Genomic DNA, 57,671 nt, shown 5'->3' with positions numbered 1-57,671 from the left:
GCTCCATGAATGTGCATATCGATCATCCCGGGAATCAGTTCGATTGTTTGGCTAAGTTTCAGCTCCACAAAGCCTGAATGCATTTGAAACTTTTCCATCGGGCCGACTTCTGCCACTTTTCCCTCTTTAACAAGTACATATCCAGGCCGGAATGTTTCAAACTCTGCATAAACCGTTGCGTGAGTGATTGCAAGCATTGATCAGGCACCTCTTCTTTCTGAATTTACAAAAATTTTATCATCACGAAAGCTAGTTGTCTATACCAGTTATAAAAATTCTCCTTATGTTTTTCCTTTACGCTCTTCTCATAGCAATCATTTGTATATACTAACCGAACGTTTTTCTTATGTAGCAATATCGCTCTGCACCATTCTACAATTTCTGCAAAAGCTGTGCATAAGTTATTCACACCCCTGTTGATATTGTGGAAAAATGTGTGGATCACTCTAAGGACAACAACCCTTTATCCACAATATGATCGATATCACGTCGTTTCAGGTGTGGATAACGTTGATAACTCTTGAATTATTCTATATTGTGCGAATTTTGTGTGGATAACCATTTTGTCGAATCCTCGGAACGTTGTTTTCCCAGAAACATAAACTAGCTATATATAGACATGGAGAGTGAGAGAGTGAAATATCCTATACAGCGTTCCTACATTCGTACCGGGAATTCTCGTTCCGGCCGGAAAATAGGGACAGTCCTGTTCATTGTCAGCCACGACACTGGAAACCCTGGGACAAGTGCGGCTCAGAACCGTGAATATTTTAACAATCAGCAGCCATCAGCTTCTGCCCACACCTTCATTGATGATAAAACGATTTTGGAAATCATCCCTTTGGATGAGGTGGCTTTTCACGTTCAATATGGGTTAAAGGAAGACAACCGCAGGTTTGGCGAAGATGCAAATGATGCAGCCATAGGTGTAGAATTTTGCTTTGGGGGAAGCATTAATTTTCAGCAGGCATACAATCGATATGTCTGGTATCACGCCTACCTTTGTGACCGCTTCGGACTGAATCCCGACAAACATATTATTGGCCACTATACTCTGGATCCTTCAAGGCGAACGGATCCTCTCAATGCCTTTCAGCGATATGGTGTATCATGGACTCAGTTTATCAGCAGCGTAAAACGCTCCCTCGCAAATGACTTTGGCAAGGCACCCGCTGCACCTCCAGCTTCCGAAAATCTGCCGGTAAAAAGAGGCGACACGGGAGATCTGGTTAAAGATGTCCAGAGGAAATTGATTGCCGCTGGATACAGCTTGACTGCGGACGGGATTTTCGGAGCAGGTACCGAAGCAGCGGTCATTGCTTTTCAAAAGAAAAACAAACTTACCGCTGACGGCATCGTCGGCAGTCAGACATATGCCGCACTCAGCAAAGTCAAGCCGCCCTCTGCCAGTTATCCGTTGCCTGCAGGAGTATACAGAGACGGATCATCAGGCGAACCTGTTAAACAAATTCAGCGCGCCCTGCAAAAACTCGGACTATACAGCGGTTCCATCGACGGACAATACGGTCCCCAGACAACCGCTGCCGTACGCCGCTTCCAAAGCCGTTATGCTTCCCTGGCAGATGACGGTGTGTACGGACCGAGTACTCGAACTTACATGCTTAATGCATTGAAATAGGAAAAAGGATGCCCCATTTTTTTGGGGCATCCTTTTTGGGTTGGGTTGGAGGGGTTTGGGCTTCTTAAATAATTGGCGGTCATAACGGCCGGCGGAATTTGTCATTCCATGTCGAAAAGTCGATATATCAAAAAAATAGCCGATATAATTTTATTTTAGTCGATATATTTAAATTTTGGTCGATATAATTTTATTTCAGTCGATATATTTAAATTTCGGTCGATATCCAAGGAATCAGCGGTCAAAAGACTTTAAAAAATGGTCCATTTGCTAATACAATCGTTTCTTATAGCTTTCTTCCAGAGCTGCAGCTACACTATTAGCATCAAATTCATCAAATTTTGCATGATCCGCCAATATTTCGTTTGCTTTAGGCAATTCGCCGGCAGCCGGCCATTTCTCGCTATCCCATAGCTGGGATCGCTTCAGAGCCTTTCCGCAATGTATAAAGCACTCCTCTACCTCTATTGCAATTCCTGCAATCGGAGTTTTCCCCCTTGCCTGCATTTGCTCCAGAATATCCTGGTCCCTGATGACACTAGCTTTCCCCGTTATTCTAAGCGACTCATTCAAACCGGGAATCAGACATAACAGACTTGCATGAGGATTTTCCAATAGGTTGCGAATGGAGTCTAAGCGTTTGTTTCCTGGCCTTTCCGGAATAACAAGCTGCTTTTCATTCAGTATCAGGATAAAACCCGGATGATCTCCCCGCGGAGATACATCACATTCTCCATTAGAATTGGAAGTACCGATCAATGCAAATGGGGAGAGAGATAGAAAGTTTATACAGTGGTGATCTAAGTGGTCAATGACCTTGCTTGAAGCGAGCTTACCCGGGTTTCCCCATATCTCATTCAGCTGCTCCGCTGATTCTATGATGTTTTGGAATTGTTTCATCGCTTTCTGTCCTCCTGCATGTTATTTATTATCGAATCATACAAGCTCCCCCTCCAAAAGAAGAGCGCGGTCCATTGATTTCAAAAAATTAATTCCAGCTAAGGGAAGACAAATTGAAACGGAAGCTATTGCAAAAGGTCGATTGTTGTAGGAAAGCCTCTATTGCATAATCCACTGCAAAACGCATGGAAAAATGACATTTTATCTTGTTTCTCATTACTCCAGCTATAGAATACGTCCTATAGTCTTCCCAATCCATCCATCCCTTTGATGAACACCTGTATCCGTGTTTGTCATGATGATTGCTCCCTTTCCAAGACGGGGATAAACTGAGCCCATACATTGAAAACCCTTGCCCCAGCCAAGCGAGGAAATTTCCTGTCCGTTTACAAAAACCCCTAATCCTGTCCACGGTGAACATCCCTGTGCACGAATCATCTCTTCAGCAATATTTTGGGATATACTCAACTTGCTTTTTCCATTCACAGCATTAAGCAATTCACAATAAAGCTTTCCAAGATCAGCCGCACTCGACCATAAACCTGCTGCTGCCATGTACGGGTATACAGGGTGCTTTTCCTCTAAAACACTGCCTTCTCGATCATGGCCCGCTGCCGCATGAGCATCTAAAACATTTAACGTACTACAATCCATACCGAGTGGTTTCAGCACCTTGCTTTTTAGCAGTTCCTCATACGCTACCCCTGTTACATCATGGATCAACTGCTCCAGCACACAAAATCCGGCATCTGAATAATGAAACTCAGTACCAGGTTCATACTGGATATGTACAGGCTCCGTGCAATAAGGTGTTGTCCCCTCAAGAATCTCTATAATAGATGGAGCTGACTTTGAAAAATCCAATTCCATAAAACTTCCGCCTGGATCCTTTATGCCTGATTGGTGGCTTAAAAGCAGACGGAGCGTTAGAGGTTGTGTGAAACCATTTGCCGGAACTCTCCATGATTTCAGCCTTCTGTTGACATCCTCATCCAAAGAAAGAACATCTTCACTTACCAGTCTCATGGCAAGCATCGCTGCCGCAAATTTGCTGATGGAACAAGCATTGAACATAGTATTAGCCGTAACTCTCTCCTCCTGCCCTCTTTCAAGCACTCCAAACCCTGCTTTCCAGCTGATTCTGCCGTCCTGAATTAAGGCAATGCCTGCACCCGCGATACAGTACTCCTTCATACTCTCCGCAATATCAAGTTTTTCCACATCAGCCCCTCCCCACCGCAGGAAATTTGACCTTGAGCGTAAAAACATGCTCCTTGTATGTAAAATCAAGAAAACCGCCATATTGTTTGACTGTATCTGCAATCACTTTTGTCCCAAGGCCCTCCTGCCCTTTGGTTGACCGGCCTGATTTTTCAAAGAGAGAATCCAGTACGTCGTTTGGAGGCTGAACACTTGAGTTCCGGCAAACAAGGAGATAAACCCCGCTTCTTTTTTCAAAGCGGACGGTCAGCATCGGATCTTTCAGCCCCTCACGAATCGATTCCTCGCAAGCCTCGATTGCGTTGGAGAGCATGTTTCCAAGCAAACCGACCAGATCAATCGGGTGCATAGGCAAGGTGGAGATCGGCAAATCGAATTCATAGGCGATCTGAATTCCGAGACTGTCTGCTCGCTGGTAGACATCATGAAGAATTCCTGCCGCTACCCCGTCCTCGCCTTTTATAGAGATATTCGTCTCTTCATAGGTGCGTACAAGGCTGTTCATATACTCCTTCGCTTCGCTATATTTCCCCTTTTCCAGTAGGTAGTGAACGGCTGAAATGTGCTTCAGGTAGTCATGCCGCTGGCTTCGGATCACCCGGAAGGTCTCGTTGACCGCGTTCTGCGCATCGAGAAGCTGAGTCATTTTCCGGTCTGTAGCTTTTTCCTGTTTTCCTATTAAAAAGCGGACATATTCCAATCCGGCAAATATAAGGAAAAGGAGGCAGCGAACCGGAATAGGAGCGGGCCAAGCGCTGACCGCAAGCAGCAGCTGGATGCCAGTCAGCGTTCCATTCATAGAATGCTGGACATACCCGATATTCCTAAACCAATGCTTCACCCCTGCGTAAATAAAAACAACCCCAGCTATGGCAGCCGCCCATAAAGGCAGGACATCCAGCATTAAAATAAAGAAATAAACTCCGATTCCCGCAGACGCCGCGTAAATCATTCCTTTCATTCATCATCTCCGCCTTAAAAGTAATGCGATTGAATAAAATCAATCTGCTCTTTTGTAATCATCGCTTTTTCTTCAATGCCCTCAAAGGAAACCATATACGTTGTTTTCGTATAAATCGAAAAGTTTTTCACAAAATGAATGTTGATAATAAATGAACGGTGAGAGCGGATAAAATCCCGTTCCCTCAGCTCCCCTTCCAGTTCATTCAGCGTCTGATACGTTTTGACCTGGCCGGACTTTGTATAAATGGTTGTAGACCGGCCCGTCCGTTCGATAAAGATAATCTCTCTCTTTTGAACAATATGAATCTCTGATTTTTGCTTTAAAAACAGTCTTCCCGCAATTTCAGAGGAGTGGCTTTTTTCTATGTAGCGCTGAATCGATTTTTCCAGCCTGTCTTTCGTATACGGCTTCATAATGTAATCATGCACATTCAGTTCAAACGCATGCACGGCGTAGCCGCTAGTCGCTGTTACAAAAATAACCGCAATACTGAGGGCATGGGTATGGATGATATCGGCAAGCTCATACCCTGACAGCTCCGGCATTTCAATGTCGGCGATCAGCAGATCTACTTCTTCCTTTTTTACATACTCATACGCTTCCTCTGCAGATTGGGTCGCAAAAACGATGTTGATTTCATCAATTTTGGACACAATTCCCTTCAATTTATCCAGATCAATCATCCGGTCGTCTACTAATCCTACTTTGATCATCGCACTGCTCCTAATAAACAAATTCCACCATTATTGTAACATTTAAGATTCCCTTTATGACCCATTCACGACAGGAAAAGGCGTTTTCGCGACAACTTCGCAGATTAACCGGGTTCCACCAGGTATGATAACGATAGAAACCAGCAGAAAAGGAGACGAGAGCATGATTAATATAAAAGAAGTAACTAAGCAATTTAAGGATCGAAAAACATATGTAAGTGCACTCAAGCACATTTCATTCGACGTGAAAAAGGGGGAAGTGGTCGGGCTGCTCGGTGAAAACGGTGCCGGCAAAACAACCCTTCTCCGCTCAATCGCGACACTTATTACCCCAACGGACGGATCGATCAGTGTAGCCGGGTTCGATACCGTCAAAAAATCCTTTGATGTCAAAAAACGGATCGGCGTACTTTTCGGAGGAGAAACCGGTTTGTATGACAGGCTGACAGCTAAAGAAAACCTTGAGTATTTTGCTGCTCTTTACGGGTTGAGCAAGCATGAAACGAAGGTGCGGATTGATGAACTCTCCGTGATGTTCGGGATGAAGGATTACCTTGACCGCAAAGTCGGCGGCTTTTCAAAGGGGATGCGCCAAAAGGTTGCGATTGCAAGAACACTTATTCACGATCCGGAGATCATCCTTTTTGATGAACCGACAACAGGACTTGATATTACATCGTCAAACATCTTCCGCCAGCTGATTCACCAGCTGAAGTCAAAGGGGAAAACGATTGTCTTTTCAAGCCACATCATGGAAGAGGTTCAGATGCTTTGCGATTCCGTTGTCATGATTCATAAAGGGGAAGTCGTTTACAAGGGGAACCTTGAGCGCCTTTATCAAGAGGAAGCGAGCAAGGATTTGAACTACATTTTCATGTCAAAATTAGTGAGGGGGAAAAGCCATGTTTCTTAACATTTATCTGAAGGAAATGAAGGATTCGCTCCGGGACCGGAGAACGCTTCTTATGGGAGTATTTATTCCAATACTGGTTCTGACGGGACTCACGCTGTTTTACGAAAACATCATGGCGGATTCAAAGCAAACCTTTACCCTTGCCGTTTCTTCCAGCATTGCTGAGGATGAAGAACAGCTGGTGAGCGGATTGAAAAATGTGAACACAAAAAGCTTTAAGAATCCTGAAAAAGCCGTAAGAGATGGAGATGCTCAGGCGGCCGTTACATTCGACAGCGGATTTGTGCAGAAAATTAACAGCGGACAGCAGGCAAACGCCACTCTATATGGTGATTCCTTCAGCAAAAATTCGTCTGTGTTGATGGAGATGATTGATACTCAGCTAACTGCATTTGAGGATGGGGTGGTCAAAAACCGTCTTCAGGCAGCGAACCTTGATCCAATGGTCATTCAGCCTCTTGAAATCAAAACGAAAGAAATGAACAGTGAGGATGACAGTGCTGCCGCTTTAAGTATTTTTTCAAACTTCCTGCCAATGATTATCGCAATGGCCATCGTCTCAGGTGCTTATCCATCGGCAACTGATTTATTCGCAGGCGAAAAAGACCGGAAAACGATGGAAGCCCTCCTGATTACACCGGTAAGCCGTACGAAAATGCTTTTGGCTAAATGGCTGACGGTTTCGACCATTGCTGTTTTTTCCGGCTTTGCAGCAGTTGCCGTTGTCAGCTTAGAAATTATCTTTTTGACGGAAAAGTTGAAAGAAGCGCTCCAATTTGGAGATCATGTCTGGATTTTCATCGGAATTACACTGATAACATCCGTCATGTTCGCCCTCTTTATGTCATCTGTGCAAATGCTGGCGAGTCTCATCTCAAAATCGGTAAAAGAGGCCCAAAGCTATCAAACTCCGATAATGATGCTGCCTATCCTGCCGATCTTTACCCTAACAAGCACAGGTGTAAATGAAACGGGCTTTCACCATTTCATCATTCCCGCAATCAATATGTTTGCCCTGATAAAAGAAATGCTCTACGGCATCATTAATGTCCAGAACATTCTTTTGACTGTCGGAAGCACCGCTTTGTTCATGGTCATCGTACTTGCCGTCACAGTTTCTCTGTTTAAGAAGGACCAGTGGGTAATGGGGAAATAACGAAAAAAGCAGGCACATCCTAAAAAAGGATGGCCTGCTTTTTTCATTGCGTTTGAGACTCTCCTTCCCACTCCCTCAGCTTCTGATCCGTTGGCAAAAGCACCGTTAAAATCCCAATCACCGGGAGCACACTGCACAAAATCATCGTGGCATACAAGCCCCATACATCCGCAAGCATTCCGAGAAACGCAGACCCGATTGCCCCCATACCGAAGGCCAGGCCCACAATAAGCCCGGACACCGTTCCGATCTTTCCCGGAATGAGCTCCTGCGCATAAACCACCGTGACGGAAAAGCTTGATAGAATAATCACTCCAATAATAAAGAATAACGGGTACACCCATATCAGACTGACATGTGGAAGAATGAGCGCAAATGGAGCCGATCCGACCATTGAAAACAAAATGACATTCCGTTTGCCGAACCGGTCGGCAAGCGGTCCGCCGAGGAATGTTCCAATCACACCGGAAGCCAGGAATAGAAAAATAAAGTATTGTGCTTCCTTAATGGAGATTCCATAATCCTCAATCAAGTAAAACTGAAAATAGTTTGAGATTCCGGCAGAATACCAGGAACGGGCAAACACGAGGAAAACGAGCAGCGTAATCGCAAAGCCTACCTGCTTCGTCCGTTTTCTGGTCGTCGTTTTTACCTTCGCTTTTACTGTTTTCGGAAACCGGATCAGCTGGTTCGAGTACCATTTGGATACAAACAGGAGGACGAATACCGCTAAAGCCGCAACAAGCGTAAACCAGATTGAACCGAACTGCCCTAACGGAATAAAAATCAGGATTGTCATAAGCGGTGCAAGCGACTGTCCAAAATTCCCGCCCACCTGATAGATGGACTGGGCAAGCCCGCGCTTTCCTCCCGCTGCCATGTATGCAACCCGTGACCCTTCCGGATGGAACGCCGCTGAACCAAGCCCGATGAAAATAACCGAAAGCAGCACGAAGCCGAAGCTTGGCGCGAAGGCCAGCCCAAGCATTCCAATCATCGACAGCCCCATTCCGAACGGAAGCACATAAGGCGCACTCTTTTTATCCGTCAGCCACCCCACAACCGGCTGCATAATGGAAGAAGTCATACTAAGCGCAAATCCAATCCACCCCAGTTGGCCATAGGATAGGTTCATGCTTCTCTCCAAAATCGGAAACACAGCCGGAACGACAGATTGCATCGTATCATTTAGTAAGTGAACAAATCCGATTGCAAAAAGAATCGGATAAACCGTCGGATTGACCGATGGCCTTCTTTCAGCAGCTTGCATGTTGGTTTCTCCCCTTTATGTAGGTAAGCTCTGCTTTTAAGTTTACCACTAATTGGATTGTTTAGGGGTTGGGGACGTGGCGGGGGCCTGTCCCCACAAATTTTACCGTACTAAAGCTCCGGCACCTTGTTTGCCAGCCCTTGTGTGAGTAAATTTCAACGATCTTTGTCTCTGTCCCCCGATGCGGTGAAGGAGAGCGGGACTGGCACCGTGCCAGTCCCCGCAATTTTCACCGTATGAAAGCTCTGGCACCTTCTCCCTCCAGCCTTTGTCCGAGTACGGAAAAAAGTTTGATAGAATAGGTAAGAGATGAATGCTATGAATATCGTGAGCATTCCAATTTTTATCTGTTTTATTGACACGCGATCATTTCCTATTTCTAATATAAAAAACAAATTGATTATACTATTTTTCAAAAAATTAGGAAAGTTGGAGTTTAATGTACTTACAAAACGGGATTACCGGTTTTACGAATTCAGCACAACGAATGGATAAATCCCAGTTTAAACAATTATGTTTCAATGCTGCCAGGGCGAGCCAGGCAAGTCTCGAGCAATTCAAAGAACCGGGGTACCCCTTCAACTTTTATCATGCAAAAATAAAAACCAGAACAAATCAGTTCCATCTTCTTCTGAATGAGCATTATCCTTATCTCGCTTTTGCTTCCGCAGCTGAGTATGGGAACATACAGTTTATTGATCCACCGGAACTTGCTGACGCATTTCTCCCTTTCTATAGGATTCTAAGCAAAGAGGAATTAAATGAGCGAGTGATTTGGAGAAAGAATCTGCTCGAAAATGAAAATGAGCTGAACGAGGCGGAGTTGCGAGAATTATCCTTTTGGAAGCCTGAACGTGTTGGTGACATCATATTTAATTATTGGGACTGACTTGAGGTGCCTGTCCCCACAATCTTTACAGCATTAAAGCTCTGGCACTCTGTCCCGCCAGCCCTTGTGCCCCTTGGGTTCAGCGTTCCTTGCCTCTGTCCCCAGATGCGGTGAAGCAAAGCGGGCCTGGCACCGTGCCAGTCCCCGCAAATTTTACCGTGTGAAAGCTCTGGCACCCTGTCCCGCCAGCCCTTGTGCCCGTTGGGTTCAGCGTTCCTTGCCTCTGTCCCCCGATGCGGTGAAGCAACGCGGGTCAGGCACCAACATCCACGGTGAAGAAAAGCCTCCACCGCCACCCCCAAAAAAACAAAGTCCCTGCATAAGACGCAGGGACTTTTTCCTTATTTCCTTGTGTATTCTCCTCTTACCGGCTCTTTCCCGTTTTCAAACTGAATCCTAATCGATTTCCCTGTCATGATATCCGGACTGCTGCTCACCTGAAAGTGGATGTGTGCCTCCGTCGAATTGCCTGAGTTTCCGCACTTGCCAAGGATTTGTCCCGTTTTCACTTTTTCTCCTTCACGTACTTTAATGGAGTTTTTCATGAAGTGAGCGAGGATGCTGTATTCTCCGTTCTTATGCTTGATTACCACGTAATTTCCTTCCGGATGATCCGGATTCAATTCACCGGGGACGTTATCTTTCAATCCATCGACTGTTTTTATGACGGTCCCTTCTAATGGAGCAGCTACCTGCTGGCCAAAAGCATAATAGTTTTCATTTTTTAAAGGATTCCCCTTGTATGTTTGTCCTTTTTTCATTTGAAGGAGGTCGTATGCGTACCTCTGGCTTTCATATGCGTAATGGTAATTAAGCAGGACATTCGTCCCGCCCCAATAAACAAGCCATCGATTTTTGACCGGCATGGTGTATTTGTTTTTAGTATAGTATTTATCGGTTTGAGAATGCGGCTCAAGTGGTAATAAGTTTAAGCCCGCTATTGTCCTGTCTGCCTGTACAATGACTGAGATCCCTTTGGTTTTTGACTGATCCGTCCATATATACTGCTTGTTTCCGCTCAAGAGTATGGTGGATTCCAAGCGGTATTTGCTTACACCCTTGTTAAATTCTCCGCTTACATGCATGAAGTCGTTCAGCGGAACTTGTGCTTTAAATTCATCGCTTGTCTGATTGTATATTTTTTCGTATTCACCTTTTAGAAATAGATTGCCGAATTCAGTGGGCCGGAAACGAGTCTCATTCGGGGTCTGTTCAAAACCGGCGGCTATAATGAGAAGACTTCCAGCGAGCAATATTGCCATTATTTTTTTCATTTCTTTGCCTCCTTTTCATACCCTTTCGACATGTATGATTATTCCCCTTCAAATTTTTGGGTTTTCCGACTAAATCACCTTAAATTTGCAGAAGATAGAATAGGCAAACCATTGAATAACAGGAAAATATTATATAAAAATAAAAATCCCTTTCAAAACTTTTACGTTTTTTTTGAAAGGGATGTCATTGCCTACATGGCAACGATGATGAAAGGTTCATTCCAAACGGTTTTGGGTCATTAGCAAGAGGCTGCACTGGACATAGCCAAAAGTTATCGTTAGACTACACGGTGGCATAGTTCGGGCGGAATACCAATAAAATGGAAGGAGAGAAGAACTAGAAATTATGAAGAATTTTAGCTTTTCAAAGCATAGTGTATTTTTTATATCCGTTCTTTTAACACTGATTTTCATTATCTGGGGAGGCTTCTTCACAGCCAGCTTCAACAAAATAACGACCACAGCTTATGACTTTGTTATAGAGTATTTAGGCTGGGTTTATATCGGTACTGCATTTTTTCTCGTGGTGTATGCGATTTACCTGCTATTCTCTAAATTTGGGCACATTAAACTCGGGAAAGAGACGGACAAACCTGAATTTAAAACAGGCTCCTGGCTTGCGATGCTATTTGGTGCAGGAATGGGTGTGGGGATTGTTTACTGGGGGGTTGCTGAACCTGTTACCCATTACACGAATCCGCCATACGGAGAAGGCTACACTGCCCAAGCAGCAAATACAGCCATGAAGTATTCCTTTTTTCACTGGGGATTGCAGCCCTGGGGAATTTATACGGTCATAAGCCTGGCACTTGCTTATTTCCAATTTAAAAAAGGGCTTCCTGCAGCCGTAAGCTCTGCTTTTTACCCTCTTTTAAAAGAAAAAATCTACGGTCCAATTGGAAAGACGATTGATATTCTTTCCGTATTCGCCACTGTTTTCGGAATTGCCACTTCTCTTGGACTGGGAGCCATGCAAATATCCGCAGGTATGCATTCTCTTATGGGCGTACCGGATAATATATCGGTCCAATTAATCGTAATCGGAGTGGCTACCCTGCTCTTTATTGTCTCCATCAGCACCGGATTGGAGAAAGGAATTCAGTACCTGTCCAACGCAGCGATTATCCTGTCATTCCTGATCATGCTGCTTGTGCTGATCCTTGGGCCTACACTGACTATTTTTGAAGTGTTCTTCAGCTCACTCGGAAGCTACGCAAGTGACTTTGTCAACATGAGTCTGCGGATCAGACCATTTGGGGACAACACTTGGATTGGAGATTGGACGCTATTCTATTGGGCATGGTGGATTGCCTGGTGTCCGTTTGTCGGTATGTTCATCGCCCGTATTTCAAAAGGGCGGACGGTTCGTGAATTCGTCATCGGCGTTCTGTTTGTACCAGCGCTTGGGACATGTGTATGGTTCGCTATCTTCGGAGGAGCCGCTCTTGATATCATCCAGAACATGGGGCACCCAGAGCTTGCTAAACAAATTGCGGACAACGTTTCACTTTCCATATTCAACTTCTTTGATTACCTGCCGGCTAGCTCCTTGCTGAGTGTAATCGGATTTGCAGTAGTAGCCATCTATTATATTACGGTTGCTGACACATCTTCTTACGTTCTTGGTATGCTTAGCGAAAGAGGAAACTTGAACCCGAGCATCAAGATCAAAGTAACATGGGGAGTCATTCAATCTGCTTCTGCAGCTGTGCTTCTACTGGCAGGCGGACTTGAAGTTCTGCAAACCGCTTCGCTTGTAGCCGCCTTCCCATTTGCCATCGTCCTTCTTCTTATGTGCTGGTCATTGCAAAAAGCAATGAAGAGTGAAGTGGAAGAAGAGAGAAAGTTAAAGGCTAAAATGGGTAAAGATCCTATAGAAACACGATAACCTTAAAAGGGATGCTGAAAAAGAGCATCCCTTTTTCTTTCCTTAAAAATCCTAAAAATCCCTGCAGCACTTTAATAACCTTGGTACAATCTCAGGTATTTTATATGGAATAAAAATATCCTCAATAGACAGCACTGCGTACCAGGAACGGTCAGAGGATCCTGTTTATCATAGATCAAATCAATTCGTAAGCGTTTGTGAACCTTTTATGATGCAGCCAGCTCTTTATATACTTCATTCATTGTATATTCGTCAAACACTTTCTCGATGGCAATTCTTCCATGCTTGGACTTATATACAAAGTCTACCATGCACGGCATTCTTCATCAGACGTCCTTTTACAATATGGAAATATGATACAATAAATTTGTTTGAAAATTCTACATATAAGGGGAGCGAAAAATGAACCACGCAGAGCTTTGGAAAGATGTAGACCATTATTTCAGTACGAAACTTCACCCGGCTGATCCAATTATGGACGCGGTCTTAAAAGCAAACACCGATGCCAATTTGCCCTCAATTGATGTCTCTCCAAACCAGGGCAAGCTTCTTTATCTTCTTGCCAAACTTAAAGGGGCTAAAAACATCTTGGAAGTTGGAACACTTGGTGGATACAGCAGCATTTGGCTGGCACGCGCTTTGCCTGATGACGGGCATCTCACCACACTGGAGTTTGATCCGAAACATGCGAAGGTCGCTAAGGAAAATATCCGAAATGCAGGCTTAGAAAAGAAAATTGATGTTGTGGTCGGAGCGGCACTTGATACATTGCCGTCCTTAAAAGGAAAAGCGTTTGACTTCATCTTTATCGATGCAGATAAACCGAATAACCCTCATTACCTCAAGTGGGCGCTGGAGCTTTCCAAACCTGGAGCGGTCATCATTGGGGATAACGTCGTCCGCGAAGGACATGTGATGGATGAAAATCATGATGATCCAAGTGTACAGGGCGTACGTCAGTTCATCGATCTTTTATCAGACGATCCAAGAATTGACTCAACCGCCATTCAAACGGTCGGAGCAAAGGGATATGACGGATTTGCACTTGGAATTGTAAAGGAGTAAAAAAAAGAATCGGATTTTCTTCTTCTTTTTCATTGGACATATATACAAGCCACTTTTCACCGGATTGAATAAGATACTGTACATCCTAATGGTGGTGAACCCGTTATGCCTGATGTTGGCATTGTTATGCCCGTTTATTATCAAAATCCTGCTTTTTTAACAGCAGCCATTCAGTCCATTCTTTCGCAAACGTACCGGGAATTTAAGTTTGTCATTGTCATAGATGGAGCACCCGAAATGAAGACGATTGCCGAATCGCTGACCTCCTATGACCCGAGGGTGACCATCCTTGATAATGGGATTAACCAGGGAGTTACCTATTCTCTGAATCACGGCTTTGATCAATTTTTTGCAGATCCCGAAATCCGTTATTTAACTTGGGTATCAAGCGATAACGTTTACTATCCTCATTTCATTGAGACGCTTCGAAACTTAATGGAATTCTCTCCAGAGCAAATCGGACTTGTGCACAGCTCCTTCCGGATGTTCAATGATGACGGCCAATTTCTTCAGACCGAAGAGGACCTGGTCCACTTTCGCAATTATTTAAACCAGCCGAAGGAAAATCTTCTGAACGCATGCACCATTGGCATCTGCTTTCTATATAAAAGAGAAATCGCAGCGAAAATTGCCGGTTACGGTTCTGAACCTGTAGAGGACTATGAATATTGGCTGAGGCTGACTGAACACTGTGACATCATGTATGTTCCGATTGAACTCGCCAGTTACCGCGTCAACTCCAAACAAAGTATTTCAGCCAAGCTGCAAAGTCCAGAGCAGCACCGGCGCTGGAGATATACATTTCATTTAGTGCGCCATCAGGCAAGGCAAAGACGAAATATCCCGCTTGAACTAACCTTGCTTTTCCCCTTGTATTACGCAGATGAAAGCACGATTGCGAGACTTGAGAATGTGTATGAACAAACTTACAGCAACTACCTAGTTGTCATTCTTGACCTCTCATCCGACCAGCACGTCACCCAAAAACTGCTGTCTGTATCCCATCCGCTTACCACTGCGGTATCGTATGCTAATCAAACGGCTGAAGAAGCGATAAAATCCTATATGCCTGAAGTCAAAACCCAATATGTGATGGTTCTGAATCAGCAGCCATTTTCCCAGCACAGCTTCCTTCAGACGCTCGTCACCAATTTTAATAATTACTCGAATCACTCCATCGTTTCATTTGGCTATAATCCAAACGAATCCGCAGTCATTCCTGACTATGACATTCCTGTCCAATTGCATACCAATGAACTATACAATCTGAATATGCTCAGAAAATAAGCAAAACCTCTTTGCTTTTAAGCTTAAAGAGGCAATTAGACTCAGGACTAAACTATTATTCACATCACCCGATATAGTTATTGTAAGAAACAAATATCGGAGGAGAGAACACAGCATGCATTTCGAATCAATTAGCACTATTTTATCCGCCAACTCCTGGACTCTTGTGATGATCATAGCCATTGGACTATATGTATTTGGGAAAAATAAAAAAACGAAGGAATCAACTAATATTCTTATCGATAGCATAATTAGCAATAATGTAACAAGTCTCGCTGCTGCCTTGGAAGCGAACTGCACTCCCCACACCAAATCCCAGTCAGGCCACTCCGCCATGGAACTCGCCATTGCCAAAAATAATAAATATATGGTCGCCTACCTTATGAAGTATGGAGCGGCTCCAAATTCAAAGGAAGTAAATGCTGCCATCAAACATAATAATAAAGAAATCATCAACCTGGTTACGACAGGTGAACACGCAGCCATTCTGAATGAATACAGCTTAGCCGGCTGCAGATAAACAAATAAGAGGCAGTTTTAAAGTCCCGCTTGCTATAACAGCCTGGCTCAGACTGCAAACGAAAACAGGGAAACGCTTAGAATGCGTCTCCCTGTTTTTGTTTAGCAGCATTGCAGACAGTCCCTTTTTTATTGAAGATAAGGGAAAGTTCAAACCAAAACATCCGTAACCTTCAATCTCCAAATCATATGATCCAATCCCTCTCCCCAGTAATCCCGCAGCCAATACTCCGGCTCACCAAATCTTTTACTCCAGATCTGCTGTGCCTGACCGTAGCCGCTGTCCAGGCAAAACTCCTCAAATCCCTGATTCCTCAATTCCGAAACAATAGCCTGCAGCATCCGGCTGCCAATTCCATTCTTCTGATAATCCGGATCTACAAACACCGTGCCGACCTCCATCAGACCTTTGTAAGTGCCGTTTGTACATTTACAAATGAGTTCACTTGCAGGACCGAATTCAATTGTGCCGATAACCTTGCCATCCTCTAAAGCGGCTAAGAAAAACCGCTTTTCTCCATTCGTTTCAAAATCACTTTGAAGGTAATGTACTTTTTCAGCTATCTCGTCTTTTAAGTCCTCCTGCCGGTCGCCAATTCCTTCTTTAATGAAGGTATCCGTGATGACGCGGCTGAAGAATTGGTGCAGCTCGTTTGTTTGGACTGGTACGGGTCTTTGGATGATGATATTTTCCATGGTTTTCCTCCTGAATCTATTTATTCGCTTCTTGATCTGCCAAAGTAACCGTCGCGATCTAATAAAGCAGCTACCAACTCTTCATTAAAATATTTTGTCAAAGAACCAAACTCCAAGGATTGCAAGCTGAACAGGAACCATGATCAGAATCATACAGCCGTCGGACCCGCCGCATCCGCATCCTGATGGCAGACAGCCCTCCATGCAGCCTTCTCCTAAATCACTTAAACATCCATCTTTTTCTTCCTTCTTCACATTTTTCGGATTTTCACGCTTATTGTAATCTTTACGATAATTTTTTAAATCAGGGAATTGTCCGTTCATTTCTGCTCCATTTCCCCCATGGCAGAAAGGCCTCTGCAGCTGTTTGTGTTAGGGATGATATAGTTGAAAAAAATCGGTTTATGTATATCTTTTGATCGTGTCTAAGAACAATTTTATTTACCCGGTCTTTCTGTAAGAAAAGAAAACCCTTAAATTCCATTTTAATACAAAGATCACAAGAAGGGGCAAGTAAATTAATAGAAAATAGACTATTTTAATAATAATGTTTCCGTTTTTGTCTCTATAGTATAAGGATTACTAGATGGGTTATTTGTTCTTGTAGCTTGAATGATGTCATGAGGATAATCTCCTGACCAATTTAGCGCTGAGAGTACAAATTCATCTATAGAAAGCATCCACTCCAATACGGATAGGTGATGATCGTTTTTATTTATACATTAGCTTCTTCTATGTCTGCCTTCAATTCTTCAAACCATTTTAAGTTCACTAAATGGTGAGAACGGGAATTTTCGTTCATGCGGCGAAAATAATCCATTTTACCGGGCAATTCCTTCGTATTAGCTAAGTATTCATCGAGAAGAGCAATTCTGGCTTCCGTTTGATCCATTTGGGATTGGATTAATTCTGCTAATTTATTTTTATCGAATACATCTGCAAAGAGTAATGCCCCATAAAATTTTAGGTTTACATACTCGGATTTTGTTCCATATTTGGACATTAATTGATCAAATTCTTCTAATCCTAAAGAGGTGATTTTGAAGGGGTGAATTTCACGACTGTTGTTTGGACGTACTTGCTGTGTTTCTTCAATCAAACCTTTATCTTTAAGTTGCTGCAAATTGTAATAAAATGAACCTTTAGTAAAGTTAACGATATATTTATAATGCCGTTTTTCCATTAAACTTAAGAGTTCGTATCCATGTGCGCCGGGGTTTTGAATAAGCAAGCCAAGAATGAGTAAGGGAATCATGGCTGCATCACCTTTGCCATTTGTGCTTCAAATTCAGCATATGTGATTTTACCCAGAGCCAAATTCAGACTGTGAAGATAGATTTGTTCAGTCTTCGAATAGGTACGGTTTGTGTTTAGTGATTGATTTTCATCCGAAAGAGGCTCTAGGATATTCCGTTTTTCGGAAAATGCCTTGAAGTAGCGATAACCGAATTTCCGTTGGGAAACGGCGTTCAAATGAATACCATCCGGATTGGAAGTTAGACCTTCTGCCGATACAAAATAACAATTTTGCTGCTCATGGGCGAATCGACGTAATTGTTCATTGATTTCTTGAAACTCTGATGAGTACTTTCCGAAACCTGTTTTTCCTAAGAAATCACCCAGCTCACCAATGATTAATGGGACATTTTGAAGGTTTAATTCTTTACGTAAAGTTTCAATGATAAGGGATAACTTTTCGTAATACGTTTCATGCAGAGAATTATGGCTGTCACTTTCACCCTGATGCCAAAGGATGCCGCAAATTTGACTCGTTTCAAGAGCAAATCGAGCTTCAGACAAAGCATGTCGGAAAAGAGTGCCTTGCGGATGCCAATCGTTCAAGGAACTGCCGCCTTCCGCACAAGGAATCAAACCAATTTCTTCATCCGGACTGGCTTTCGAACACGCCTCTGCGAAAGATGCTGCCAGACTTATCCCGGCAACAGGGCGGTCATAATTAATTGGCTCTGTCATCATTTGCCACTGTCCGTTGCGGAGCATTTTTATTTTTTCATTATAGATCGGTTCTACCTCATGCAAGAATCCGCGGCCTGCCATATTTGATTGACCTACCATTAAAAAAGATTTTATCATTTAATTTTCATTCCTTTACATAATAGTCTGGTTAGACTAAACTAGTATAGAGTCTAATTAGACTATCGTCTACTCACTATGGAATTGTAAGCGTTCTACTAACTGCTTAATGCTGTAAAGGAACTGTTGGGGTTATCCTACATCTATAAAACTTAATCAAAATAGAAATTTACGAATGATAGAGATGGAATCGTATGAACATTACACCGTTCATAGTGATTAAGTTGATTGACTCAGAATGGGATTAAATCAACATTATCAACTCATGGGAGGACGGATCATGGTGAAAAGTGTGAGCATACTAAAAATATGGATGAGTGTTGGATTATTAAGTTTATGTCTTGTAAGTTTAAGCCCCTTTGGAGAAGGATTAAAGCAGACCGAGGCAAAAGAAAAAATAGAACAATCAAAAAGTACGAGTCATGCAACTGGCCAAAAGTTCATGCAGCTTGAGAAAAAGTTTGATGCCCGGCTCGGAGTCTATGCTATTGACACCAGTACAAATCACACGGTTGTCTATCGACCTGATGAACGGTTTGCCTACGCATCCACCTTTAAGGCTTTGGCCGCAGGGGTATTGCTAAAGCAAAACTCGATTGACAAACTTGACGAGGTAATCACCTACACCAAAGATGACCTCGTCACGTATTCGCCAATCACAGAGCAGCACGTGGATACTGGGATGACTCTTAGGGAAATTTCCGATGCCGCGATCCGATACAGCGATAATACCGCAGCGAACCTTTTATTGCAGGAACTAGGCGGACCTAACGGCTTCGAAAAAGGACTGAGGGGAATCGGCGATAAGGTAACCGAGGCTGACCGCTTCGAGACTGATTTAAACAGCGCCATCCCAGGAGACATACGTGATACAAGTACAGCAAGAGCACTTGCCACCAGCCTGAAGGCTTTCACGGTCGATGACGTTCTCCCAAATGATAAGCGAACAATCCTAACAGACTGGATGCGGAGGAATACGACTGGAGACGAGCTGATTCGTGCGGCTGTTCCTAAAGGATGGGAAGTCGGCGATAAAACCGGAGCAGGAGACTACGGAACCCGAAACGATATTGCAATCGTCTGGCCGCCGGATAGAGATCCCATCATCATCGCGATTCTATCCACCCGTGATACTAAGGATGCCACCTATAATAATGAACTTATAGCAAAAGCTGCCAAGGTCGCACTGAATTCATTTAAGTGATTTTTATTTAAGAAAAAACACTCTAACTAAACCGAAACTTAATATGCTTAAGGAGAATCCATTTTTGATCAATCCTTTTTCATAATGGATTCTTCATAGAATACGGGTTTGGAAGTAAATCAATATCATAATAAGAATCAGATGCAGAAAGCTTTATTCAACAAATAAGTGTATTTCTTCAAGAAGGAGAGGTGGACTTTTTTATTTAATTATTGAACAAACTAGCTGGAACAAGGGTAGATATCTGTCAAAAGCCCCCTTTGCAATAGCAAAGGGGGCTTTTGACAAGTTACATGTTATTTAGGGTGGAGACAGACAAAAGTTTGTTGTTAGATAAGGAACCGTCTCTAACATCTCTATCTTTAATAGATAAGTTCTGTTAAACTTGGCTGTTGATTTCCGCTGCAGGCGTTCGCTTTCCGCGGGGCGGGCGCTGAGCCTCCTCGCCGCTTTGCGTCTGCGGGGTCTCACCTGTCCCGCTGCTCCCGCAGGAGTCTCACGCCTTCCACTCCAATCAACAGGTGTTCAAAATTAACAACATGCTCTAACATAGCCAATAGATAAGCTTAGAATCAATATTACTATACTTTACCTTTAAGCTATTTGTCTTTAATGACGTTAAGCCCTTCGAGTAAAGCGTGTTTAACAATCTCCATATTATTTGGGAAGTTTGGAACTGAAATTAATTATCCGATGGAATCCAAAAACTATATTCATAATAATATTCTGTACGTTCTATACATATACCAAAATCTAAAATATCTGTGACTAATATAAAATCAGCATACCCACTTGAAAACTTGCTTAACTCCAATAAATGGTTTAAATTGATCACAACTTCATCTAAAGGGATTAGTAGAGCTTCTATTTCATTCTCTCCGAAAAAGAAGAGCCTAGTACTATTTGGCATATAATCAATATCTGTAAATGTTTTCTTTAACAATGATGTGGATCTTTTAATATTCTCTTGATAATCCTCACCTTGTATTCGCATTTTATCTTCTCGTTTTTCTAGCATAGAAAAAACTTTTTTATAAAATATATCGTTTTCGTCCATGTTTAAAAATGGTTCTTCTTTCAAATGTATAGTATCTAATTTTTTGATTAAATTATTTCTTCTATTTTTCCTCTTAAGGATTTCTGTCGCCAAATTAATATTGCAATTATCCATTATCCGTACCTTATCTTTGATTAAAACTTCATTAGTTTATAAAGAATTGGGATTCTTATAACACCATTCTGGATCAAGTGATGACACATTCAATTTTTTTAGATCTTCCAATGTATAGACCCAATCATAGTCTGGCATCCAAAAATAGTCATTTTTATTGATGCTGAGGTATTCGTAAATGAATTTGAATAGTAAATCTTCTACTCCATCCATTTCTTCTATAAAGCCAATTTGATACAATTTATTGTTTGGATCTAGGTCTAGTTCCTCATAGTCGAAAAATTCTATATTAGGGTTGTCCTTCGCATCTACATAAAAAATAAAAGATTTATTATTTTCCTGAACATTTTTGTCATTTATATTTAAGGTAGTTGAAAGCAGCCTTCCGTCTTCTGTTAAATTCTTAGAGTTATGAAAATTCAACATTACATCCGCATTATAAGCAGATATTATAGAATCTGCTAATAGTTTTTCAGGGCAATAATTTTGCTGATTCGTTAATATAAACGCAGATGTTCCCATTTAATTTAATGCCTCCTTTAAATTTTCTAATGAGTTAACTATTGTAACCCCTCTTGATTCTATATTCTCTAACATTTTCTCATGTTCTGGTCTTAGATTAGTCAGAGGTTTATCTATATATAAAATAACTCTCTTATTATCTGGATTAAAAAACAATTCATGATTTGAATCAGTCATCTTATTAAACTGGTCCTCTTTGACTGCCTTAATCGATGCTTTCACTTCAATAATTGCGGTTTTTGTTACAACATCTAAATCTCCAGCAGCCTCTCCGCTTTCTTTTAAAACTTTTTGCCCAAATCCAATTATTTCGGTCTCTTTTCTAACAAGGTCAGCTACTTTCGCTTCTGTTGCTTTACCTACATTAGAACTGTTTAAGGCCTGGTCAATATCTCTGTTAATGTTTTTAGGATGCTGTTCTACCCATGTTAATCTATTTCCTGCTGAATTGGTGTAAATTGTTTTCTTTCCATCTTTAACATGACTTCCCGTATTTGGTATTCCGCCCTTTCCTTTATCAACATCTCCAGAATCCATCTTACTCCACAAATCACCAAGTCTCTTACTCTCCACATCTACGCCTACTGGTATTCTAAAACCACCAGTATCCATACTCAATATACGTATTGATTTGGGAACTTTAAGATCTGCAGCTTTTTTGCCAATTTTATTTATCGTATCTCTTGTTTTCGCACCTATGGTATTCGCAGTAGTTCTAAATGCATCCTGAACCCTAGAACCGACCCGGCTCCCAATCTGCTTCAACGATTCCTGTGCCTTAGCCACCTTATCTCTCACAAATGCCGTACTATGTGGCGCTTTGTTGGCTAGTTTCGATAACCCGCCCTTATCAATAATATGAGCTCCACCACCCACAAGCCCCATCGTCAACCCATTCCAAAGCGCATTCTGACGCTGCTCCTCCGTCAGCTTGTTCCCAAACATATCCCGGCCGCTTCCTAATTCCCAGGCGCTGTTGGCGGTGTAGAGGCCATAGATTCCTTTTTCGGTCTTGTTTAGAATGTCCATGGCTTTTGTGCTTTTGTAGGCGTCTAGCATATGGTTGGCGGCGTTCATGCCTTTGGCAGTTTTGTAGATGGCGCTTCCGCCTTTGACGGCTCGGCCTGCCCATCCGACGACGGGGATGAAGCCTGCGGCTGCCATGGCACCGGCGGCTACGCGTTCGGCGTTGGAGAGCTTGCGTCCGGTGACGGGGTCGACGCCTGTCGTCGCGCGGACGGAGTCATAATAGCCGCTGAATTCGCCGGCAAACGTTTTGACGCCGTCCCATGTTTTCTCGTACCAAGGTTTATTCTTTTCGGCTTCGATCCGGGCCTTTTCTGCTTCGATTCTCGCTTTTTCCGCGGCAATTTGGTCGCGGATTTTCTGGGCTTCCTCTTGCTGCTTTTGGTAGGCTTCGATGGATTCCTGTACGTTTTTCCGGACCTCGTGGATGGGGTCGGCCTGATAGGTTTTGACGTTGAAATTCATGGGCTGGACTGAACCGCTTTTGGCGGTTGCGTTCATGATGGCCATATAGCCTTGCTGGACGACTCCGATCGTACTGGACTGAGCCGTGTAGGTTTCCTCATAGGAGGTATCAAGATTCTCTACAGCCGTAACCGTTTCACTTCTTTTCGTGTCCGCTTTTTTCATGTTGGTGTCGAAGGATTCTGTGGAGAAAGCGGTGAGGGAAATCAGATCATGAATGGTTTTTAAAATCCCCTCGAGATCGCTGTGCTGCGTTTCGACCATCGTTTTACTGTTTTTCGAACCTGTTTCGAGTCCTTCCTTAAGAAAGGGAACGGCAACTTTAGTGGATTCGGCAAGGTTGTAATCCTCTGCCCATTTCGGAACGTCGCTGTAAAAATCAGTAACGGCCTGGATAAAATTTTTCCAGTCCGTGACCAGGTCGATTTGGGCCTGGTAAAAACTTTTAATGTTGTCGGCGCCTTTGCCCTTAAATTCGGTATTATCGACAAGTGCTTGAAACGTTTTTTCCAGGGCAATCAGCTTATCTTCGAAGTCTTTATACTGCTTCGTCCTTGATTCAATGGCCGTGGCTAACGAGTCTGATTCATATACTTTGGTCATCCGTCACGCTGCCTCTCTTTACTTATTTCATTGTGATCGCTTCATCCTGCTCTCTCAAATAATTCACATTGTCTTCGGTGTCTTCAATATTTTTCAGGACCGCTTTTACGTATTCACCGGCGAACTTATGGATTTGCTCCTCTTTTTCAAGCCACAGCTTCGTAAACTTAAGTTCATTTTCTCCAAGGGACTCAGCGGAAGGAGGATCGATTTTGATTTCGCTCAGCGCTTTTTTCATATCAGCCAGCTGGTTCATAACCTCCGCATGGTCAAGCTTAATGTCCGTCATGAGAACACCTTCTTCGTCAGGCTTTCAATATCATTTCCGATTGAAGCCAATTTCTTTTGGGCACTTTCAAGCGTGTCATCAACGGCTTTTAGACCATCTTCAATCGAAGAAGCAAAGGCCATCGCCATCTTTAAATCATTCAGCTGACTTTGCAATCTCTGTATTTCACTGCTGATTTTTTCTTGATATTCATCGTAATCCTTGCTGAAGACACTCTCCATGTCCTTATAGGCCGCTTCACGTGACTGATCAAAATCGTTCGCACGCGGACCCTTCCACTCATTGGCAAGATCCGGCTGCTGGATGATCTTAATCTCCCTTTGCCCCTGATCCTGCTCTTTGGAAAGGTCACTGTTTGCTTTTTGAAGCTTTCTGATTTTCTCCTCTAAGCCTTCAATTCCGCCGCTGATGTACGATTGGGCGCTATTGAGCGCTCCCCATAAATCCATCTCATTCACCTCAAAAACTAGTTATTTTCGCCAAAATACCACATTCATCTACTCTTAATTTTATCATTTTTTACCATATACCCCAATTGGAAGAAAGTCCTCATCTTATTTCCAGTTAATTTTACAAATGAGTGATATGAACTAGTTCCAACAGGCTCATTACTGCAACCTGCATGAATAATAACCTATAAAAAAACAGCCCCGGAACGAAATCCGAAGCTGCTTCCATTTATCCTTTATAATCACAAAGTTCGATAATCTGTCCGTGTGTGTTGGCGGGATTCATGTATATGAGTCTTCTTCCGAACGGATTGGTTCGGTATGTATCCTTTAAAAAGTTCATTCCGCGTGCTTCGTATTCTTCGATGGCTTTATCCAAATCGTCTACTTCGTACGCCAAATGATGGACACCCTTTCCCTTCTGTCTGATAAACCGGTCGATGGGCGAGGTTTTGCTGGTCGGTTCGAGAAGTTCGATGACCTGGTTATCGAGGTGGATGACCGCAATGTGGGTTTCCACCCCAGGTTTTTCGCTTGTATATCGTTCGACGAGTTTGCCGCCGAGGAATTCAGTGTAAAAATCAATCGCTTCATCTATTCTTCTAACGGCAATCCCGGTATGATCAAGTTTCAAAATTTATGACCTCCTTACGCTGCTATATCTACTGTTCCATGTTAAGATATTTTTTTCTTCATTTAAATTAGCCTGCGGCTGGCCGCTGAGCTTCGATAAATTCCATTACCTTCTCCCTGCCAGGTGCCGCTTCAATGGCTCCTTTGACAGATGCGGCAAGTGCTCCGCTTGCATTGGAAAAAGTAAGCAGCTGTTCATGATGGGTTTGCAGCGTTTGAATGAGGCTGTCCGGTTTAGCCTCAAGGCTTAACAGCTCGCTTAACAATCCGCCTATAAACGCATCTCCCGCACCGGTCGTGTCTTCGACGGTTACTTTAAAGCCTGGATCTTCGAAGACCAGCCCTTCTTTTGTATAAACTGCCGCCCCCTCGCCGCCTTTTGTATAAACGACGGCTTTGACATGGCCGCAAAGCAGGGATTGAATGGCTTTGTTTTCATCCGGAATCCCCGTGACAAATTCAAGCTCTTCACTCGATACTTTAATAAGATCTGCGAGAGGAACAAAATCCAGAATCGTTTCCCGGCAGCTTGCTTCGTCAGGCCAGAGCGGGATTCGGACATTCAAGTCAAAGCTGACGGTGCCGTTTGCCTTTCGAATAGCTTCGATCACGTTCAAATGGGTCTGCTTAATTGGACTTTCCACCAAATCAACGGAACAGAAGTGCAGAAAGTCGCCTTCCTGAAACTGAACGCCGGCAACCTCTTCAGGCTCCAGCAGCAAATCCGCCGCATTTTTCCGGTAAAAAGTAAAGCTTCGTTCCCCGTCCTTGTCGACGGATACGAAGGCAAGACCGGTCTCCCCTTCGTCGGTCCTAACAATATGGGAGACGTCGACTCCGTTGGCACACATCACGTCATGCAGAAAATCGCCGAAGTGGTCATTAGCCATTTTAGTCAGCATCACCGAATGGCCGCCGTATTTCGCAACCGCTATGGCAGCATTCATCGGCGCACCGCCGGCTGCTTTTTCAAAGCCTCCGACTTCTTTTAACGCTTTGTTTTTTTGAAGAGGGATAAAATCAATCAGTGTTTCGCCGATACAGTACACTTTTTTCATCGTGTCACCCGTTCTTTTGCTTTTACCCCATCATATCCTAATTCCATTTCGGTGAACACAAAAAACCCCTCATGCCAAGCAAAAGGGGCTTTTTTCATTAAAGATTACCGCTGTTCAAATACAGAAGAAGAGCTGAAAGCAGCAGGAGCACAACCGGCACTGTATACTTCGATCCCGCATCCTTTACTTTCAAGTGGGTCACAACCGCTCCGAGCATCGTTAATGTCGCAAGCAGCGAGCCCCATGCCGTCAGCTGATCGTTCCAGTAACCCGCGAGCAGAAAAGCCCCGCTCACAAGCTCGACAATCCCAGTTACAATTTTGAACCATTGCGGATAGCCGTAGCGGGTAAACTCCTCGTTCATCTTTGAACCAAATTTGTTAAAGCCGAAGAAAAGGAACGCCAAACCTAATAAAATTTGAAGAATAAAGGCAACTGTACCCATCTTTACTTCCTCCTCGCTTTGTGATGAACCTCATGTATGTCAGGAAGACTGAGTTACAGTATTATATATTCCTGGTATTTTGCTTTTAGTCTTGTTTCAAAAGATAAATATTCCAAGTTTACTTTTATATTACAAATTGTAAATTTTGTAATTTATTAAATACTCCGGATTATATTTTGGTATTATTATCCTATCATTATTCTAGGAGGAAAGGTTTATGAGCATTTATGGAATCATTGTTCTTATTCATGTAATTGCCGCCGTGTGCGGACTCGGGGCTACCTTCGCCCTTCCAATTCTGATGAACAGGCCTAAGACAGCTGCACAAGCACATTTTGCCATTCATGTGAATGCAGGAATTGAAAAACTCGCCAAAATCGGAAGCATCACCCTTCTTGTCACTGGATTAGTACTCGGCATCCTCAATCCCGATCTATTCACTAAAATATGGTTCATTGCCTCTCTCATTATTTATGTAGCCGTGCAGCCAATTGCTGCCGGTATTCTTCCAAAGCGGATTGCCGAGCAAAAAGCCATTCTTGATGGCCATACGGGTGAAGATCTGCCGGAATCCTATCATCAAATTGGGAAAAGCATGGCCCCTTATAATGGATTTCTTCACTCCGCTGCCATCATCTTAATCGCACTGATGGTGCTGAAGCCGTTTTAACTTCTCTCATCAAAAAACTTAGTTTATTTTCCCCCTCAAGTGGCGTATAGTCAATTTTAACAAGCAAAAAAGGGGAAGACAGATGCGGTACAGTTTCAGATTGATGATTTTTCTCATTGGATTAACAATTTTCAGCTATGGAATCGCAATGGCTATTCAGGTTCAATATTTAGGTGTGAGTCCTTGGGATATGCTGAATATTGCATTGAAGGACCGATTCGGATTAACCATCGGAACTTGGACGATCCTCGTCGGACTTTTTCTCATTTGCTGTTCCCTGTTCATCGGCAGGAAGTACATAAACATCGGTACCCTGTTGAATGCTGTCCTGGTGGGAGTGATGGTGGATGCCTTTTTATTTCTCGGCTTCCTCCCCCGCCCGTCCAGCCTTCCTGCAGATATAGGAATTCTGCTTCTGGCCATTATCACGATGGGAATCGGCGGCGGCATGTATTCCGCTGCCGGTATTGGTGCCGGTCCAAGAGATGGATTCATGCTTTCCCTGTCTGATAAAACGGGTATTTCCATTAGCCGGGTCAGAATTCTGATTGAATGTCTTGTGGTGGTGATCGGATTAGTCATCGGAGGACCGGTTTTTATCTTCACGTTCATCTATCCGTTTATCCAAAGTCCGATCTATCAGCGATCCTACGTTTTCTGTTCTAAATGGATTACGCAGAGGGCGGGAACCATGAAGGAAACGAAAGAAATGACGGGATAAGAAGAGACTCCTTTTAGGGGTCTTTATTTCTTCACAAGAAAAAGTGCGGGTTTCAATGAAAAATAAAAAGGTGTATACGTGTTATATGACGATAGATACCATCTTCACTTAGGTTATTACAAAAATGGTTTTGATTTAGAAGCAATTGCTTATAAAAGGCAGTCACAAGAAATCTGGGACATCTTCTTTGATTTTGAACAATACGATTTAAAAAACCCCGTTCAAGATAGCGAATTATCGTTCGAACACTTCGGCACTAGAATTTTTTCAGTTGAAATGAAGGAACTTGATTATGATTACGGTGCAAAGCAATTTGAACAGTGGTTATACAGCCAAAAAATAGTTCCAAATTAAAGGATTCATATCAACTTCAATCGTTAAATTTTTAGTAAGATAGCCTATTTCTTAAGGAAAAGGGTATAAGGGTACGATAACCCCCAGTCTGAAAGGATTGAGTACTCTTGTTTCCACGTATCCATATGCACAAAACCTGGACAGGGTTTCTCCTGTTTGCGGTTATCTACTTAGTTTCCATTATCCTTTTTGCGGCAATATACTTAGGCTTGGAATTAAGCGGGGCTGGTCATCTGAAGGAACACTACTTGGACGAAAAAGGTTTGACTCTTTACGCTCTTATTTTAAAATGCCTGTATTTCAGCCTCGTCACCAATTTATCAGTCGGATTCGGAGATATTACACCGTTTGAATTATCCAGACTGTTTGCATCGATCCAGGCTTTTATCGGTTATTTATTGCCTGTTGCCCTGGTAATCAATTTATTTCCGAATGAAGTGAAGGAGAAGCTTAAGGAAGAAGAGAAAAAGCATGGGGAAGGAAATTGATTTCTTCGTGCTTTTTTCAGTTCTTTTGTTTGCGGGTTGCCAGTCTAACCAAGTAATTTAAATCTGAATAAAGTGCACAGTCCCGGCATATCCATGCCAGAGGATTTGCAGAATCATAACAGTCCGCGATAGACAAGAAAAACGACGAAAGAGGGATCGATATGGCCACCATCACAGTAATAGGAAGTTCTTCTATGGACCTTGTTGTCACAGCAGCAAAGCGTCCGGAAGCAGGAGAAACGATTCTGGGGGAGGATTTTAAAAGCGTCCCTGGAGGAAAAGGGGCAAACCAGGCGGTAGCGGCGGCGCGATTGGGAGCAGATGTATACATGGTAGGATGTGTGGGAGATGATCCGTATGGGGAAGCGATTGTAAGCAACTTACATAAGAACGGGGTTCGTACCGATTATGTGAAATCCGTTAGTCATACGTCCAGCGGTACGGCCCATATCATTCTGGCGGAAGGTGACAACAGCATCATTGTTGTCCAAGGTGCCAATAAACTTGTGACACCTGCCCTTGTTGATGATGCGCTTCCAGTCATCCGCGAATCTTCGATGGTTCTGATTCAGCAGGAAATTCCGGAAGACACAGTGGAGCATGTAAGCGAGCTTTGCCGGCAGTATCGCATTCCTCTTCTTTTGAACCCGGCACCAGCGAGAAATGCGGCAGAAAGCATATTGGCTAATGCATCTTACCTGACACCAAACGAAACAGAAGCAAGGCTGATCTTTGGCGAAACCTCCATTAAGCAAGCACTTGAAGATAATCCGAATAAGCTGCTTGTGACGGAAGGAAAAAACGGTGTCCGCTATCATGACGGGGAAAAAGAAACCGTCATTCCCTCATTTAAGGTTGAAGCATTGGATACGACAGGTGCAGGCGATACCTTTAATGCAGCATTCGCGGTAGCTCTATCAGAAGGAAAAAGCCTCCCAGAAAGTATCCGTTTCGCCAACAAAGCAGCCTCGATTTCAGTGACGAAATTCGGTGCGCAGGGCGGGATGCCATCAAGAGATGAGGTCGAACGAGAGCTTCTGGATGAGGAAACACGAAATTCTTAACAACTTTTGATAGTGCTGGCAGATCTTGAGCCACACCGATACCAACAAAAAAGACGTACGGAACTCCGTGCGTCTTTTTTTGTATGGTTGGAGGCAGGAATTGTCGTTTTGCCCGTAATCGACATGGTTTTGCCCGTTATCGACACGGTTTTGCCCGTTATCGACACGGAACTGCCCGTAATCAATCATTTCGCCCGCTTCATCGGTGGCGAATAGACTCTCAATGGGGCCAGTCCCCTCAAATTTTACCGTACTAAAGCTTGGGCACCATCCCCCGCAAACCCTTGACCCATAAGGACTCCAGGATATTAGCCTCTGTCCCCTTATGCGGTGAAGGAAGACGGGACTGGCACCGTGCCAGTCCCGCAAAATGTTACCGCACTAAAGCTCTGGCACCTCGCTCGCAAACCTTTGACCCATAAGGCCTTCCTGATAAAGGTCTCTGTCCCCCTTTGCGGTGAAGCATCGCGGGACTGGCCCCGATTCAGCATCCACACAATTCAGCACCCCCACCTTCAGCATCCCCCATTTCAGCACCAGCCGCACGCCCAACAAAAAAGAGCCGGCCTTTTGGCCAGCTCTTCTCATCTATCTTCCTGCTTCCACTTCGGCTTTCGGTTTGGATAGGAACCAGCCTGTAATTGCAATCAAAATCAATACTGACCAGAAAATCACTTTCCACGTGACACTTTTCCCAAATCCTTCTGAAATGATGGCCAGCTGCGGATGAGAAAGGGCGTATACAGCAAGCTTTACCCCTACCCAGGCAACGATTGCAAACGCAGCCGTTTCAAGACCCGGTCTCTTCTCAAGCAAGACGACAAAGTAGCTGGCCGCGAATCTCATGATGACCAGCCCGATAATTCCGCCAGTGAGGATGACCGCGAAGTGGCCCCCGTCAAGTCCTCCGATATTAGGGAGGCTCGTTTCCGGTAAGGTTACTGCGAGCGCAACCGCTGCGAGAATGGCGTCTACCGCAAATGCGATATCCGCTACCTCAACCTTGATGACCGTCATCCAGAAGCCGGATCCCTCTTTTTCAGGCTTGGCATTTTCCTTCACCTTAGGCTTCAGGACATGCTTTTTCAGGATATGGTAAAACGCAATTCCCAATAAATAAAGGGCTCCGATTGCCTGCACCTGCCAAATATCCACCAGATAGGAAATAATAAATAGCGATCCAAAGCGGAAAATAAAAGCCCCGGCCAAACCGTAAAATAAAGCTTTTTTCCGCTTTTCTTCAGGAAGATGTTTAACCATCGTCGCAATAACAAGAGCATTATCCGCAGCAAGGATTCCTTCCAACCCGATCAGGATGAGCAGAACCCATCCATATTCCAGCAATAATCCAGCGTCCAAATTATGTCCCCCTTCTCATTCTTATTCTTATTTAGTAATGCCCCGAACTTTATGACTTTGCTCATTCTGAAGTTTCCCTAAAACTTTGTCGTCCATTCATTTAAATGCGAACATTTAGTGAACGTATTTTCATTTATGGTTAAGCAAAAGCCGCGGCTGATCCGTTTGGCTCTGCTGGGATTGCAGGGAGAGACTTCTCGGCGGGTTGTAAATTTCAAGTGTCATAATTGCTACAGCGTACAGCTTAAACGTGACAAGCATCGTCACAAACAAAAGAAGATTCTTTTGCGGTTTCAACAGGTATCCATTTCTCCTTCATCCATTTAGATTTCTGAAGGGTTTTTGTGTAAACAAAAAACCTCCACCATTGGCCGGTGAAGGTTAGAATTATCCGTAATTATCCCTTCACCATAATGGCAAAGGTCTCGCAAACAACATTGCTGTTGCCAGTCAGGCCGGCGATGCATGCATCACGTATTGTCGACATAACTGTAAGCTACTCCCCTTTGGAGTATATGAGCTCTGTAATCGAGCGCAGCCTTTACTCTTCGGCTGTTAAAAAAAGCATAATGGATACCCGGGCTGTCTGTCAAGAATTTTTACATCTTCGGTTCTTCCATACCTGCCAGTGCCTATTCTTCCTTTGAAGGTAAATAGATGCCCGGAACCTTAAGCCCTGCCTGGCGCATTAAGATCGTCATCTGGCCCCGGTGGTGAATCTGATGCTGGATTAGGAAGAAAAGGAGGGATTCTTTCGATATGTTCCTTCCTGCTACAGGATGCTCTTCGGAAAGATTTGCATCAGTCCATTGTTATGGGAATGCCAGGGAACGCCTCCCCATATCTATATAAGAGACTATAGGAGCGAGGCGGTGCTAGCTGCATGTTTGGACTGGATTTGAATGGGTTAACCGGAGAAGTCGTTACAAGGAAAAATGCGGAATATAAAGAGGCACGGCAGGAATGGAACCGGGCCATTCAAAAATTCCCGCTTGTCATCGTGTACGCATCATCCGTTCAGGATGTCTCCAATGCCGTCAGATGGGCCGTTAAGCACCGGATTGATCTGCGAATCCGGTCAGGAAGCCACCATTATGAGGGATATTCCACAGGCAATCATGTGCTCGTTCTGGATGTCAGCCGGTTGAGTTCCATTAAATTGGATGCAACAGCCAACACCCTTACTGCTGGCGGAGGCGTGAAAAATGAACAAATTTACGAGTTTGCCGGTAAAAGGGGCTATCCTTTTCCAGGGGGCACCTGTCCGACCGTCGGAGTGAGCGGATATGTCCTTGGCGGCGGCTGGGGATACTCGAGCCGGTATTTCGGACTTGGCTGCGACAGTTTGATTGGGCTTGAGCTGATTAACGCTGAAGGAGATCTCATAAAAGCAAGTAAAAGAGAAAACAAAGACCTTTTCTGGGCTTGCAAAGGAGCCGGCGGCGGCAACTTCGGAGTCGTCGTTTCCATGACATTCCGATTGCCTCCCAAAATCCGCACAGTCACGCTTGTCCACCTTTACCGCCCTGATGCCTCCCCCGAAATCATTGAACAATTTCTACTCACCTGGCAAAAATGGCTGCCGCGGGCTGACCGGAAAATCACGATCAGCACCACATTGTATGACTCTGCCGCAGAAGGAATGGCCATTTTCGGCCGGGGATTTTACTATGGTGCGGCCGATGAAGCGAAAAGAATCCTTAGCCCCTTTGCAAAGATCAGCGGGATGGAACTTTCCGCTGAAGAGAAGCCCTTTTCAGAGGCGGTCAGAGAGGTGGAGAAATCCTATCCGTCCTCTGAAAAATTCAAATCAACCGGCCGGTTCGTTTTTAAAACCTATACGCCTGATGAAATTAGAACTCTTGTGGAATTGATCCAAAACAAGCCTCCCGGTTCAATTTTTGCGGGACTGACGGTTTATGCGCTTGGCGGAAAGGTGCAGGAGGTAAAACCAAATGAAAAGGCCTTTTATTACCGAAATGCCCGCTATATCGCAGGCATTCAGTCCGTTTGGGAGGAGGACAGATATGCTTCCGTCAACCAGCGGTGGGTCGTCCAGCGCTTCCGGATTCTTGCGTCGCTCACAGAAGGTTCGTTTGTCAATTTTCCGATAAGTGAACTGCCAAACTATGAAACGGCCTATTATGGTGCCAATGCAGAGAGGCTCAGGGAAGTAAATGACCGTTATGATCCGTCTCGAGTATTTCAATTCCCGCAGGCAATCAGGTAAGCTCCGGAGCACCATTCCCCATGTCCATTCCTTCCTTTGGTACAATAAGGGAAAGACTGGAATGGGGGGATTTTTATGGGGAAACGAAAAATGATTATAGGCCAAAATCTGGCTGATTCGTACATACAGCAGCTGCAGGATGCCATTCCGGACTGGAAACTGATTGTCGGAAGGGACTCATCGATTTGGGAGCAGGACATCGGCGAAGCAGAAATCATCGCCGGCTGGAGAAAGGGAATGGAAGAACACCTTCCACATGCAGCCGGACTTAAATGGATTCAATCATGGAGTGCGGGCGTTAACGATATGCCGCTTGAAGCACTTAAGGAAAAATCGATTGCATTGACCAGTGCAAACGGGGTCCACGCCTACCCGATTGCCGAAACCATTTTCGCGATGATGCTCGGTCTTACCCGGAATATCCATGCCTACGTCCGGAACCAGCAAACGAAAACTTGGCACCATGCGAACCTGAAGCTTGAGATCCATAATAAAACAGTTGGAATATTAGGGATTGGTGCGATTGGAAAAGAAACAGCAAAAATCGCGAAAGCCTTTAATATGAAGGTTCTGGGATTGAGGCATTCCGGCAAGGAAGCGGATTTTGTGGACGAAATGTACACGCCGGATCAGCTTAACGACATGCTGCCGGAATGCGATTATATTGTCGTCACCCTCCCGCTGACAAAAGATACACACAAGATGATTGGAAAAGGACAATTTTCCCTAATGAAGACTTCCGCATTCTTTATCAACATCGGCCGCGGCGATATTGTGGAAGAAAAAGACATGATCGCAGCTCTTCGATCCGGCGAAATTGCCGGTGCGGGTCTCGATGTATTTGAAAACGAACCGCTTGAAAACAGCAGTCCTCTGTGGGACATGGAAAATGTGATTGTAACTCCTCATACAGCCGGGTCCACGGAATTTTATGATGAACGGGTTATCGGAGAGATTCTGATTCCGAATCTGAAAAGGTATTTGGATGGAGAGGAACCGGATGTAAACCGGGTGGATTTTGAGAAGGGATATTAATTAAGGAGGCCAATAGCGGGCCTTCTTTTTTTGCAGATTGATAAGAGATCATTCAAGACCTTACACTTAATACTGTGGAAACGATCTAAATTCATGTCCAATTACAATTTGCTGCACATGGGTCTTTTTCATGAAATGCATAAAGCTGTAAATTGGTTTGAGAGCTCTTTTGTATTACCGAGTCTAATTTTTTCATTGATTTTACTGGCAGTTTAGCGGAATAACAATTACCATAATATTACACAAACATTAACCAAAGGGGATGATAAATTGAGGAAAAAACTTTTTTTACTTATTCTAATTTCAGTTATTGCGTTTGGCGGTGTGTACCTTTTCGTTAAATTTAACCCACCTTTAGAAATTGGAACGCTTGCTTCAAGTGAAGATAAAAAATCGATTGTCGTTGAAGTTGGGAATAAAGGTTTTTGGGAAGTGAAAATAGGAGATGTATTAATCAATAACAACGAAAAACCAACAAAATTGAAAGTACAAGCTAGTAACTCTTTACAAGGATTTATCATAACGGACGATTTTAATAATAAAGAATCAAAAAACTATCGATTTATGAACATTCATGACGTAACCCTTAAAGCAGGCACATCACCATCATCTAATTACAAAAAATTTGATGATGGTGATGCCTCTGTTAAAGATAAAGCATATGGAATCAGCGCGATTTACACTGAACCGATCAATAGAGTGCATATTAAGTATAGCTATCTTGGTCTTTCATTCACTCATACTGTGATCTATAACTGAGCATTACTTATATTGCGATGCAAAAGTTATTGTAACTATCTATCCATGAAGACTTCCTGTAAGGCATGCCCTTCGCCGGTAAGGACCAATCGGGATCTGGATCAGGCACGTGAGCCGGCGCTCCTTCATTCCGTAAAGTTCGTCGCACTTATCCACATCATATCCCAGCAGTGGATGTCCGCCCATACCAATAGCTGCTGCCGTCAAAAGCAGTCTCTGCACAAGCATCCCGGCCTCCATCTGCTGAATGCGGTAGCCTCTGTAGCCCAGTTCAGGAAGGAGATGATTTCGGTCACCTGCCACATGGATCACCATTGGAACCTGATACAGGTTGATATTATTCAGCGTCATGGCATCCTGGAGAAAAAAACGATGGTCGCCGGGACGGATTCCCTTCAGCACCTGCTTTTCTTCATCATACAAGTAGGCACCGTTCGGTATTCCTTCTATTTTATAGAAGCTTGCATAAATGGAGATGCGCGGCTTATTTTCCCCAGTTCCGTCCAAGTCATTGCGGTATGAATAAGCTGCGAATGCTTCCCTCAGCAGATTTCCTGCCTGTTCCATCGTAACTTTACCGAGCATAAAATCCATTTCAGGCGAAAAACGATTTCTGCATGCGGAAGCCAGGTCATACGATATCCTGGTCCCCGGAAGTGGTATTTCCTGTTCACCAAGCTCCGTTTTTTCCAGCATTCTAATCTTCCTGAACGACCGAACCGACTGCTGAAAGGACGCTTCGTTGATCGCATTTAATTCTGGAAAATCCAGGATTCTCTTTGACTTGACATAATAGCTGGTCTCGATTTCAGGGATTGTCCGGCACAGCTCTTCCGGCGTTTCCGGCGTTTCCTTTCCATTTCCAGACCACCTCGTCGGCTCTGCAGACAGCGGAATGACCGCATATACACTCTCCTGCTGCTCATCAAGGCCAAGCAGATGATTCACAGCCCGATCCAAAAATTGAAAATAAACTCCTGAAGCGTAGCCGAAGCGCTTTGCCGTCTCTAGAAGCTGTCCTGTCAGGACTCCTGCATCTAGTCCCTGCAGACGGTAGGAAAATTGATTGTACTTGAAGAAATTCTTCCAAAATCTTGAAGAGATCAGCACCGTTCCAAAGCAGGAGGAAACGTCGCAACGGTTTCCGAGAGCTTTTGCAAGATAATCATCAGCATTTCCTTCTCTCAGTAACACCAGCCCATGACGGGCAACATCGTAATGATAGACACCGGCTGGAATATCCTCAAGCTTCAAATAGACATACAATTCATTTGGATACAGCCCGCCGCCTGAAGGGGCAAACCTTCGTAAGGATTGCCCAAGCTCTTCAGACTCCTCCTCGGAGTAGACAGTCTGGGAAATTTGCGTCAATCCATACGTGTACCATAGAAAATAGCCCAGCCGTTTCAAGCCCGGTGTACAAGGCTTCTCCGGTGCGGCAAGTGAAAGAGGCATATCAGCATCCAGCGGGATGCTCGGCAGATTTCGATACACTTTGTAAGGCAGCGGCGCATCCTCCCAATCCGGCTGCCAATCCGGAGGACTCGCCTGATCCATATCAAAATGAATCGTATATAGAAATTTCTCGAGATTCAAGCGAACACTCCTCCCTAAGGGAACGGATGAGGGTATGGATTGAGCTCCTCATATGTCAGCGGTCCATTCCTGTAGCCAAGCTCTTCCGGCACTTTCAGCACCCGTTCAAGTCCCGTTAAGCGGGTTAAATGATGGCCAAATGTCATCGGCAGCATTCCTGGAATCAGTACCTTTACGCAGTGAAGTCCATTTTTTTTCAGCTCCGGTGCCGTCTGATCCACGACAATGACATCCATATTCCGTTTCTTGAACCGTAAAATTACGTCTTCGAGATCATCCTTTATATCCGTTCTGATCGGAGCGCGCTCGAAGGCCTCCTCGAAACTCAAAAGCGGTCGGTCATCCTGAAGCAGAAAGTTCAATCGTTCCTCAGCTTCCGGCAAACCATACAGCATCCCATGATCCTCCATCTGCCTTACCAATGAACCATCCTCGAGCATCCTCGCATATTTCTCCCGATTATCATCCAGCCGCTCACCAAGGGCTCCCATCATTCCCGCAAGTTCAAAAACGGCACTTTTCACAGCCCTGACCGGATCGAGGTGGGCGCCTGCTGCACACATCAAATTCATGCCGCTGTCCCTGCGGTTCTTTACCACAGCCCAAATACTCGGAATCCCATGCTCCATCGTAGACTGGAACAAATAAAGATCATACCCGTTCAGCGTCTCCATCCGGTCAAGCATCAAATTCAATTCGGTATCTCCGGATGACCGCGGATCGATTCGTCTCAAGCCAAGCCTTGCATACCATGTAATCAGGAAGGAATCGCGTTCCGCCACCTCCATAATCCCATGGAAAATGGCCTCCTCCAAGCTTCCTCCGACCGCACAGCCGTTGGATGTTTCATATACAAATCCGCCTTTATGCCCGCACCCCATGCTGTAATAAGCAAGCAATTCTGGAACGAGAACCGGCCGCTCCTGCAGAAATGAGTATCCCCACACCCAGTTGAGCTTCCGGTCCGGATGGAACGGCTGAAAAGGAAAATCCGGCTCTGCATATTTTTCAGGTGCATGAACCCCTACTGTAAGCGGATTTATTGCCTGCCCCGTTAAGTTGCGGTATCTCTCGCGTATGACTGTATTTTTCCCGCGCGCCGTGTAGCCGCAGTACCGTTCCAGGCCTTCAAGGATGGCAGTCATTTCACTTGCCTCATAGGAAAGTGTCCGGCCGGCCGTTCCTTCATTCCCTCCGAATAGAGGCAGGTTCACCATCGTATCTGCAAAAGGCGTACTAAGATCTACTACTTTTTCATTGAAAAGTCCGGTGCTTGAGTCCAGGTAATCCTTTGACAGGAATTTAGACAGCTCCCCCATTGATCGGCATCTGTAGCTGTTCTTATCTGTTTTTAGACTTGATTTCAATTCAATCCGCGCCAATTCCGCACAATCATCAGGTACGGACCCGCATACGTCACAGAATGGATCGGGAAGAAACGAATGTCTGGAGCCTTCTAGGGTCCTCATATTCAGTAAAAAAATGCTTCCATCTGAGCGCACTGGCCTATCATCCAGCAATAATCGGACTTCACTCTCCAGGATGTGAACAATTTGCGCAAGCCCCGTCCTGGTGGCCCATACATCGCTTGTTCCTGAGGACTCTGCCATTCTCTCTGTCAGGTCCCACATCTCTTTCCGGTCCCGTCCGGCCATCAGCTTCCTGACCGAAGCACAATGTACACAGCCGATTGATCCTTTTATTTCAAGCGGTCCAATAATCCCCTCTCCAAAAGTGACATACCCATACAGTCTTGGAATCCTCCCAATCCTTTCCCTCGTTTCATGAAAAAAAGATGGGTTCCAGCGATCCTGCAAAATCAATGCGGCTTCCGCAATCTTTTCATCAGCATGAACCGTATGGATGACATCATACCTTTCGGAAAGCTTTTGGCGCGCCAGCTCAGCTAGAGCCCCTTCGCCAATCACAGCGATTGTTTTCAATCGGATTCCCCCTCTCGGAGAGCTACCCCAAAGACCCCGGCAATCCCTTCTTTTATTAGCGGATCCACCTCAAGCTCGGTGATTTCAATAAAAAACCCTTCCCTCTCTAAAACATCTTCTGCATAGCTGTACAGAGCTTTTTCCTCCAGTTCATAGGCTGGAATCATCAGCCTTATGGCATTCTCCAATAGCACCGGAGAATTCGCTGTTTGGTTTACGTTCGAGGACTGCACCTGCTGAATCGCCTGCTTCAGGGCACTTCTCACCGCAAGGGTCAAATTCAGCCCCGTACGATTCGTCCAGCCTTTGGCTGTACCGACCCACACGGACGGGAAGCCCGCTACTTCCTTTCCAATTCCAATGACGGGAGGTCCCTGCAGCGTATTAAGTACCTGCCAGTAGTACCGGCACTCTTCATCCTCTGCATGCAGCTGAACAGGATAGATCGGAGCGTTTTCCTTTCCTCTTTTGCCAAGCTCCCTTTCAAGTGCCTTATGAAGCGCCCGGCAAATCGCCTCCGCTACCGTTTCTCCCGCGCCGATTCCGTCTGTCTCCATCAGGCAGGAGGCATACGCTTCAATCCCCGCAAGTCCCGCTTCCCTTCTGGCCTCTTCGTGATGAATACCTGCGCAGACAATCTCCGGAAGAATTTCACCTGTTTCCGGATGAACAGCCTGCACCCTGCACTGCGAAAGCGGAAGCTGTGTCAGTTCTCCTTCCTCCCACGCATGAAAAATGCCTGTTTGTGGTGAGGTCAGTTCACTGAAGCTTATGAGCCAATATCCAAGCTTCCGATCCGGTTCCCCATCAATTCGCTCTCTAATATGGACTGCCGGCGTGACCGATGCTTTTTTTTTCAAATGCGGGGTAACGGAATGCCAGCTTCCCTCGAGCGTTTCCAGGTTCAGCAGATAGAATTGCCGATCCTCTGCAGCCTTTAGCCCCGTCGCTTCCTTCAGCCATTCGAAGGCAATCAAGTTCGCAAGCATCGCAGCAGCCGTTGAAGATGGAGATGTGCTTTTTTCCCCCGGAGCTGTATGAACACTCCTGATCACCGACTCCACATCGTTCTTCATCTCCGGATGCAGAACCGGTCCTGCAATCCCCTCATGCCCAAGAAAAATCGCTGGAATCAGAATTTTCCCTTCACTTTCGCAAATTTGCTGGAGAGCCGTCAGTTCTCTGCGATCCTCAGAGATATACAAAATCGTTTGAAAGGGCTGAACAGCGTCCTGCCAGCTTTGAGACGAAATTTCCTCAACTGCCGTCTCATGGTCATACTTGCGTGCTTCCTCCACAAGCTCTCTGATCCGTTCCCTATCGGTTGGGGTCATGTCCGTCATTCGCAAATGAAACTTCGTCAAACCTGAATCAAGCAGTGCAGATACAAGCGAAACAGAACAAGGACCTGAGCCGGCTGCTAACACCTTCGTTTTCCGGAAATCCTCAAACTTTGCCGCACCCGATCCCCCGAATGTATCAAGAAACTCAATTTGAGAGCCGAAATACTTAAGCACCTGTTTAGGCAATTGATGAGGCCGTTCCTCGCTGACATCACGTAAGTATCCGTTGTTGTAAAGAACACCGGCAATTTCATATACCCGGTCGCGGTAAGCAGGCGTCAAGCCTGCAGTCAATTCATCAAGCGTGCGATCACCCGTAAACATCGGCAGCAGCTTTTCAATCCACTGGGAAATCGTGCTTCCCTCCATTTGGAATGAGCTCCTATTATTCCGGAAATAGACTTGGCCTGATGGATCCGGGATGAACACCGTATCACGATTCACTTTCAGCCGCATAGAAGGATCCAAATTATGCATTCTGCCCCTCCTTATTCATCTTTATCATTTAAAGATATGTAACAGAAATTGTCCGTTATGCGTAAGAAAAAAACCTCTGCATAAACATGCGCAGAGGTTTTACTATCACTATCCCCGGAAGCATCCTCCACAGCGTGCACAGCCTCCGCAGCGTGCGCAGCCTCCGCAACGTGCACAGCCTCCGCATCCTCCACACCCGCCGCATCCGCCGCAACCCGCACAGCCAGCACAGCCCACACAGCCCACACAGCCGAAACATCGGAAAATGCCAAATCCTACGCAACCGAAAATCCGGCTTGAATCGCCATATTGCGCATCACGAGTGTCCCAAGGAATCGCCTGCCCTGCATGATAGTCGCCAAGCTGCAAAGCCTGTAAATCGTTTTGAATTGGGTACATCAACATAACCTCCACATTTTTATATTCGCAGAAACCTTAACATCTCAAACGGCGATAGGTGAATTCACCAATCTTCTGGCCCATTCTCCTTCACTTTATGAATGATGGCGGATTTGGGTTCTAATTAGGCGAGCCCATCTTTGCAAATTAAAAAGGTTTTTTCTCCACAATCAAGAATAAAGATATTGGAAAGGAAGGTGTCTGATGGCAAACACTGGCTCTGAACAAGTTGAAGAATTCATGATTAATCTGGAACATCCATTAAAAAATGAAATAACAGAGGTCAGATCCATCATTCTTGCTTCTTGCGGGAAGCTGACCGAACACGTTAAATGGAATGCACCGAGCTTTTGCATAAACGGAGAAGATCGAATTACGTTTAACCTGAGGGGCCAAAAATCGTTCCGCCTGATTTTCCATCGCGGAGCGAAGGGTAAATCAGGTACCGGCAAGGAGCCGCTCTTTAATGATGAAACAGGATTGCTTGATTGGGCGGCTCCTGACAGAGCCATTGCAGTCTTTACTGATATGGAAGATATCAACAAAAAAAGAGGACATTTAGAGAAAATCGTGGAAACTTGGATAGAATTGACGGAATAATTCCGAGGTCTATGAATCTCCCATCCTTCTAAACTATAATGGAGTCATACTATAGAAAGCAGGTACAACAAGTGATACATATGTTATGGGTCATCTATTTAGGAATTTTAGGAACGGCAGCCATAGGTTTTTTAATAAAAGGCGGGTATAAAACAAACCTGATGCGCGTGGATTTCGTCATCTCCATCATCACCTGGATCGGGTTAATGGGCTATGTGACAAACTCAAGCTTCTTTAATCCGCTTGTCTGGAAATTCGTTTTTTTCGGGGGACTGCTGTGGGATATTATTTTCAGCATCAAATTGAAGGATGTAAACGGAGAACCCCTCTACGAAGAGATTCCAAAATCGGCCCGGCCGATCGTCATTGCCGGGAGTTTTATTGTTTTTCTCGGACCGCTATACTACGGATTATTCAGGTATGCTTTTACTTAATAGGAGGTTTCTATGACCGTTCAATTAAAGCCGGTTACGAGAGATAACTGGAAGGACGCACTGGAACTCAAGCTTAAAACCTCTCAAATCCATCTAGTCCCTTCTCCGGCCATATCTCTTGCGAAAATCGGCATAAAGCCGGATGGAGACAGCATTGAATATCTCCCATTCGGAATCTATCATAACGCAATAATGGTAGGCTTTATCATGCATGCACGTGATGAATCGACTTCCAATATGTACTGGATCAACGGCTTTTTGATTGATAGCAAGCATCAGGGAAACGGGTATGGCCGCGACGCCCTCGCTGAAATGATCCGCTGGATAAAGGAGCACAATCCGAACTGCCAGGAAATCCGCCTAACCGTTCGCATGGATAACGAAGGAGCAAGGAAGCTCTATGAAAAAATGGGGTTTCAGGGCACAGGGGTTATGTATGGGGATGAGGAGGTATGGGTTTTGGGTGTTGTTTGAGTGAAGGGGATAGAGTTGGAGGGTGGATTGTTTTGGTCTTTTATTGCGCGGTTTGCACTGACCCCCGCTCCGCTAAAGGATTAAACCTCCGTCCCCATTACTCACAAACCGTTAGGTAACAGGGGTTCAGAGCGTAGGTGCTTGTTCCCCTGTTCGTTTAAAGTGGTGGGGGTCAGTGCTATGCTCTGACCCCCGCTCCGCTAAAGGACTAAACCTCCGTCCCCATCACTCCAAAACCGTTAGGTGACAAGGGTTCAGAGCGTAGGTGCTTGTTCCCCTGTTCGTTTAAAGTGGTGGGGGTCAGTGCACCACCAAATAATCATCCTTCCACCGGCTCCACACCGTGTGCCTGACCCGCACTCTGCTACCGAACTAAAGCTCCGGCACCATCTTTCCAAACCATTGATGCATAAGGGCTCACAGACTGAGGTCTCTGTCCCCCGTTGCGGTGAAGGATAGCGGGACTGGCACCCCAGCTAGACTGGATTCCTCCACCTCTCTGCTACCCCCGCTGTACTTCCTTCCTCAGGATCTCACCAAGAGCCGACTTCATATCCGGATACTTAAAAGTAAACCCTTCCCTCTCCAGCCGCTCCGGAATCACCCATCTGCTTTTCAGAACGAGCTCGGTTTCCGTCCGGATAAACACCGCCCCCATCTCCAGCATCCATTTTGGAGACGGCAGTCCGAACTTGATGTTCATCGCTTTTCGTACCTCGCTCATAAATTCCTGATTGGAAATAGGCTTGGGAGCAGCGGTGTTGAATACGCCGCGTAAGTGTTCTTTCTCACGGATAAATTGAATGATTCGGTACACATCCTCGACGTGGATCCAGCTGAACATTTGCCTCCCGGATCCCTGTACGCCGCCGAGTCCGAATTTGGCGAGATTTCTATACGGAGTCATGACGCCTCCGTCTCCAAGGACAATAGCAATCCTTAATGCTGCCTGGCGGGTATTCGGCAAATCAAAACTGAAGAACGATTTTTCCCAGGCCTTGGCGACGTCTACCGAAAAACCAGATCCAATCTCCCCGTTCTTCTCTGTCATCGCCCGGTCCTCCGCATGGCGGTAAATCGTCGCTGTACTCGAATTGATCCAAAGAGAAGGCGGATTTGCACATTGCAGAATCGCTTTACCCAGCATTTCGGTCGTATCTGTCCTAGAGCTGAAAATCTCCGCTTTATTCTTCTCATTATAGCGGCAATTTACGGATTTACCTGCCAAATTGATCAGCATATCTGAGCCCTCAATTGCTTCAACAATTGAATCAAACCGGTCCCATGAATGAATCTTAGAACCTCTTGAGATAACCTTCACATCATAACCAGCTTCAGCAAACCGGTCATTCAAATATTGTCCGATAAACCCTGTACCGCCGGCTAGCACAACCTTCTTTTTCATTCCATCAGCTCTCTTCATTTCTTTTATCCTCATTCTACCATTCCAGCACCAGGCATATCTTTCACCCATTTCAGATAGTTCGTCATATTCGTATCCTCATCCATGTTATAGGTAAATGAAAAATTCCCCGCGACGTCTTTCGCTAAAGTCCGGAACAGTTCACATGCTGCAAATACGGATTGCCACATGTTTTCCGGATACCCGTCCGAGTAGGTTTCCTTATACAGATTCCAGTGGGATTCAGGCAAGTACTTCTTAAAATACTTTCCCATTTTCCCTGATGAAACTTCGAAGCCATGCTTTGTTCCAATCCACCATGAAACCATTTCATTAAGAACCGTTCGAACGGGTGCCTCAAAGAATTGCTTTGCATAGGGAAGCTCGTCTCTCCAAATCCCCTTCACCACGCTCTGAAGACACCACCAAAATTCATTGCAGGCGTTCAGGAACAGCGGTTCAGAAGGTTTTTTTATATGATAATTAACATCAGATGGCTCTGGGAGTTCCGGCAGGATCCCGTCTTTATCCAATAACGGGACCGTCAACTTCTCAGAGATATATCCGTTTTTCATCATCCCTTCCTGTGTTTCAATATGCAGATCGATGCGATTTCCATCCGTGAAAAGCATTAAATACCCGTAGGATTGATCAAAATCGGTCTTCTTTCCAGCCAGCCGTTCCATTTTGTCCGGCTCCTGAAGGATAATCAGATCCCCAAACACGCCAATCCAGCCCTCATCTGCAATAAAGGAAGCGGTCTCTGTCACTACATAGACAATATCATAATCCTGAAAAATATCCTTCGGGGCATTCGGGTTTGTCCTGGATCCATTCATATAGGCCGCCCGAATTCGCTCATCCTGTTCTGCAATGCCTATAATTAAATCAAACATTTCCTTTTCCGTTCTCAAGCGCAGTTCACCCATTCCTTAAGGTTTTCTCTTTAAGTACTTCTTGAAAAATAGCGGAATTCCTCCAATGTTATTCTCCTAAAGTTTCCGATTCTTACTCGCAGGGTAAAGTAGGCTGGTACAGAATATACATCTAGAGAAAAACAAAAGAATAATTTGGAAAAAAATGCGTTTCTTTTCGTTTTCTTATATAATTGAGTGTCTAAACTTTTATTAATTAGGCAATTGCGACATGAAGCGCGATTGCTTTCGAAAAAGGAGTGTTCCAGTTTGCCGGATTCCAAATATTTCAGACTTGGTTATACCATCATCATTCTTTTGGTCATCATTATGCTTGCTGTGAAGGTTCAGTTCATTTTCACACCGCTCGTCATCATTTTTCAAACGTTATTCTTTCCGTTTTTGATTTCAGGGGTCATTTTCTATTTATTTCGGCCGATCGTACTTTACCTGGATCACAAAAAAGTTCCAAAAACGTTATCAATAGTTGTACTTTACATCCTATTTATCGGGATTGGAACGCTGCTATTTTTCCTTATTGGGCCTGAAATTCAGAAGCAGTTCAAAACACTGATTGATAATGCGCCCGGCATTATTGAAACGCTGCAGTCGAAAGCAAATGAAATCAGACAGAGTTCATGGATGTCCCGTTTCGAGGAAAACAGCAATATGACGGTGGAACAGGCAACCGCCAAAATCTCAGATTATTTTAAAAGCAACGTAAGCAACATCGGAAATGGCATAACCGGTTTAATTGGAATCCTCTCAAGCCTAGCCACCATCATTGTCACGGTTCCGTTTATTGTGTTCTATCTATTGAAAGACAGCGAAGGCCTGTCAACAAAGATTGCCCGCTTCTTCCCGTTAAAAGCAAACGAATCAAAAAAAATTCTAAAGGACATGGACTCCGCTCTGAGTTCCTACATTCAGGGACAGGCAATCATCTGTCTTATAGTCGGCATCATGATGTACATAGGCTACCTGATTATCGGCGTCAACTATTCTTTGATCCTGGCGATTGTGGCCATGTTTACAAATGTGATCCCGTTTATCGGACCGTTCTTAGCCATCATTCCGGCGCTAATCATCGGTTTCATTGACTCTCCATTTATGGCAGTCAAAGTCCTGATCGTTGCGATTATTGTCCAGCAAATTGATGGAAATGTAAGCTCCCCGCTAATTATGGGAAGAAAACTTGATATCCATCCATTAACCATCATCCTGCTATTACTCGTCGCAGGAAGCATGGGCGGCTTGCTCTTCATGATTCTCGCTGTGCCGGTATATGCCGTGCTGAAAGTGATCGTGAGCCATATTTACCGTTTGTATCAGCTTCATAAGATTGAGAAGAAACAGGTTTTGAAGATTGAGGAAGATTGAGATTCGCTTGCAGGAAAAATAAAAAAAGAAGCAGAGATTAGCTTTGAATCTCTGCTTCTTTTTTTATGGCCTATTAAAGTTTTTTAATGTAAGCGAATGAAATATATCCCTTTATCTTTTGATCGGCCGTTCTTACTGGGTACCAAACAAATTGATTAGCAGAATTTTTGCTATAAACAAAATTTCCCCTAACTAATAAAACGGTGTTTTTCCCCACATTTTTTGCCGATTTTGTAGTATCTGGATGAACCCTTACCTTGACGCTATCTACTGTCACCATCACTCGATTTCCTGCTTTAAATTGATAAACAGTTGGATGCAGATCTTTTATAGAGTATTCCATCTTTCGAAAAACGATATTCTGATTGCTTGTGGGATCATATTCAAAATCTGCTGTTGTGAAAGGAAATTGCGCTAGATTTGCAGACTTTAATAAGCTATCTTTCACTATTTTGCTGAACACTTCTTCCTGATACGCTTTTGTATTTTTCTTACCGGTTGCTTTTATAAGCGGACTGTTCACAGGCTTGATTCCATTATAGGCCATTACAGGAAAATACCAATTTTCGATTATATTCCGACCTGCCCCTCTTATCTTAGGAAAACTGGCATCATACTTTTTTGAAAGAATTTTAACCCCAGCGTCAATGTTATAGATAACATCATTTTTCAATTTTTCCTTGGAGTAACCAGGGTAGTTAGTGACCTGCATAAGACCGATGCCGCTATCAACAGGTTTAATTCCAAATTGCTGCCACTTGCCATTTTCTTGCGTAGCAACAGCTTTCACTACTTCTGGCGGTATATCAGCTGCCAATGCAGCATTTGTTAATAAGCAATTCATATGCTGAAAAGAAGGATTTACATTAGGTTTTAATACACCGTACTTTGTACAGTTAGACGAAAAATCCGTTTCTGCAGCTTCTGCAGATACTCCTGGCTGAAGCAACCCTAATGTCAAAACCGCAGTTAAACACAATTTCCCCGTTAATTTCATTCAATTATTCTCCATTCATCGTCGTTATTAATCTATGTAAATATTACCACAAAAGAGAATAATTGGAAAAAATAAAAGCAGACCAGAAATGATCTGCTTCTCCCTTATACGTTCTCCAGTTCCTCCACCATCGCCGGACGGTAGTGATATTCCTTCTTGAGATTTTCTGCGAGCTCACGGGCGCTTTCTTCCCCGCATGCTTTTTTATAAGGCTCAAAAAGCTTGGAGACTTTCTTGTACTGGCTGCGGTTAGAGGCACGGGATGAATCATTACGGATGAACCGCATAAAAATGTCATTCACATCTTGCGGGTACTCCTCCTGGATATATGGATGGAGCATTAAAATTTCACTGCTGGATTCACGGCAGTACTCCAGTATTTTGTCTTTGCGGTTCTCGATTTTAATAATTTCCAGGTAAGGGGAATAGGGACTTGATGAGTGGAGCTCAGTTAAAAGCTCCTCCAGAACAGCCGGCCACTCTTCAGGATCATACAGCTCTTTCAGCTTGAGATAGTAATGGATTCCTTCTTGACCGCTGATTAGCTTTCTTGCCAGTTCCTTTTGCTTTTCACGATCGCCAAGCAGCTCATAGGCCTGATATTCAAGCTTTCTCCAGGTGCCTGTATTTCCATGCCGTTCCTTATGAATTCCTTCTTCACAGAGGGAAATCGCCTGCTGATAGTCCCCGCTTTCCAAACAGCGATTAACCGCTATTTCCCTGAATGACGGGTAGCTGAGGTTTGCCTCGAGAAATGCCGCGGCCTCTTCCGGGTCTGCCGATTCGTAAAGTTCAAGCAAGAAGCCCATGATGCTCTCTTTCTCATAGCGAACTCCATAATCGTCGCCATCCAGTTCTTTCAGGCGTTTTAAAAGCGGCTTTTCCAGTTCTTTTCGAAGTTCCGGTTCATCGGCGAACTGGACACATGCCCGAAGAAGATCAACCCGCTGATCGCTCCAATCATCGTATCTTGCATGCATCGCCTCTTTTAAAATAGCTTTCAAAAGTTCTTTTTGTTTCGCTTCCGGCCACTGCCCCAAGCCCTCTTCAACGGCTTCATCGATGAGATTCACGGCTGTAAATAATACAGAGCCGATAGAACCGCTGGAGTCATCTGTGTACTGCAGCATCTCAATAACGATTGACATGACCGCAAGACTCAGCAGCACCGTACTTTCAGGCTGACCTGCACCCCTTTTTGTCCGGGCTTTTTCAATGGTCAGCATTGCTCCATAGAGGGCTTGATCAACTCGGCCATATGAAATGAATCCTTGCTTCTTAGCCTTGCGTATGTACTCGCGGATCATTTTCTTGCTCGCTGCCACCTCGTCCTCAATTGGCGCAAATTCAAACAGCAGCTTTTTCTCAATTTCAGGATAGGTTTCAGAAAGGTCAATCAATACACGGACGAGGTCCTCTTTTTTCATTTGAGGAAGCAGGTCTTCAATCGCTGTCTCTTTCTTTTTCGATTTGCTCTCCACGGGTTCCCGTTCCACCATGCCGTCCCTCATAGCAAAAAGCACAGCCGCTTCATGCTTGCAGTAAAGCCCGTCGAACGGACAATCGCAATACGTTTCAAGAACCGTCTCGCCGGCCATCTTCACAGAAACACGATAAGGATAGCTGCTGCCCTCTACAACCGCCCTATGTATACCATCCGCTTCCCGAAGCTTCAAAATCTGTCCTTTTTTATAATAATCTTTTCCCCGCTTCAGGATTGTTTCATTGATAAAATCTTCTAAATCAGTTAAATACATCGGGCACCCCGTCAGTTTGTCTTATCATTAATGTAACAGGTTAGCGCCGGTTATTTCAATCGTGTCAGGAATTTTTCACTTCGCGATCACCGGCACCCACAATTCATGCCTCGGCTTGCGGCCTGGTCCGTAAAAGCACTCGATGCACGGCAGATTCGCCAGCTCATAGCCGGATGTAGGGACCCACTCGGAATAGAGGCGCTTCCATGCTTCAGGGATATTCGGAAATACCGCCCATGTGGCCGGTGGAATCGTGAGGGTTTCCAGACCTTCAATAGAGTCGCCTGCATACCGCACTCCCATGAAGTAATCAAATTCTTCATCTTTAATAGCCGCTTCTTTGCCGCACACACCTAATATGCCTTCAATCTTGCATTTTGGATCTTCCCATGACAGATCGATTAATTGCTGGGTAAATCCATCTTTCTTCGCCTGGCTCCAGAGTTTAGAAATGGTCTTAAATGCGCGGCTCGTTTTTACTTTCTCCTTTTTCCCCGTCAGCTTCCATTCAAAATCAAGATGCTCGATTCGATAATCCATTTCCATATCCTCTTTTTCAAAGATTTGTCTCTTTTAAATATTTTAGCATTTTTTTACATTTGTTAGGTGGGATTTTGGATACAAAAAGGGATCCCATGCATTTAGCGTGGGATCCCTTTTTAACCGGAAATATGTATTTCAGCAATTAGCAGGAAAAAGTCCGCAATTATTCGGGAAACGTCAGCAATTATTACAAAAAGTCAGCAATTAATCTGCGAATGTCAGCAATTACTTAAACAGGCCTGCTATTTTGTGAGCGATGGCCATTTAAAGGCAGGAAGTCACCCTGATTAGCTGTCCATCCCGGGCGGTTCCTCCATCCATCCTTTTTCCATCATTAATTTGGCCCCTGCCATCGTGAATTCGTACGTATCTTTTGCAAATATGGCTGATTTTGCACTCAAATCATTTCGCAGAATAAAGACGGAGCTGAAGCCTTGGCCTCCAAGACCGAATCCACCTAACAAGTAGGTACAGTACAGCATCAGGTATTCTGAAAAAGGTGCTGCCGTCGAGCCTGTCAAGATTCCTCCAGATGCAGCAGGAGGCTGTATATCATCCGTTAGAAGAATCTCGTTCGTTTCTTTTAATATTTCCTTTGCCAAATCATGTCCCTTGATAAAATACTTTTTCACTTCATTGTCCTCACTGCACTGGGCAAAGGCTTTCATTAACCGGACTGCAAAAACGTTTGTCTCGATTGAATGGTAAAGCATCCCGAATTCAATCGCATTAATCAGCCTCTTTTCTCCAAAAAAATTCGTGCCTTTGGTGTAGGATTTATCTGTTATGTATCCCCCTGACTTCGGAATGCTTCCATAGTTTGGATGAGGAAGCAGGTCCTTTTTCAGCAGATAATGAGTGAATTTATCATAATACGTTTGTGTTAAATCTGTCAGCTGCTTATAGTAGTCAATTACGTCTTCACGGTAAGATACGGTCATATGAAGGACATACATACCCATGCTGATTTGCTTCAGCACCCGGCAAAACATAATATCAAATCCATTATCGAATAATTTCGGTGAATCGAGGCGGATATCCTTACTCGTAAAACCTGCAGGTACAGCAGCCCCTTCATTTTCAATCATAATCCTCATTTCAAGAACCTTTTTATTCAGCTTCCTATGCAAATCAGACATCAAATTCTTCGCTTCGGCCTCATCCGATTTCTCAATTAAGACCTCCAGTATTCTAAGAATCATCGTCTTTTTATGATACGTTGTCCATATAGCCCCGAACTCTGCCGAACTCATTTTCCTGGTTTTAGACATGTTGAAGCAATCCCTTCCTTTTTATCCATTTCCTGTAGTATGCGGTGTTTTACCTGCTTCTATCCTAATCTGTGAACAGGGTAAGCTTTGTATATGAAAAAAAGTATGACTGATTGAGTCACCCTCTCGTCTATTATTCCTCTGCCATTATTTTCATTTGCCGGTATTATTCGGCCTCCTGAAAATTACGTTTACCCAATCCTAAATCATCACAAGCGTATTCAAGATGTTCAAGCCAGGTTTTATCATTCCGTTTGAGAGCTTTTTTTATCTCTGTCTCAATATAAGGAGAACTGATTTCTTTCCAAAACCTCTAAAGAAAGACTGTTACTATAACTGACTTTATGGCCAAAGGGAATTTAACACAAAATATGGAAACGCATGATACACTAAGGTTACCTAAACTCACAATATAAACATATTTTTCATTCAACTAATGAACTAATTTATTCCCACGATATAAATAAAAGTATATGGAGGTTAGTAATGTTATTTATTATGTTTGGGGTTATTGCAATAGTGGCTACTTTTATTAATCTATATATGTATAAAGCAGGAAAGGATTATAAGCTTGCTATGGCGATAGGTCTGTCATTTACAGCATTAACACTTTGTTCAGAATATAGTCTTGTATCTCGGTGGGTAAAAATGGAAGATTGGTCAGCTCTAGGGGATGTAGTACCTGGTATGGAAAGGGCATTATGGTTTTTGACAATTGTTTCGATCTTACTAAATATAGCACCTATACTTTTAGAACTAAAAGGCAAGAAATAATTGCTTATTGTCACATCATTTATTTAGTAGGCTAATATTGTGTAGGTCTATATGTATAACTAACGGGTAGCATTAGTTATACAAGCCAATATTAAAAACGGAACTTTCTAATTTTTGGAGGTTCCGTTTTTATAATTAATATCAAAATTAAACTTTAACAGAGCCAAAAAATAAAAAGAAACCTAAAAAAGATGACCCCTGTTTCTCACAGAGATCACCTTCCTATGTGTCCTTGAAAAGGGAAGCCGTTTACTTTCTTGTTTCTTATGCTAAATTAATTCGCAGGCCCATTATCCACTTTTGCCTCAATCGCGTCTTGGACGCTTGTTGGCACTGAAGACATGAAATTGAAGCCCGTCATCGTTTCAATACTGTCAACACTTACCCGGTAGGAAGACCATGGTTTGCTGGAAGCTGTCTGGTCGTTCGGTACGACAACTGCGATCACTCTTGTTGCAGTGGATACACGGCTCGCATCATTGTCGCCTTTAGGCAGGACAACGATGACCTTCCATGTTTGGGCAGGTACGACAACGCCATTTCCGACTGTCGTTCTATATCCGTTGGAACCAGTGCCTCCCATTCCATAGCCCCCAGAGATAATGTACAATTCGTTGCCTGCAGCAGCAAGTTCACGGCTGTAGGATTCTAGATCCGCCCATGTAATCTGGTTGTTGTTCGGTGCTTGAGGAATCATATTTGTCATGAAGAATGTTGCTGAATTATCAGCAATTGAAGAGGTACGGTCAGCGGAAGGACACATATGGCCTCTGTCAAATCCTGATCCTGAGAATTCACTTGCTGTTACTTCATACCAGCCTGTCGGAAGGGACGTATCCGCGCGGAAGTCATCCTGACGCGGAGTGCTTCCGCTATCATCCGCATCCAAATGCCAGCTCACCCAGTTTGGCGTACGTTTTGAATCATTGTAAGAAAGATCATATTGAGGCTTTGTCATTAAATAGTTTGTGGAATTGGATGTACTTGTTGTTGCACCGCTTGGATTTCCAAGGGCCAAATGATCATCTTCTGTAACTGTTGGCTCGGATCCAGTTCCTGATGAAGTTGAGCTTTGAGGGTCCAGGCTCGCTGTAACTGTAATATCAGCAGAATTATTGTTCGTGTCCCAGCCATTGCCCAGTCCGTTAGCTGTTCCGCCGTTATCGTTTTTACGTTCAGCACTTGTAGTCGCTGAAGTCGTCCCTGCAGAAGCTGCTTCGTAATCATTGGCAGAACCATAGCCAATAAAATCGATCACATTCAAATCTCTGGAACCAGATACGGAAGAAGTCACTTTCGCGAGCGCAACTTTTCCGCTGCTTGCACTTAAGTTAATGGTGCCAGTTGCATTAGGAGATGGCAGATTAGCTGTTCCGCCGGTGCCGCTAGCTTGTTTAATTAAATAGTACTGATGAGCACCAATGCTTCCAGTTAAATTCGTTATGTTTGTGAATGAACCGCTTGCAGAAGCATATTGAACAGACCAGCCTGACAAATTAACAGCACTATCTGTAGGATTGTAGAGTTCAATATAATCATTTTTATAGAAAGCACCGCTGTTTCCGCCTCCGCCATAAACCTCACTAATGACAACATGAGATGCCCCTGCAGCATGTGCAGGTGTACTAAAAAAGTTCCCCGTAGAAAAGAAAAGCACTAAACTCAAAAATAATAATGAGAGCTTCTTGTTACTAATTTTTCTGGCCACTATGTATAACCTCCTATTCAATCTAAGAATAGTATAGGGTTCAACCCATCCCGATTGAAGATAGCGAACGTCACGCTGAGGTCACTCCTTTTTTTCCCTTTTTGTGATTTTGGCACGCTTCCTGACCCGAAGTTCCTAATTTTTTTAACTAAAAATTAACATTCATAACGTTAAATAATAAAACAAGATTGCTATGATATAGTTGATTTTCTATAAGGAAGTGCATGGGCGAATGGTAAATGTACTAATTGTTAATGGACCAGGGCTTTTAAGGGAAAGCATCGTATATCTGATTGAAAAAGACAGTGAACTGAATGTCATCGGAAGCGCCGAAAACGGAATGCAGGCTGTAGATTTATGCAGCGCCCTTGCTCCTGATGTCATATTAATAGATATAGAAATGCCTGAGTGCGATGGCTTTGAGGCTGCAAAACGGATTAAACATCAATTCCCTCATATGAAAGTTATCTTTCTAGCCAATCAAACAGATAAAAAGAGTGGTTTCTTTGCCCTTAAATCCGGTGCTGACGGCTACTTATTAAAAAATATAAAAGGTTCCGAGCTTATCCTCGCTATCAAATGTGCGGCAAATAATATGAAAATCTTTCATCCAAATGCACTTGATGGGATGGACATATTTATGGAACACGAGTGGAGGGACGGTTCTGTACCGCATCCAGCGGATAACCTGACGATAAGAGAAATTGAACTAGTCAAATACATAGCGCAAGGCAAAAGCAATAAGGAAATCGCCAATATCCTTTTTTTAAGCGAAGGCCGAATAAAAAACATCGTCACAGGAATCCTGAAAAAAAGCGCTTTGCAGCATAGAACCCAGCTTGCGGTGTATGCGATTAAGAAGCGGTATATATGAATCGATACAAAAAATACGCTATAGGTCAAGATTTATCCTATAGCGTATTTTTGTATTACGGGAGCCGAGCTTAAGTCGTGTCCCTCAATCCAAGTATGATGACCACAGTGGCCTTTGGAATAAAAATAGATGACCCCTATCCAACCAGAGATCATCTCCAGCGTTCATTCCCAGCAACATTTCTTCCCCTTATTCCTTCACAAACTCCCTCGTGCTCCTCACCGTATCAATCGCTCTTACCAATCCTTCAGTCTCCTTACGCTTCTGCTCTAGGAATGGAGAGAGCGATAACTTCTCGCCGAGTGATTCATACGATCGTCCCCCATAAAACCAGGTCCGGCTGTTGCAAATTCGAACATGATTTGCGGAGCGACTCTTGCATACAGGGATTTAAAGAAATGGCGGTTCACATAACCGGAGTTTGGAAGGCGGAAGCTTGAAAGCCTGTCTATCCATTCATCCAGGACAGTGCGGTATTCCACGCGGAACGCAGCAAGGTGAACGGTCAAACCTTTGAACCGCTTCCGGAAGGTCCGGGTTTCCTCAACGATGACCTGATCTCCGTCACCGCCCTTTCCAACTTCAAACGTTTTGAACGAATAAAAAGCCGGCCCTTATTGTTCAGGGCCGGCTTTTTGGCGGCTTGATTAGCTCACCGCTTATTTATTTTTCATTTGTTACTTCACAGAAGGTGCTGGAAGAATCGTTCCATCTGAATGATAGAATTTAACTTTAGTAAGATCAATCCCTTCAGCTGCCGTCCATTGTGTAACTTTTTCGGTACCGTATACAGCTGAAACATTTGGATTGCCGATAACTGCTTCCTTTATCTCAGAGCCCATAAAGTCAAATGCCGTTTCATTAGCTGATGGCAGCAGAGTAACCTTTGTATTCTTCAGGCCCTCTCCTTTAATAGCGGCTTTTGCCTTTAGCACAATTCCATTTTCGATAACAGATGATGCATCCATTTCTACATACGAATTAGCTGCCTCGATTGTAAGCTTTTTCGTTTTAAAGCCTTTAAGCTTGTAAATTTTTGAGTAAATAGGTTTCCCTTTTAATTGTGTCTGGATCATCAAAGGGTCATGGTCACTTGCTCTTCCATGCTGTTCCATGAAAGAAGAGTTGATATGCACGATTTCCGCTTTAGTAGAGTCTGCCATATTGTTTGAAACAAGGATGTGATCCAGTACTTGCGAGTTTCCTTGGTACACATAGGAGAATCTCTTTTCTTCAGAAATCTTCTCTACCATGTTGCTCATTTCAGATCCCTTCAGAATTTCAAAAGTTTTCGAAAACTCGAAATCGTTGAAATCTCCTAACAGAATCAGGTTCGCATTTGGATCCTTTGCTTTTACATCTTTAACAAAGCTATTAAGAATACCTGCAATTTTGTGGCGCTGTACTTCACTTCCAAGGACAGGTGGCTGATTTTTACCGAAAAGCGGCTGGTCTCCGCCTTTGGAGTTAAAGTGGTTGGCTACCAGAATCACTTTTTTGCCTTGGAATTCAAACTGTGCTGCCAGTGGCTTCCGGCTGTTAGTAAAAGCTTCATTTGTCGGATCAATTCGGCCCGGGTTTACGGTAAGGCTTCCATTTTCGAATCCTACAGCCTGCGTGGATGTTCCTTTTGTTCCTGCTGCCAAGGATACCCGGTCTTTATTATAAAGGAAGGCTACACGGATATTTCCGCCAGGCTGACCGCCGTCTTTATTATTTTCAGGTGCAATATCAACGTACGTATATTCCGGACCGCCAAGCGCCTTGATTTTGTCAATCAGCTTCTGGGCACTTTCGTTTGAAGCTGTCTGGCCGCTGTCAGCTGGTCCGTCATTATCCTGCATTTCCGTCAATCCGATAACATCCGGCTGTTTTAGATTTTCAACAACGGCATTTGCCACTTTCGTTACTTTTTCGTCTGCATCCTTGGCAGAGAAGTTCTCCACGTTATAGGAAGCAACGGTTAATTGGTCTTCAATTTTCTCAAATGAAACGACTTCTCTTTTTGTCGTTCCTTCCACTAAATTAGGAAGGCTTGTTTTATTCGTCAATACTTTGTAGTTGCTGAAGCTGTAGCTTACGACACCTGTGATTAACCCTTTAAAAGAGTCACCTGATTTCGCTACATACTTTTCATCATTGATGTCGATGAAAATACGCTCCGGATTAGAGTCTTCTTTCGTTGCACGCAGTCCGCCGTTAGCGGTATTGGTTGCAACCGTTCCAGGTACAACAACGAGTTCGCCGTAGCTTTGAGGAGCAACAAGCTTCGCGTCTTCAACCCCAACGCGCATTCCTTCAAGGCTCTCATAGAAGTCCAATCCGTCCTGCTCAGGATCAAACTCTTTCATTCCATCGTTATCAATAATCTGTTCAGGTGCAATGCGGTCTTTCCCGATTACAACTGGTGCAGGCAGTTCTGCTCCTCCAGAAACCTTTGTCATAGCAGAAGCGCTGATTTCCGTAACAGGGGCATCCGTTGCCGCTTTTTCAGCATAGCCTTCTAAATGATATTCCTTAACCTGACCGCTTACTTTTACAAGATCACCTTGAATCATTCCATGATTGGATTTGTATACAAGGATTCCTTCAGATGTTTTTACATCCGCATCAGGATTCGGATCCTGCATGAAGAAATTGTTATTGTCTACAACGTGTGTTACGACACCCTGAACGTCCACGACATTTTTGCCATCAAGTGGGGAAGTGTGGCTTGCTCCCTGGATATGATGAATTTGAATCGGGCCATCTAGGATTTCATAGTCAAATGCTGCTGCTTCACTGTCTGTCATTCCAGCTTTGATTGCCACAGCTTTAATGACGCTGTCTTTCGTAATGGTCAGAGGACCTGTATATTTTTTGCTTGAAGCGGTCGGCTCGCTTCCGTCTTCCGTGTAATGAATCTCAGCATCTTTCGTTGTCGTGCTTAAAGTGATTTCCGTTCCTGTTTTCACATAGCCTGCAGCTGGATTAGCTGTTACGGCTTGAACCTTGGAGGAATCTTCAATTACATCTGAAGCATCTCTCGGCACAATTTTGTATTCGCCGAAATTGTAATCCACTACACCTGTAATGGAATCGTACGTCTTACCCGTTTCCAGTAGAAAGGCATCCATTGGCTTTAGCTTCGCTGTGCCTGCTGCATCAATGGCTGAATAGTTTCCATTTGTATCTTTTGAATGAACCGTTACATGTTTAATTGTAACAAGTTCACCCTCTGTTTCCTCTTTCAGATCCGTGGAAACAACCGTTTGAGGATCCGGTACACCGGCGTTAACTTTAACCATTTCGATTGCTGACGTACCCGCTACTTCCAGCTGCGGCATGCCATTGTAATCGTTCATCGTTCCGGCAGCTTTAATTTCGTCACCGGCTTTCACTTTTGTATCAAGAGCCGTTCCTCGGACAATAATTCCTGCTGTACCATCTTGAATGTACACATTATTTTTACCGCCTGCCGAAAAGATGGCTGTAACCGTTCCGATAATGGAAGCAGGTGTGCCTTTCGCCAGAATTCTTGCTCCTGCAATATCTTGAACAGCAGGAACCGTATATGTGAAGGAAACTGCCTCACTGGCGTCTTTTCCTTCAGCAACGGCGATTGCTTTAATTGCAGTATCCGATTCCACTTTGATTGGAGCTGTATATGGTGTGCTTGATGCTGTCGGTGCAGATCCATCTGTTGTGTAATAGATGGCAGCCCCTGCATCTCCTGTATTCAGGCTGATTTCAGTTCCGTTTAGAACAGCTCC

The 57,671-nt window shown here is 44.1% G+C and carries 55 protein-coding genes and 4 pseudogenes (2 of these 59 cut by a window edge); 24 read left to right on the top strand and 35 right to left on the bottom strand.

Annotated features, from left to right (window positions below; translation table 11 throughout):
* On the bottom strand, positions 1 to 197 hold the beginning of the coding sequence (nagA, locus tag AS29_RS11420; protein WP_035405934.1) for an N-acetylglucosamine-6-phosphate deacetylase. Its footprint begins 976 nt before the window's first position; 197 of the gene's 1,173 nt are visible here — the first part of the coding sequence; the start codon lies at positions 195 to 197; the stop codon falls past the left edge of the window.
* A gap of 422 nt (positions 198 to 619) precedes the next feature.
* Between nagA and AS29_RS21775 the strand changes: the two are divergent.
* A pseudogene (locus tag AS29_RS21775) lies at positions 620 to 1,141 on the top strand (peptidoglycan recognition protein family protein); the annotation flags it as partial.
* Positions 1,124 to 1,639 (top strand): peptidoglycan-binding domain-containing protein, encoded by a 516-nt coding sequence (locus AS29_RS21770; RefSeq protein WP_269449393.1) that lies wholly within the window; start codon positions 1,124 to 1,126, stop codon positions 1,637 to 1,639. The pseudogene AS29_RS21775 and the gene AS29_RS21770, both read left to right, overlap by 18 nt.
* Positions 1,640 to 1,909: 270 nt before the next feature.
* On the opposite strand, the gene AS29_RS11410 is transcribed toward AS29_RS21770, so the two are convergent.
* From AS29_RS11410 to AS29_RS11395, 4 genes are all read right to left on the bottom strand, one after another.
* Entirely contained in the window at positions 1,910 to 2,539 is a 630-nt protein-coding gene (locus AS29_RS11410) for a pyridoxamine 5'-phosphate oxidase family protein (protein ID WP_035405929.1), read from the bottom strand.
* Between the two features lie 225 nt (positions 2,540 to 2,764).
* On the bottom strand, positions 2,765 to 3,760 hold the full coding sequence (locus AS29_RS11405) for a serine hydrolase domain-containing protein (RefSeq protein ID WP_231889928.1): 996 nt from the start codon (positions 3,758 to 3,760) through the stop codon (positions 2,765 to 2,767).
* Position 3,761: 1 nt separating this feature from the next.
* On the bottom strand, positions 3,762 to 4,721 hold the full coding sequence (locus tag AS29_RS11400; protein WP_051860604.1) for a sensor histidine kinase: 960 nt from the start codon (positions 4,719 to 4,721) through the stop codon (positions 3,762 to 3,764).
* Positions 4,722 to 4,735: 14 nt separating this feature from the next.
* The gene (locus tag AS29_RS11395; RefSeq protein ID WP_035405922.1) at positions 4,736 to 5,437 is read right to left on the bottom strand and encodes a LytR/AlgR family response regulator transcription factor; all 702 of its coding nucleotides are present in this window, start codon (positions 5,435 to 5,437) and stop codon (positions 4,736 to 4,738) included.
* 163 nt (positions 5,438 to 5,600) lie between these two features.
* On the opposite strand from AS29_RS11395, the gene AS29_RS11390 reads away from it, so the two are divergent.
* Together AS29_RS11390 and AS29_RS11385 are read left to right on the top strand one after the other, a co-directional pair.
* Positions 5,601 to 6,350 carry an ATP-binding cassette domain-containing protein gene (locus AS29_RS11390; protein ID WP_035405921.1) on the top strand — a complete coding sequence of 250 codons (750 nt, stop codon included), beginning with the start codon at positions 5,601 to 5,603 and terminating at the stop codon, positions 6,348 to 6,350.
* Positions 6,340 to 7,506 (top strand): ABC transporter permease, encoded by a 1,167-nt coding sequence (locus AS29_RS11385; RefSeq protein WP_035405920.1) that lies wholly within the window; start codon positions 6,340 to 6,342, stop codon positions 7,504 to 7,506. Before AS29_RS11390 ends, AS29_RS11385 begins: the two co-directional genes overlap by 11 nt.
* 43 nt (positions 7,507 to 7,549) lie before the next feature.
* Here the strand turns inward: AS29_RS11385 and AS29_RS11380 are convergent, their stop codons facing one another.
* Positions 7,550 to 8,776 (bottom strand): MFS transporter, encoded by a 1,227-nt coding sequence (locus AS29_RS11380; RefSeq protein WP_035405919.1) that lies wholly within the window; start codon positions 8,774 to 8,776, stop codon positions 7,550 to 7,552.
* Positions 8,777 to 9,215: 439 nt separating this feature from the next.
* Between AS29_RS11380 and AS29_RS11375 the strand changes: the two genes are divergently transcribed.
* Positions 9,216 to 9,665 carry a hypothetical protein gene (locus AS29_RS11375; protein ID WP_035405918.1) on the top strand — a complete coding sequence of 150 codons (450 nt, stop codon included), beginning with the start codon at positions 9,216 to 9,218 and terminating at the stop codon, positions 9,663 to 9,665.
* Positions 9,666 to 10,006: 341 nt separating this feature from the next.
* Here AS29_RS11375 and AS29_RS11365 read toward each other — a convergent pair whose 3' ends face one another.
* Complete coding sequence (locus AS29_RS11365) at positions 10,007 to 10,939, bottom strand: M23 family metallopeptidase (protein WP_035405915.1); 933 nt, start codon at positions 10,937 to 10,939, stop codon at positions 10,007 to 10,009.
* Positions 10,940 to 11,285: 346 nt separating this feature from the next.
* On the opposite strand from AS29_RS11365, the gene AS29_RS11360 reads away from it, so the two are divergent.
* From AS29_RS11360 to AS29_RS11345, 4 genes are all read left to right on the top strand, one after another.
* Positions 11,286 to 12,827 carry a BCCT family transporter gene (locus AS29_RS11360; RefSeq protein ID WP_035405914.1) on the top strand — a complete coding sequence of 514 codons (1,542 nt, stop codon included), beginning with the start codon at positions 11,286 to 11,288 and terminating at the stop codon, positions 12,825 to 12,827.
* A gap of 402 nt (positions 12,828 to 13,229) precedes the next feature.
* Entirely contained in the window at positions 13,230 to 13,892 is a 663-nt protein-coding gene (locus AS29_RS11355; RefSeq protein WP_035405913.1) for an O-methyltransferase, read from the top strand.
* Positions 13,893 to 13,997: 105 nt separating this feature from the next.
* Positions 13,998 to 15,179 (top strand): glycosyltransferase family 2 protein, encoded by a 1,182-nt coding sequence (locus AS29_RS11350; protein WP_035405912.1) that lies wholly within the window; start codon positions 13,998 to 14,000, stop codon positions 15,177 to 15,179.
* A gap of 115 nt (positions 15,180 to 15,294) precedes the next feature.
* Positions 15,295 to 15,699, top strand: a complete 405-nt coding sequence (locus AS29_RS11345; protein ID WP_035405911.1) for a hypothetical protein — start codon at positions 15,295 to 15,297, stop codon at positions 15,697 to 15,699.
* A gap of 149 nt (positions 15,700 to 15,848) precedes the next feature.
* On the opposite strand, the gene AS29_RS11340 is transcribed toward AS29_RS11345, so the two are convergent.
* From AS29_RS11340 to AS29_RS11325, 4 genes are all read right to left on the bottom strand, one after another.
* Positions 15,849 to 16,394 carry a GNAT family N-acetyltransferase gene (locus AS29_RS11340; protein ID WP_035405910.1) on the bottom strand — a complete coding sequence of 182 codons (546 nt, stop codon included), beginning with the start codon at positions 16,392 to 16,394 and terminating at the stop codon, positions 15,849 to 15,851.
* 84 nt (positions 16,395 to 16,478) lie between these two features.
* On the bottom strand, positions 16,479 to 16,718 hold the full coding sequence (locus AS29_RS11335) for a hypothetical protein (RefSeq protein ID WP_035405909.1): 240 nt from the start codon (positions 16,716 to 16,718) through the stop codon (positions 16,479 to 16,481).
* A 391-nt stretch (positions 16,719 to 17,109) separates the two neighbouring features.
* Positions 17,110 to 17,649 carry a PadR family transcriptional regulator gene (locus AS29_RS11330; protein WP_035405908.1) on the bottom strand — a complete coding sequence of 180 codons (540 nt, stop codon included), beginning with the start codon at positions 17,647 to 17,649 and terminating at the stop codon, positions 17,110 to 17,112.
* Positions 17,646 to 18,488, bottom strand: coding sequence for a sialate O-acetylesterase (locus tag AS29_RS11325; RefSeq protein ID WP_035405907.1), 843 nt, complete (start codon positions 18,486 to 18,488; stop codon positions 17,646 to 17,648). The genes AS29_RS11330 and AS29_RS11325 overlap by 4 nt, the downstream gene beginning before the upstream one ends.
* A gap of 265 nt (positions 18,489 to 18,753) precedes the next feature.
* Between AS29_RS11325 and bla the strand changes: the two genes are divergently transcribed.
* Entirely contained in the window at positions 18,754 to 19,692 is a 939-nt protein-coding gene (bla, locus tag AS29_RS11320; RefSeq protein WP_197491603.1) for a class A beta-lactamase, read from the top strand.
* Positions 19,693 to 20,374: 682 nt separating this feature from the next.
* Here bla and AS29_RS11315 read toward each other — a convergent pair.
* From AS29_RS11315 to AS29_RS11280, 8 genes are all read right to left on the bottom strand, one after another.
* The gene (locus AS29_RS11315; RefSeq protein ID WP_035405906.1) at positions 20,375 to 20,863 is read right to left on the bottom strand and encodes a YxiF family protein; all 489 of its coding nucleotides are present in this window, start codon (positions 20,861 to 20,863) and stop codon (positions 20,375 to 20,377) included.
* Between the two features lie 36 nt (positions 20,864 to 20,899).
* Positions 20,900 to 21,385 carry a hypothetical protein gene (locus tag AS29_RS11310; RefSeq protein WP_035405898.1) on the bottom strand — a complete coding sequence of 162 codons (486 nt, stop codon included), beginning with the start codon at positions 21,383 to 21,385 and terminating at the stop codon, positions 20,900 to 20,902.
* Complete coding sequence (locus AS29_RS11305; RefSeq protein WP_051860603.1) at positions 21,386 to 23,479, bottom strand: T7SS effector LXG polymorphic toxin; 2,094 nt, start codon at positions 23,477 to 23,479, stop codon at positions 21,386 to 21,388.
* 22 nt (positions 23,480 to 23,501) lie between these two features.
* Positions 23,502 to 23,768, bottom strand: a complete 267-nt coding sequence (locus tag AS29_RS11300) for a YwqI/YxiC family protein (protein WP_035405896.1) — start codon at positions 23,766 to 23,768, stop codon at positions 23,502 to 23,504.
* A complete protein-coding gene (locus tag AS29_RS11295; protein ID WP_035405894.1) occupies positions 23,765 to 24,217 on the bottom strand; it encodes a YwqH-like family protein in 453 nt (150 codons plus the stop codon). Before AS29_RS11295 ends, AS29_RS11300 begins: the two co-directional genes overlap by 4 nt.
* A gap of 229 nt (positions 24,218 to 24,446) precedes the next feature.
* Positions 24,447 to 24,851, bottom strand: a complete 405-nt coding sequence (locus tag AS29_RS11290) for a VOC family protein (RefSeq protein WP_035405892.1) — start codon at positions 24,849 to 24,851, stop codon at positions 24,447 to 24,449.
* Positions 24,852 to 24,918: 67 nt separating this feature from the next.
* On the bottom strand, positions 24,919 to 25,908 hold the full coding sequence (locus AS29_RS11285; protein ID WP_035405890.1) for a carbohydrate kinase family protein: 990 nt from the start codon (positions 25,906 to 25,908) through the stop codon (positions 24,919 to 24,921).
* A gap of 97 nt (positions 25,909 to 26,005) precedes the next feature.
* Positions 26,006 to 26,353 (bottom strand): DoxX family protein, encoded by a 348-nt coding sequence (locus AS29_RS11280; protein ID WP_035405888.1) that lies wholly within the window; start codon positions 26,351 to 26,353, stop codon positions 26,006 to 26,008.
* 217 nt (positions 26,354 to 26,570) lie between these two features.
* Between AS29_RS11280 and AS29_RS11275 the strand changes: the two genes are divergently transcribed.
* The 5 genes from AS29_RS11275 to rbsK all read left to right on the top strand — a co-directional run bounded on the left by AS29_RS11275 (position 26,571) and on the right by rbsK (position 29,650).
* Positions 26,571 to 27,023 carry a DUF2269 family protein gene (locus tag AS29_RS11275; RefSeq protein ID WP_035405886.1) on the top strand — a complete coding sequence of 151 codons (453 nt, stop codon included), beginning with the start codon at positions 26,571 to 26,573 and terminating at the stop codon, positions 27,021 to 27,023.
* Between the two features lie 82 nt (positions 27,024 to 27,105).
* Positions 27,106 to 27,744, top strand: coding sequence for a YczE/YyaS/YitT family protein (locus AS29_RS11270; protein ID WP_035405884.1), 639 nt, complete (start codon positions 27,106 to 27,108; stop codon positions 27,742 to 27,744).
* Between the two features lie 78 nt (positions 27,745 to 27,822).
* On the top strand, positions 27,823 to 28,098 hold the full coding sequence (locus AS29_RS11265; RefSeq protein WP_035405882.1) for a DUF3986 family protein: 276 nt from the start codon (positions 27,823 to 27,825) through the stop codon (positions 28,096 to 28,098).
* Between the two features lie 107 nt (positions 28,099 to 28,205).
* Positions 28,206 to 28,586 carry an ion channel gene (locus tag AS29_RS11260; RefSeq protein ID WP_051860602.1) on the top strand — a complete coding sequence of 127 codons (381 nt, stop codon included), beginning with the start codon at positions 28,206 to 28,208 and terminating at the stop codon, positions 28,584 to 28,586.
* A 161-nt stretch (positions 28,587 to 28,747) separates the two neighbouring features.
* The gene (rbsK, locus tag AS29_RS11255) at positions 28,748 to 29,650 is read left to right on the top strand and encodes a ribokinase (protein ID WP_035405880.1); all 903 of its coding nucleotides are present in this window, start codon (positions 28,748 to 28,750) and stop codon (positions 29,648 to 29,650) included.
* Between the two features lie 588 nt (positions 29,651 to 30,238).
* On the opposite strand, the gene AS29_RS11240 is transcribed toward rbsK, so the two are convergent.
* The 3 genes and pseudogenes from AS29_RS11240 to AS29_RS21055 form a co-directional block, all read right to left on the bottom strand.
* Positions 30,239 to 31,009, bottom strand: coding sequence for a TerC family protein (locus tag AS29_RS11240; RefSeq protein WP_035405876.1), 771 nt, complete (start codon positions 31,007 to 31,009; stop codon positions 30,239 to 30,241).
* A 129-nt stretch (positions 31,010 to 31,138) separates the two neighbouring features.
* A complete protein-coding gene (locus tag AS29_RS21390) occupies positions 31,139 to 31,306 on the bottom strand; it encodes a hypothetical protein (protein WP_156505938.1) in 168 nt (55 codons plus the stop codon).
* 335 nt (positions 31,307 to 31,641) lie between these two features.
* Positions 31,642 to 31,821 (bottom strand): annotated as a pseudogene (locus tag AS29_RS21055) (DinB family protein); the annotation flags it as partial.
* A gap of 71 nt (positions 31,822 to 31,892) precedes the next feature.
* Between AS29_RS21055 and AS29_RS11235 the strand changes: the two are divergent.
* The 3 genes from AS29_RS11235 (at position 31,893) to AS29_RS11225 (ending at position 35,033) form a co-directional block, all read left to right on the top strand.
* Positions 31,893 to 33,239 (top strand): FAD-dependent oxidoreductase, encoded by a 1,347-nt coding sequence (locus AS29_RS11235; RefSeq protein WP_035405875.1) that lies wholly within the window; start codon positions 31,893 to 31,895, stop codon positions 33,237 to 33,239.
* A gap of 75 nt (positions 33,240 to 33,314) precedes the next feature.
* Positions 33,315 to 34,274 carry a D-2-hydroxyacid dehydrogenase gene (locus AS29_RS11230; RefSeq protein ID WP_035405873.1) on the top strand — a complete coding sequence of 320 codons (960 nt, stop codon included), beginning with the start codon at positions 33,315 to 33,317 and terminating at the stop codon, positions 34,272 to 34,274.
* A gap of 270 nt (positions 34,275 to 34,544) precedes the next feature.
* Positions 34,545 to 35,033: a hypothetical protein gene (locus tag AS29_RS11225; RefSeq protein ID WP_035405871.1), complete on the top strand. Its 489-nt coding sequence runs from the start codon at positions 34,545 to 34,547 to the stop codon at positions 35,031 to 35,033.
* Between the two features lie 39 nt (positions 35,034 to 35,072).
* Here the strand turns inward: AS29_RS11225 and AS29_RS11220 are convergent, their stop codons facing one another.
* The 4 genes from AS29_RS11220 to AS29_RS21050 all read right to left on the bottom strand — a co-directional run bounded on the left by AS29_RS11220 (position 35,073) and on the right by AS29_RS21050 (position 40,791).
* Positions 35,073 to 36,629: a SagB family peptide dehydrogenase gene (locus tag AS29_RS11220; RefSeq protein ID WP_035405868.1), complete on the bottom strand. Its 1,557-nt coding sequence runs from the start codon at positions 36,627 to 36,629 to the stop codon at positions 35,073 to 35,075.
* 14 nt (positions 36,630 to 36,643) lie between these two features.
* Complete coding sequence (locus tag AS29_RS11215) at positions 36,644 to 38,572, bottom strand: TOMM precursor leader peptide-binding protein (protein WP_035405866.1); 1,929 nt, start codon at positions 38,570 to 38,572, stop codon at positions 36,644 to 36,646.
* Entirely contained in the window at positions 38,569 to 40,392 is a 1,824-nt protein-coding gene (locus AS29_RS11210) for a hypothetical protein (protein WP_035405864.1), read from the bottom strand. Before AS29_RS11210 ends, AS29_RS11215 begins: the two co-directional genes overlap by 4 nt.
* A gap of 108 nt (positions 40,393 to 40,500) precedes the next feature.
* Positions 40,501 to 40,791: a heterocycloanthracin/sonorensin family bacteriocin gene (locus tag AS29_RS21050; protein ID WP_082883821.1), complete on the bottom strand. Its 291-nt coding sequence runs from the start codon at positions 40,789 to 40,791 to the stop codon at positions 40,501 to 40,503.
* A 204-nt stretch (positions 40,792 to 40,995) separates the two neighbouring features.
* Between AS29_RS21050 and AS29_RS11200 the strand changes: the two genes are divergently transcribed.
* The 3 genes from AS29_RS11200 to AS29_RS11190 all read left to right on the top strand — a co-directional run bounded on the left by AS29_RS11200 (position 40,996) and on the right by AS29_RS11190 (position 42,299).
* On the top strand, positions 40,996 to 41,391 hold the full coding sequence (locus AS29_RS11200; protein ID WP_035405860.1) for a DUF1801 domain-containing protein: 396 nt from the start codon (positions 40,996 to 40,998) through the stop codon (positions 41,389 to 41,391).
* Between the two features lie 71 nt (positions 41,392 to 41,462).
* Complete coding sequence (locus AS29_RS11195) at positions 41,463 to 41,825, top strand: hypothetical protein (RefSeq protein WP_035405858.1); 363 nt, start codon at positions 41,463 to 41,465, stop codon at positions 41,823 to 41,825.
* Between the two features lie 12 nt (positions 41,826 to 41,837).
* Positions 41,838 to 42,299, top strand: coding sequence for a GNAT family N-acetyltransferase (locus AS29_RS11190; RefSeq protein ID WP_035405855.1), 462 nt, complete (start codon positions 41,838 to 41,840; stop codon positions 42,297 to 42,299).
* A 502-nt stretch (positions 42,300 to 42,801) separates the two neighbouring features.
* Here the strand turns inward: AS29_RS11190 and AS29_RS11185 are convergent.
* Positions 42,802 to 43,704 (bottom strand): TIGR01777 family oxidoreductase, encoded by a 903-nt coding sequence (locus AS29_RS11185; RefSeq protein ID WP_035406103.1) that lies wholly within the window; start codon positions 43,702 to 43,704, stop codon positions 42,802 to 42,804.
* A 29-nt stretch (positions 43,705 to 43,733) separates the two neighbouring features.
* Positions 43,734 to 44,615, bottom strand: coding sequence for an aminoglycoside 6-adenylyltransferase (locus tag AS29_RS11180; protein ID WP_035406100.1), 882 nt, complete (start codon positions 44,613 to 44,615; stop codon positions 43,734 to 43,736).
* Between the two features lie 270 nt (positions 44,616 to 44,885).
* Here AS29_RS11180 and AS29_RS11175 point away from each other — a divergent pair, with 270 nt between their 5' ends.
* Entirely contained in the window at positions 44,886 to 45,995 is a 1,110-nt protein-coding gene (locus AS29_RS11175) for an AI-2E family transporter (RefSeq protein WP_035405854.1), read from the top strand.
* Positions 45,996 to 46,068: 73 nt separating this feature from the next.
* On the opposite strand, the gene AS29_RS11170 is transcribed toward AS29_RS11175, so the two are convergent.
* The 4 genes and pseudogenes from AS29_RS11170 to AS29_RS11155 form a co-directional block, all read right to left on the bottom strand.
* A complete protein-coding gene (locus AS29_RS11170) occupies positions 46,069 to 46,992 on the bottom strand; it encodes a transglycosylase SLT domain-containing protein (protein ID WP_156505937.1) in 924 nt (307 codons plus the stop codon).
* A gap of 104 nt (positions 46,993 to 47,096) precedes the next feature.
* On the bottom strand, positions 47,097 to 48,749 hold the full coding sequence (locus tag AS29_RS11165) for an SWIM zinc finger family protein (RefSeq protein ID WP_035405852.1): 1,653 nt from the start codon (positions 48,747 to 48,749) through the stop codon (positions 47,097 to 47,099).
* A gap of 75 nt (positions 48,750 to 48,824) precedes the next feature.
* Positions 48,825 to 49,316 (bottom strand): annotated as a pseudogene (locus AS29_RS11160) (GyrI-like domain-containing protein); the annotation flags it as partial.
* A gap of 263 nt (positions 49,317 to 49,579) precedes the next feature.
* Complete coding sequence (locus AS29_RS11155) at positions 49,580 to 50,563, bottom strand: DUF3231 family protein (RefSeq protein ID WP_035405850.1); 984 nt, start codon at positions 50,561 to 50,563, stop codon at positions 49,580 to 49,582.
* 486 nt (positions 50,564 to 51,049) lie between these two features.
* Between AS29_RS11155 and AS29_RS11150 the strand changes: the two genes are divergently transcribed.
* On the top strand, positions 51,050 to 51,337 hold the full coding sequence (locus tag AS29_RS11150; protein WP_035405848.1) for a hypothetical protein: 288 nt from the start codon (positions 51,050 to 51,052) through the stop codon (positions 51,335 to 51,337).
* Positions 51,338 to 51,611: 274 nt separating this feature from the next.
* Here the strand turns inward: AS29_RS11150 and AS29_RS11145 are convergent, their stop codons facing one another.
* Positions 51,612 to 53,045: a DNA/RNA non-specific endonuclease gene (locus AS29_RS11145; RefSeq protein WP_051860600.1), complete on the bottom strand. Its 1,434-nt coding sequence runs from the start codon at positions 53,043 to 53,045 to the stop codon at positions 51,612 to 51,614.
* 232 nt (positions 53,046 to 53,277) lie between these two features.
* Between AS29_RS11145 and AS29_RS11140 the strand changes: the two genes are divergently transcribed.
* A complete protein-coding gene (locus AS29_RS11140) occupies positions 53,278 to 53,919 on the top strand; it encodes a response regulator (protein ID WP_035405846.1) in 642 nt (213 codons plus the stop codon).
* Between the two features lie 189 nt (positions 53,920 to 54,108).
* On the opposite strand, the pseudogene AS29_RS11135 reads toward AS29_RS11140, so the two are convergent.
* Positions 54,109 to 54,515: pseudogene (locus tag AS29_RS11135) on the bottom strand (ring-cleaving dioxygenase); the annotation flags it as partial.
* A gap of 81 nt (positions 54,516 to 54,596) precedes the next feature.
* Positions 54,597 to 57,671, bottom strand: partial view of a chitobiase/beta-hexosaminidase C-terminal domain-containing protein gene (locus tag AS29_RS11130; RefSeq protein WP_051860599.1) — the 3' portion only. 477 nt of this gene lie beyond the right edge of the window; 3,075 of the gene's 3,552 nt are visible here — the last part of the coding sequence; the start codon falls outside the window, past its right edge — the gene reads right to left on this strand; its stop codon occupies positions 54,597 to 54,599.

The sequence above is a fragment of the Bacillus sp. SJS genome (assembly GCF_000732485.2).
GTDB classification, from domain to species: domain Bacteria; phylum Bacillota; class Bacilli; order Bacillales; family Bacillaceae; genus Metabacillus_B; species Metabacillus_B sediminis.
The sequence above is the reverse complement of the archived record's forward strand: the minus strand, read 5'-3'. Positions and strand labels throughout refer to the sequence as shown.

Bases quoted from the DNA above. Each gene is read 5' to 3' on its own strand.
- AS29_RS11385 (WP_035405920.1), top strand. From the start codon at position 6,340: ATGTTTCTTAACATTTATCTGAAGGAAATGAAGGATTCGCTCCGGGAC.
- AS29_RS11235 (WP_035405875.1), top strand. From the start codon at position 31,893: ATGTTTGGACTGGATTTGAATGGGTTAACCGGAGAAGTCGTTACAAGG.
- AS29_RS11275 (WP_035405886.1), top strand. From the start codon at position 26,571: ATGAGCATTTATGGAATCATTGTTCTTATTCATGTAATTGCCGCCGTG.
- AS29_RS11210 (WP_035405864.1), bottom strand. From the start codon at position 40,392: ATGCATAATTTGGATCCTTCTATGCGGCTGAAAGTGAATCGTGATACG.
- AS29_RS11270 (WP_035405884.1), top strand. From the start codon at position 27,106: ATGCGGTACAGTTTCAGATTGATGATTTTTCTCATTGGATTAACAATT.
- AS29_RS11300 (WP_035405896.1), bottom strand. From the start codon at position 23,768: ATGACGGACATTAAGCTTGACCATGCGGAGGTTATGAACCAGCTGGCT.
- AS29_RS11360 (WP_035405914.1), top strand. From the start codon at position 11,286: ATGAAGAATTTTAGCTTTTCAAAGCATAGTGTATTTTTTATATCCGTT.
- AS29_RS11185 (WP_035406103.1), bottom strand. From the start codon at position 43,704: ATGAAAAAGAAGGTTGTGCTAGCCGGCGGTACAGGGTTTATCGGACAA.
- AS29_RS11325 (WP_035405907.1), bottom strand. From the start codon at position 18,488: ATGATAAAATCTTTTTTAATGGTAGGTCAATCAAATATGGCAGGCCGC.
- AS29_RS11330 (WP_035405908.1), bottom strand. From the start codon at position 17,649: ATGATTCCCTTACTCATTCTTGGCTTGCTTATTCAAAACCCCGGCGCA.
- AS29_RS11170 (WP_156505937.1), bottom strand. From the start codon at position 46,992: ATGAAATTAACGGGGAAATTGTGTTTAACTGCGGTTTTGACATTAGGG.
- AS29_RS11310 (WP_035405898.1), bottom strand. From the start codon at position 21,385: ATGGGAACATCTGCGTTTATATTAACGAATCAGCAAAATTATTGCCCT.
- AS29_RS11395 (WP_035405922.1), bottom strand. From the start codon at position 5,437: ATGATCAAAGTAGGATTAGTAGACGACCGGATGATTGATCTGGATAAA.
- AS29_RS11295 (WP_035405894.1), bottom strand. From the start codon at position 24,217: ATGGATTTATGGGGAGCGCTCAATAGCGCCCAATCGTACATCAGCGGC.
- AS29_RS11365 (WP_035405915.1), bottom strand. From the start codon at position 10,939: ATGAAAAAAATAATGGCAATATTGCTCGCTGGAAGTCTTCTCATTATA.
- AS29_RS11305 (WP_051860603.1), bottom strand. From the start codon at position 23,479: ATGACCAAAGTATATGAATCAGACTCGTTAGCCACGGCCATTGAATCA.
- AS29_RS11190 (WP_035405855.1), top strand. From the start codon at position 41,838: ATGACCGTTCAATTAAAGCCGGTTACGAGAGATAACTGGAAGGACGCA.
- rbsK (WP_035405880.1), top strand. From the start codon at position 28,748: ATGGCCACCATCACAGTAATAGGAAGTTCTTCTATGGACCTTGTTGTC.
- AS29_RS11340 (WP_035405910.1), bottom strand. From the start codon at position 16,394: ATGGAAAATATCATCATCCAAAGACCCGTACCAGTCCAAACAAACGAG.
- AS29_RS11345 (WP_035405911.1), top strand. From the start codon at position 15,295: ATGCATTTCGAATCAATTAGCACTATTTTATCCGCCAACTCCTGGACT.
- AS29_RS11410 (WP_035405929.1), bottom strand. From the start codon at position 2,539: ATGAAACAATTCCAAAACATCATAGAATCAGCGGAGCAGCTGAATGAG.
- AS29_RS11200 (WP_035405860.1), top strand. From the start codon at position 40,996: ATGGCAAACACTGGCTCTGAACAAGTTGAAGAATTCATGATTAATCTG.
- AS29_RS11380 (WP_035405919.1), bottom strand. From the start codon at position 8,776: ATGCAAGCTGCTGAAAGAAGGCCATCGGTCAATCCGACGGTTTATCCG.
- bla (WP_197491603.1), top strand. From the start codon at position 18,754: ATGGGAGGACGGATCATGGTGAAAAGTGTGAGCATACTAAAAATATGG.
- AS29_RS11285 (WP_035405890.1), bottom strand. From the start codon at position 25,908: ATGAAAAAAGTGTACTGTATCGGCGAAACACTGATTGATTTTATCCCT.
- AS29_RS11355 (WP_035405913.1), top strand. From the start codon at position 13,230: ATGAACCACGCAGAGCTTTGGAAAGATGTAGACCATTATTTCAGTACG.
- AS29_RS11350 (WP_035405912.1), top strand. From the start codon at position 13,998: ATGCCTGATGTTGGCATTGTTATGCCCGTTTATTATCAAAATCCTGCT.
- AS29_RS11400 (WP_051860604.1), bottom strand. From the start codon at position 4,721: ATGAAAGGAATGATTTACGCGGCGTCTGCGGGAATCGGAGTTTATTTC.
- AS29_RS11390 (WP_035405921.1), top strand. From the start codon at position 5,601: ATGATTAATATAAAAGAAGTAACTAAGCAATTTAAGGATCGAAAAACA.
- AS29_RS11280 (WP_035405888.1), bottom strand. From the start codon at position 26,353: ATGGGTACAGTTGCCTTTATTCTTCAAATTTTATTAGGTTTGGCGTTC.
- AS29_RS11375 (WP_035405918.1), top strand. From the start codon at position 9,216: ATGTACTTACAAAACGGGATTACCGGTTTTACGAATTCAGCACAACGA.
- AS29_RS11165 (WP_035405852.1), bottom strand. From the start codon at position 48,749: ATGTATTTAACTGATTTAGAAGATTTTATCAATGAAACAATCCTGAAG.
- AS29_RS11140 (WP_035405846.1), top strand. From the start codon at position 53,278: ATGGTAAATGTACTAATTGTTAATGGACCAGGGCTTTTAAGGGAAAGC.
- AS29_RS11150 (WP_035405848.1), top strand. From the start codon at position 51,050: ATGTTATTTATTATGTTTGGGGTTATTGCAATAGTGGCTACTTTTATT.
- AS29_RS11155 (WP_035405850.1), bottom strand. From the start codon at position 50,563: ATGTCTAAAACCAGGAAAATGAGTTCGGCAGAGTTCGGGGCTATATGG.
- AS29_RS21050 (WP_082883821.1), bottom strand. From the start codon at position 40,791: ATGTACCCAATTCAAAACGATTTACAGGCTTTGCAGCTTGGCGACTAT.
- AS29_RS11335 (WP_035405909.1), bottom strand. From the start codon at position 16,718: ATGAACGGACAATTCCCTGATTTAAAAAATTATCGTAAAGATTACAAT.
- AS29_RS11230 (WP_035405873.1), top strand. From the start codon at position 33,315: ATGGGGAAACGAAAAATGATTATAGGCCAAAATCTGGCTGATTCGTAC.
- AS29_RS11315 (WP_035405906.1), bottom strand. From the start codon at position 20,863: ATGGATAATTGCAATATTAATTTGGCGACAGAAATCCTTAAGAGGAAA.